This window comes from Streptomyces melanogenes, assembly GCF_014649795.1.
Lineage (GTDB): Bacteria > Actinomycetota > Actinomycetes > Streptomycetales > Streptomycetaceae > Streptomyces > Streptomyces noboritoensis.
The window spans coordinates 56,639-114,309 of the sequence record NZ_BMTS01000010.1 but is presented as its reverse complement, the minus strand read 5'-3'; the positions used below and the strand labels follow the sequence as shown (position 1 = coordinate 114,309).

The window sequence follows — 57,671 nt, the reverse complement described above, 5'->3', positions numbered from 1 at the left end:
GGTGTCGGCCTGAGTGATCTGCTCGCTGTAGAGGGCGCCGTACCCCCGCTCGTAGCGGGGCGGGGGCGGCGTCCAGGCGGCGCGGCGCCCGGCCAGCTCCTCGTCGGACACCTCCAGGCGGAGGCCGCGTGCCGCGACGTCCAGGGTGATGAGGTCGCCCGTGCGCACCAGCGCGAGCGGCCCGCCCACATGTGACTCGGGGGCGATGTGCAGCACGCACGCCCCGTAACTCGTCCCGCTCATCCGGGCGTCGGAGATCCGGACCATGTCGCGCACGCCCCGGCGCAGCAGAGAGTCCGGGATCGGCAGCATCCCGTACTCCGGCATGCCGGGGCCGCCGCGCGGGCCCGAGCCGCGCAGCACCAGGACGTGGTCGGGGGTGAGCGCGAGCGCCGGGTCGTCGATCGTGCGCTGCATCGTGCGGTAGTCGTCGAATACCACGGCCGGGCCGGTGTGCCGCAGCAGCCGGGGCTCCGCCGCGATGTGCTTGATCACCGCGCCGTCCGGGCACAGGTTCCCGCGCAGCACCGCCAGACCGCCCTCGGTCGCCAGCGCCTTCTTGCGCGGCCGGATCACGTCGTCGTCGTGGACCCGGGCCCCGGCCAGCTGCTCGCGCAGGGTGGTGTGGCTGACGGTGGGGCGGTCGAGGTGGAGCAGGTCGGTGAGGCGGGAGAGCAGCCCCGGCAGACCGCCCGCGAAGTGGAAGTCCTCCATGAGGTGGCGCCCGCCGGGCCGTACGTTCGCCAGCACCGGGACCGTGCGCGCGATCCGGTCGAAGTCGTCGAGGGTAAGCCGCACCCCGGAGCGCCCGGCCATCGCGATGAGGTGGATCACGGCGTTGGTGGAGCCGCCGAGCGCGAGGACCGTGGTGACGGCGTCCTCGTACGCCTCGCGGGTCAGGATCGTCGACAGCTTCACGTCCTCGCGGACGAGGTCGACGATCCGCAGTCCGGAGGCGGCGGCCATCCGGTCGTGCCCGGAGTCGACCGCCGGGATCGAGGAGGCGCCCGGGACGGTGACGCCCAGCGCCTCGGCCGCCGCCGTCAGCGTGGAGGCCGTGCCCATGGTCATGCAGTGGCCGGGGGAGCGGGCCAGGCCGCTCTCCAGCTCGGCCAGTTCGCAGTCGCCGAGCAGCCCGGCGCGCTTGTCGTCCCAGTACTTCCACATGTCCGTGCCGGAGCCCAGGACCTGGTCGCGCCAGTGGCCCGGCAGCATCGGCCCGGCCGGTACGAACACGGCCGGCAGGTCGGCGCTGGCCGCGCCCATCAGGAGCGCGGGCGTCGACTTGTCGCAGCCGCCCATCAGCACCGCGCCGTCCACGGGATACGAGCGCAGCAGCTCCTCCGTCTCCATGGCGAGGAGGTTGCGGTAGAGCATCGGCGTCGGCTTCTGGAAGGTCTCCGAGAGGGTGGCCACCGGGAACTCCAGCGGGAAGCCGCCCGCCTGCCACACCCCGCGCTTGACGGCCTGGGCGCGCTCGCGCAGATGGACGTGGCAGGGGTTGATGTCCGACCAGGTGTTGAGGATCGCGATCACCGGCTTGCCCAGGTGCTCCTCGGGCAGATAGCCGAGCTGGCGGGTGCGGGCGCGGTGGCTGAAGGAGCGCAGGCCGTCGGTGCCGTACCACTGGTGGCTGCGCAGCCGCTCGGGGTCGAACGTCACCGCTCCCACCCGGCCACCAGGGCGGCCACCTCGGCGCGCCGCTCCTCGGGCAGGGTCCGGCTCGGCGGGCGGACGTCGCGTCGGCACAGTCCGAGGCAGGCGAGCGCCTCCTTCACGACCGAGACGTTGTCGGCGGAGCGGGCGGCCGCGCGCAGCTCCTCGAACCCGCGGATCCGCTCCCAGGTCTTCAGGGCGGCGGGGAAGTCCCCGGCGCGCAGGGCGTCGAGCATCCCCAGCGACATCCGGGGGGCCACGTTCACCAGGCCGGAGGTGAAGCCTGTGGCGCCCATGGCGAAGTACGAGGGCGCGTACAGCTCGGCGAGGCCCGCCACCCACACGAAGCGGTCCAGACCCGCGTCCCGCGCGACCGCGGCGAACCGCGCCGCGTCCGGCACCGCGTACTTCACCCCCACCACATTGGGGCACAACTCACCGAGTTCCGCCAGGAGTTCACCGTCGAGCAGCGGATCGCGGACGTACGGCACGACCCCGAGCTCCGGCACCGCCTCCGCGATCGCCCGGTGGTAGTCGAGCCAGCCGCCGGGCGAGACGTACGGGTGGACCGGCTGATGCACCATCACCAGCTGCGCGCCCGCCTCCCGGGCGTGCCGCGCTGCGGCCACGGCGGTGGGGACGTCCAGGCCCACCCCGGCCAGGACCGCGGCCCGGCCCGCCGCCTCCCGGATGGTCAGCTCCGTCACGGCGCGGCGCTCGTCGGGGGAGAGGGCGTAGAACTCGCCGGTGTTCCCGTTGGGGGTGAGGGTGCGCACACCGGCTTCGAGGAGCCGGTGGATCAGGGTGCGATGGGCGGCCGTGTCGAGGGCGCCGTCAGCGGTGAACGGGGTGACGGGGATCGCCACGACATCGGCGAGTGCGCTCCGAGCGACGGTGAGGTCCGGGAACTCGCGTGCGGCCATACTCCGTTGTCTCCTTCGGGGAACGCGCGGCGGACGAAGGACTCGATGTGCGCGCGCAGGGCGTCGGCCGCCCCCTCCGCCTCCCCGGCCTGTGCCAGCCGCAGGATCGCGCGGTGCTCGCGGGCCTCCCGCTGCCAGGACGGCTCGGTGGCCCAGACGGCCGTCGCCACCAGGGCGGCCTGGTCGCGGATGTCGTCCAGCGTCCGGGTGAGCAGGGGGTTGCCGCAGGGCAGATACAGGGCGCGGTGGAACTGCCGATTGGCCAGGGCCCGTTCGGCCGCGTCGGTCGCGCGGTCGGCCCGGTCGAGGGCGGCCCCGGCCGCGTCCAGCGGTGCCAGGCGCAGCACGGTGCGGCGCAGCGCCTCGGGTTCGAGCAGCAGGCGCACGTCGTAGACCTGGCGGGCCATGTCCGCGTCGACGGCCCGCACGGCGACGCCCTTGTACTGGTTCATGACCACGAGCCCGGTCCCCGCCAGCGTCTTGAGCGCTTCCCGCACCGGGGTCTTGGACACGCCGAACTGCGCCGCCAGCTCGGTCTCGACGAGCGCCTGCCCCGGGGCGAGCCTGCCGGTGAGGATGGCCTGCTTGACCGCGTCGAGCACGTACTCGGTACGGGAGGGGATCGGGGCCGGGGTGAAGGCCATGGCGGGCCCACCTCTCACATATCGCGTCTCATATATGACGTACGACGGGCAACGCCTCGAAAGTAAGGGGGTGTTGGCGGCGCGTCAATCGCCGGAACGCGTCATCCCGGCACCGGCGCCGCAGTTGGCCGGATCCAGCCACACTCGAACAAGACTCGCGTCCCGGCCGATAGGTTTTACGATCATGAGCGAGAAGACCATCATCACCCTGCCCGCCGACGAGACCTTCGCGGTCGCCGCGAGCGCCGAGAGCGTCGAACGGGCCGCCGAGGCCCTGCGCGGCAACGGCTTTGCCGTGCACATAGTGGACACCGCCGCCGACGCCCGCGAGCTCGTCGTCGAGTCCCTGCCGACCGACAAGGCGATCCTCGCCTCGACCAGCGAGACCCTGCGCCTCTCCGGGATCCAGGAGGACATCGACGCCTCCGGCCGGTTCAAGAGCATCCGCGCCGAGCAGGCCGACTGGGACCCGCGCGCCCGCGGCGACGACATGCGCGTCACGCGCTCCGCGCCCGACGTCGTCGTCGGCAGCGTGCACGCCGTGACCGAGGACGGCCGCCTCGTCACCGCCTCCGCCAGCGGCAGCCAGCTCGCCTCGTACGTGTACGGCGCGAGCCGGACGGTCTGGGTGGTCGGCGCCCAGAAGGTCGTCGCCGACCTGGACACCGCGCTGCGCCGCATCGAGACGTACACGTTGCCCAAGGAGGACGTCCGCGCCCAGCACGCGTACGGCAAGCGCAGTGTCGTCGCCAAGATCCTGATCAACAACCGTGAGGTCGTTCCGCAGCGCAGCACCGTCGTGCTCGTCCGCGAGGCGATCGGCTTCTGAGACCCCGTCCCTCCGATTTCCAGGAGCCGCCGCACCGTTCGGTGCGGCGGCTCCTGCCGTTCGGGGCCCGTGCGGGGCACGTCCGGGCCCGAGGTGTCGTTGAAGGTAACACTTCTGCAATCTCTTGCGAAAGGCTTTGCGGCCAGGAATCGGTGAGATTTCCGTGGCGTGGCGGCGGTGTGTCCAAAGGGTTGACCAGGCCGTCCGGGCCGCCTACGGTCTCGACCGCAACAACTTTCCGGTCTTTTCAGCAAGAACATTCAGACACCTCCGGGGCGGCCGGGCCGCGCCGCCCCGGGGTCCGCTCCGTCCCCCCGCATCCCCGCACGGAGGTCCCCCATGGACGGTCGTACCGCCAGCACCCCCCACCGCCGCCGTACGCGCGGACCACTGGCCGCCGCCGTCGCGCTCGTCGCGGGGGCCGCGAGCGGCGTCGTCCTCGGCGCCCCGCAGGCGCAGGCCGCCGCGCCCGGGCCCAAGGACGTGACCGCCGTCCTCTTCGAGTGGAACTTCGCCTCGGTCGCCAAGGCCTGCACCGACGAACTCGGCCCCGACGGCTATGGGTACGTCCAGGTCTCCCCGCCCCAGGAACGTATACAGGGCGCCGCCTGGTGGACCGCGTACCAGCCCGTCAGCTACAAGATCGGCAGCCGGCTGGGCGACCGCGCCGCCTTCCGCTCCATGGTGGACACCTGTCACGCGGCGGGCGTCAAGGTCGTCGCCGACTCGGTGATCAACCACATGTCGAGCGGCTCCGGCACCGGCACCGCCGGGTCGGCGTACACCAAGTACACCTACCCCGGCACGTACTCGGCGGCCGACCTGGACGACTGCAAGGCCGAGATCACCAACTACCAGGACCGCTGGAACGTCCAGCACTGTGAGCTGGTGGGCCTGGCCGACCTCGACACCGGCGAGGAGTACGTCCGCACCACCATCGCCGGATACCTCAACGACCTGCTCTCGCTGGGCGTCGACGGCTTCCGCGTCGACGCGGCCAAGCACATACCCGAGGACGACCTCGCCGCCATCAAGTCCCGCCTCAGCAACCCGGGCGTCTACTGGAAGCAGGAGACGATCTACGGCGCGGGCGAGGCCGTACAGCCCACCGAGTACCTCAACACCGGCGACGCCCAGGAGTTCCGCTACTCCTGGGACCTGAAGCGGGTGTTCAACAACGAAAAGCTCGCGTATCTGAAGAACTTCGGCGAGGGCTGGGGCTATCTGACCGCGGGCAAGGCCTCGGTCTTCGTCGACAACCACGACACCGAGCGCGGCGGCCAGACGCTCACCTACAACGACGGCGCCCGCTACACCCTGGCCCACGTCTTCATGCTGGCCTGGCCCTACGGCTCCCCGGACGTCCACTCCGGCTATGTGTTCAGCGACAAGGACGCGGGCCCGCCCAACAACGGCCAGGTGAACGCCTGTTACAGCGACAGGTGGAAGTGCCAGCACGCCTGGCCCGAGGTCCGTTCCATGGTCAGGTTCCGCAATGCGGTGGGCAGCGCGGCGGTCACCGACTGGTGGGACAACGGCGGCAACGCGATCGCCTTCGGCCGGGGTGCCAAGGCGTACGTCGCCATCAACCACGAGGGCTCCTCGCTCACCCGCACCTTCCAGACGTCGCTGCCCGCGGGCGGCTACTGCGACGTGCAGAGCGGCAGGAGCGTCACGGTCGACGGCGGCGGGCGGTTCACCGCGACCCTCGCCCCGGACACCGCGCTCGCCCTGCACGTCGACGCCAGGACGTGCGGCGGCAAGTGACGTGAACGCCCCCTGGCGCCACTGACCGGCCGGCCCGACGATCCCCCCGTGCCCCGCGCCCGTACCCCGTAGTCACCCTGGAGAAGGAGTACGTCCCGTGATCGGCTCTCCGCGCCGAACCGCCGTCACCGCCGCCGTGGCCCTCGCGCTGCTGGCGTCGGCCGCGCCCGCGGCGCATCCGGCGCCCGCCGGGCCCCCGGCCCCGCCGTCCGACGCCCGGCTCGCCGCCGAGCCCGCCCGGCACGAACTCACCCGGGAGCAGCCCTACTTCGTGCTCCCGGACCGGTTCGCCGACGGCGACAGCGCCAACAACAGGGGCGGTCTGACCGGCGGCCGCTCGGTGACGGGGTACGACCCGACCGACAAGGGCTTCTACCAGGGCGGCGACCTCAAGGGCCTGACGCGGAAGCTGGACTACATCAAGGGGCTCGGCAGCACCGCGATCTGGCTGGCGCCGATCTTCAAGAACAAGCCGGTCCAGGGCACCGGCACCGACCAGAGCGCCGGGTACCACGGCTACTGGATCACCGACTTCACCCAGGTCGACCCGCACTTCGGCACCAACGCCGACCTGGCGCGGCTGATCGAGGCGGCCCACGCCAAGGGCATGAAGGTCTTCTTCGACGTCATCACCAACCACACCGCCGACGTCATAGGCCACCGGGAGAAGAGCACCCAGTACCTCTCCAAGGGCGCGTTCCCGTATCTGACCAAGGACGGCGTGCCGTTCGACGACAGCGCCTACGCGGCCGGCGGCAAGGGCTTCCCGGCCGTCGGCCCCGGCTCCTTCCCCTACACCCCGACCGTGCCCGCCGCGGAGAAGGACGCCAAGGTCCCGGCGTGGCTCAACGACCCGGCGCTCTACCACAACCGGGGCGACTCGACCTTCGCCGGGGAGAGCGCGGAGTACGGCGACTTCTCGGGGCTCGACGACCTGTGGACCGAGCGGCCCGAGGTCGTGCGGGGCATGGAGAAGATCTACGAGAAGTGGGTGAAGGACTTCGACGTGGACGGTTTCCGCGTCGACACCGTCAAGCACGTCGACATGGACTTCTGGACCCAGTGGGCGACCGCCCTGGACGCCTACGCGGCGAAGCACGGGCGCAAGGACTTCTTCATCTACGGCGAGGTGTACTCCGGGGACCCGTCCGTGACTTCGCCGTACGTCACCCGGGGCAGACTCGACGCGACCCTAGACTTCCCATACCAGCAGGCCATGCGCAGCTATGTCTCGCAGGGCGGCTCCGCCGGTGACCTGGCGGGGGCCCTCGGCCAGGACTACCGCTACACCACCGACAAGGCCAACGCCTACGAGGAGGTGACGTTCCTCGGCAACCACGACATGGGCCGGATCGGCAGCTTCCTGGTCCAGGACAACCCCCGGGCCGACGCCGCCGAACTGCTGCGGCGCGACAGGCTGGCCCACGAGCTGATGTTCCTCAGCCGGGGCAACCCGGTGATCTACTACGGCGACGAGCAGGGCTTCACGGGAGCGGGCGGCGACAAGGACGCCCGGCAGACGATGTTCCCGTCCAAGGTCGCCGACTATCTGGACGACCGCCAGATCGGTACGACCCGTACGCACGAGAGCAGTGCTTTCGATCCGGAGCACCCTCTCTACAAGGCGATCGCCGCGCTCTCCCGGCTCCGCAAGCAGAACCCGGCGCTCGCCGACGGGGTGCAGAGCGAGCGGTACGCGGAGCGGGGCAAGGGTGTCTACGCCTTCTCCCGCACCGACGCGAAGACCGGGACCGAATACGTCGTCGCCGTCAACAACGCGACCGAGGAGAAGACCGCCGAGTTCGCGACGGGTTCGGCGGACACCGCCTTCACGGGGATCTACGGCACGTCCGGCACGCTGACCAGCTCCGCCGACCGCCGGGTCTCCGTGCGGGTGCCCGCCCTTTCCGCAGTCGTCTACAAGGCGGCGAAGCCGCTCGGTGCCCCCGCCGCGCGGCCCACGGTCACCCTCAAGGCACCGGCGGCCGGCGCCACCGGTGACGTCGAGATCGCGGCCGACACCGACGGCGGCCAGCTGAACCGGGTCGTGTTCGCTGCCCAGACCGGCACCGGCAAGTGGCAGGTCCTCGGCTCCGCCGACCACGCCCCGTACAAGGTCGTCCAGCACCTGCCCGCGACCCTCGCGGCCGGAACGCCCCTGCGCTACAAGGCTGTCGTCGTCGACTCGGCCGGGCACACCACGAGCGCGACCGCCGCGACCACCAGCGGCGCCCCCGCCACCGACCCGGTGCCCACCGCGACCCGGCGCGACTACGCCGTGGTCCACTACAAGCGCCCGGCGGGCGACTACACCGACTGGCGGCTCTACGCCTGGGGCGACCTCGCCGACGGCGAGTCCACCACCTGGCCCGCGGGCCACGCCTTCACGGGCCGCGACGCCTACGGCGCCTTCGCGTACGTCAAGCTCAAGCCGGGCGCCTCCGGCGTCGGGTTCCTCGTCATCGACAAGGACGGCAACAAGGACGTCACCGCCGACCGCACCATCGACGTCTCCCGGACCGGCGAGATCTGGGTCGAGCAGGGCAACGACGCGGTCCTCACCGCGCCGCCCGCGGGCACCTACCCGCCGCAGGACACCACCAAGGCCGTCATCCACTACCAGCGCGCCGACGGCGACTACAGCGGCTGGGGCATCCACACCTGGACGGGCGCCGCGGCGCCCACCGACTGGTCGAGCCCGCTTCCGCCGGTCCGTACCGACGCGTTCGGAGCGGTCTTCGAGGTGCCCCTCAAGGAGGGCGCCTCCAGCCTGAGCTACATCCTCCACAAGGGCGACACCAAGGAGTTCGGCTCCGACCGCTCCCTGGAGTTCTCGGCGTACTCGCACGAGGTGTGGCTGCTCGGCGGCGTCGAGAAGTACCTTCTGCCCATGACGTCCGGCTCCGCCGCCGACCTCGACCCGTCGAAGTCGCGGGCGCAGTGGATCGACCGCGACACCGTCGCCTGGGACACGGGCACGACCGCCGCGAGCTACCAGCTGGTGTACGCGCCGGGCGGCGGCCTCGCCGTCAAGGACGGCGCCCTCACCGGCGAGGGCCACTGGCTGCGGCTCACCCCCGTGCCCGGCGGCCTGACGGACGCGCAGAAGGCCCGGTTCCCGCACCTCAAGAAGTACGCGGCGTTCACCGTCGACCCGCGCGACCGCGCCCGCGTCGGCCAGGCCCTCACCGGGCAGCTCGTCGCCACCCAGCGCCTCGCCAACGGCGCCGTGCTCGCCGCCACCGGCGTCCAGACCCAGGGCGTCCTCGACGACCTCTACAGCACCCGGGCCACCAAGGCCGCGCTCGGCCCCGTCTTCACCGGCGGCCGCCCGACGCTCTCGCTCTGGGCGCCCACCGCACAGCGCGTCGCCCTCGAACTCGACGGCCGTACGGTCGCGATGCGGCGCGACGACACCACCGGCGTCTGGTCGGTGACGGGCCCCAGGAGCTGGTCGGGCAAGCCGTACCGGTACGCCGTGACGGTGTGGGCGCCCAGCGTCCAGAAGGTCGTCACCAACCTGGTCACCGACCCGTACGCCACCGCCCTGACCACCGACTCGGCCCGCAGCCTCGTCGTCGACCTCGCCGACCCCAAGCTCGCGCCCGAGGGCTGGGGGGCGCTGCGCAAGCCCGCCGCCGTGCCACTGCGCGCCGCACAGATCCAGGAGCTGCACATCCGCGACTTCTCGATCGCGGACCGCACCTCCCGCCACCCCGGCCAGTACCTGGCCTTCACGGACACCGGCTCCGACGGCATGAAGCACCTCAAGGAGCTGGCCGCCTCCGGGACCTCGTACGTCCACCTCCTCCCGGCCTTCGACATCGGCACCATCCCGGAGAAGAAGGCCGACCAGGCCGTCCCCGGCTGCGACCTCAAGGTGTACGCGCCGGACTCGCCCGAGCAGCAGGCATGCGTGGCGAAGACCGCCGCAAAGGACGCCTACAACTGGGGGTACGACCCGCTGCACTACACCGTGCCCGAGGGCTCCTACGCCAGCGACCCCGAGGGGACCCGGCGCACCGTCGAGTTCCGGCAGATGGTCCAGGGCCTCAACGGTGCCGGGCTGCGCACGGTGATGGACGTGGTCTACAACCACACCGTGGCGAGCGGCCAGGCCGACAAGTCCGTCCTCGACAAGATCGTGCCCGGCTACTACCAGCGGCTCCTCGCCGACGGCACGGTGGCCACCTCCACCTGCTGCGCCAACACCGCGCCCGAGAACGCCATGATGGGCAAGCTCGTGGTGGACTCGGTGGTCACCTGGGCCAGGCAGTACAAGGTGGACGGCTTCCGCTTCGATCTGATGGGCCACCACCCCAAGGCGAACATCCTCGCCGTCCGCAAGGCGCTCGACGCGCTGACGCCCGAGAAGGACGGCGTCGACGGCAAGAAGATCGTCCTGTACGGGGAGGGCTGGAACTTCGGCGAGGTCGCCGACGACGCCCGGTTCGTCCAGGCCACCCAGAAGAACATGGTGGGCACCGGCATCGCGACCTTCTCGGACCGGGCGCGCGACGCGGTGCGCGGCGGCGGCCCCTTCGACGAGGATCCCGGCGTCCAGGGCTTCGCATCCGGCCTCTACACCGACCCCAACTCCTCGGCCGCCAACGGCACTCCGGCCGAGCAGCGGGCCCGGCTGCTGCACTACCAGGACCTGATCAAGGTCGGCCTCTCCGGCAACCTGGCCGGCTACACCTTCACCGATACCTCCGGCCGTACGGTCAAGGGCGCGGACGTCGACTACAACGGCGCCCCGGCCGGGTACGCCGAGGCCCCGGGAGACGCGCTGGCGTACACCGACGCGCACGACAACGAGTCGCTGTACGACGCGCTCGCGTTCAAGCTGCCGCGCGCCACGTCGGCGGGCGACCGGGCAAGGATGCAGGTGCTGGCGCTGGCCACGGCCACGCTGTCGCAGGGGCCCGCGCTGTCCCAGGCGGGTACGGACCTGCTGCGGTCCAAGTCGCTGGACCGCAACTCGTTCGACAGCGGGGACTGGTTCAACGCGATCCACTGGGACTGCGGGGACGGGAACGGGTTCGGGCGCGGGTTGCCTCCGGCGGCGGACAACCAGTCCAAGTGGGCTTATGCGAAGCCACTGTTGACCGCGTCCACGCTCACGGTCGGGTGCCCGGAGATCACGGCGGCCTCGGCCGCGTACCGGGACCTGCTGAAGATCCGGTCGACCGATCCGGCGTTCCGGCTGGGCACGGCGGCGGAGGTGCAGGGGGCGCTCTCGTTCCCGCTGTCGGGTACGGGCGAGACGCCGGGGGTGATCACGATGCGGCTCGGTTCCCTGGTCGTGGTCTTCAACGCGACCCCGGACCGGCAGGTGCAGCGGGTCGCGGACCTGGCGGGGCGGGGGTACGGGTTGCACCCGGTGCAGGCGGCGGGCGGCGATGCGGTTGTCAAGTCGGCGTCGTACGAGGCTAGTTCGGGCGCCTTCACCGTTCCGGCCCGGACGGTTGCTGTATTCAGTCGTCATTGAGCGTTCGGCTGCGGACCGTGGATGGCTGGTCGCGCAGTTCCCCGCGCCCCTTTGGGGCGCGGGGTGAGCGCTGCACATCGAGGAGGCCGCTCGGCGGTACCTGGAGCCGACGGCTGCTGCTCACGGCCTGGGCGGCGGCCCACACGTAGGGCCTCAGCCCTCCCTGACCCGGATCAGGACGCCGCGCTCGTCGCGCACGTACGCGCGGCGGCGGTTCTTCTCCAGTTTGCGGGCGACCTCGTCGTCCAGGTCCACGCCGTTCATCTCGGCCAGCGCCGCCAGATAGAGGAAGACGTCGGCCAGCTCCTCGCCGAAGTCCGGGAGCCGTTTGCGCCAGGCCGTGAATGCCTCGCCCACCTCGGCGGTGAGCAGACCGAACTCCAGCGGCACGTCGGTGACGTTGAACCCCTTCTCGATCTTGTTCTCCCAGGCCTGCCGCTGTGCGGTCCGGATCTCCAAGACTCCTCCGTGGGGTGCGGTGCCGTCCGTCCACCCTAGCGAGGGCCGAACGGGGCCCGCCCGCCGATCCGGTTCAACACCGGGGCGCGAGCGGCCGATAGGAGAGGGACGCACGGACGGCGAGGAGTACGGAACATGCTCAACGAGTGGCACACGGCCGCCAACATCGGGGCGGGCCTGGGCTATGGCGGGATCATCGGCCTGGAGCGCCAGTGGCGGGCCCGGATGGCCGGGCTGCGGACCAACGCGCTGGTGGCCGCCGGCTCCGCGCTCTTCGTCCTGCTCTCCACCTACGGCTTCGTCGACGCCACCAGCACCAGCGGCTACGACGGCTCCCGGGTGGCCGCGCAGATCGTCTCCGGCATCGGTTTCCTCGGCGCCGGTGTCATCATGCGCGACGGGCTCAGCGTGCGCGGTCTGAACACCGCCGCCACCCTGTGGTGTTCGGCGGCGGTGGGCGCGCTCTCCGGGGCCGGGCTCTACGGTGTGGCGGCGCTCGGCACGGTCGGGGTGGTCGGCGCGAACCTGCTGCTACGGCCGCTGGGGCGGCGCATGGACCGCGAGCCGCACGGCGGGGTCGAGGTCGGCACCGACTACCTGTTCGAGGTGGAGTGCACCGAGCCCGAGGAGGCGCACGTCCGCATCCTCTCCGTCCAGGCGCTGACCCGGCCGGGGTTCCGGCTGCGCTCGGTGCACAGCCAGGACGCCGACGCCCCGGGCAAGGTGACGGTGGCCGCCGAGCTCACCACCGAGCGCCGCGACGACAGCCTCCTCGAAGAGGCGGTGAGCAGGCTGTCGTTGGAACCGGCCGTCTCGGCGGTGAGCTGGACGGTGCTGCACCACCCGGACGACAACGACGACGAGGAGTACGGCGGCGACGCCCGTCGGCGCCGCTACTGGGTCCGCAACTTCTTCAACCAACAGTAGGGGTGCGCCCCTACCGACACGCTGACGTTTCGTACAGAATCGGACTCTCGCGTTCAGGTTCGAAAGGATCTTCGTGTAAAACAGTGCGGGACCGGTCAATGACAGTGTGTACTGGCCACGTTCGCCTTCCGGGGCGGTCGTCCACATGCCCTTCTCCCGATCTCCCCTGAAGGTCCATCAGATGATTGAGATACCGGACCTGGCCGCCGGAGGACTGGCGGCCGGGACCCTGTCCGCGTTCGTGCTGGCGGGCGGACTGCTGAGCTCCCGGCGCCGGGGAGCCCGGCAGCAGGAGGAGGTCGCCGGGCTGCGCTCCCAGGTGGACGCCGCCCGCGCCGAAACCGGCGGTGTCTCCCGGGCGTACGCCGCCGAGGTGTCCCATCTCGCCCAGCGCCGTGTCCCGGCCGAGGCGACCCGGGCCGCGCATCCGCACGTGCAGGTGCCCGGCCCGCTCCACCCCGACCTCGCGGGCACCGAGCTCGGCGCGGGCCTGGACGGCGTCCTGGACGGGGTCGCGGCCGCCGTGGCGCAGGAGCGCAAGCGCGTGGACGCCGCCGCCCGCGCGGGGATGCGCGGCGCCACCCGGGAGATCCAGGCCGGGCTCTACCGCCTCCAGGACCAGCTGCGCGGCCTCCAGCAGCGCTACGACGACCCCGAGCTGGCCCAGACACTCTTCGCCCTCGACCACGAGAACGAGCAGTCGCTGCGGCGCGCCCAGGTCACCGCCGTGGTCTGCGGCGCCTGGGTCGGGCTTGCCCGCGAGGAGTCGCACCTGGTGGACGCGGTGACGGGCGGTCAGTCCCGGCTCGTCGGCTACCACCGCGTCCGGATCCACAACCACCTGGAGACCGGCACCGCCCTCGTCTCGCACGCCGTCGAGCCCGTCGCGATCATCGTGGCCGAGCTGCTCGACAACGCGCTGCGCCACTCCGCCCCGGACACCGAGGTCGTGGTGAACCTCGAACGCGCCCACCACGGCGTCTCCGTCACCATCGACGACGCCGGGGTCGGCATGAGCCCCGACGAACGCGCCTACGCCCAGCGGATGGTGGCCGGGACCGAGCCGATCCTGCTCTCCGAGCTCGGCGACCCGCCCCGGATGGGCCTGGCCGCGATCGGCCAGCTGACCCGGCAGTTCGACCTCTCGGTCGACCTGTCCTCGCCGTCGCCGTACGGCGGCGTGCGCGCGGTGCTGCTGGTCAAGAACCACCTGCTGAGCCGGATCGACCCGGCCCAGCGGCCGCCCGCCGCGGCCGCGCCGCGCTCCACGCGCACGGCCGCCGAGCAGCCCGTCCCGGAGGCCGTGCCCTTGGCCCCCGAGCCCGTCGCCGCGTACGACACCGGCGCGATCTCCCATGAGCCCGCGCCCGACGGCGACGCGCTGCCCCAGCGGCGCCGCCGCGCCCGGGCCGCGCTGCCCGCCGAGACGGCCGCGGCGCCCGCCCGTACCCCCGAGGAGTCGGCCGCCGCGCTCGGCGCACTGCAGTCCGGCACCGCCGCGGCCCGCTCCGCCGCCCCCACCGAAGGGAACGAACCGCGATGACCAGCGGCACTACCGGCGAGAACTCGTGGGTGCTCGACGCGATCCTGGAGATCCCGCACGTCCGGGCGGCCGTCCTGCTCACCCGGGACGGCCTCGTCTCCGGCTACACCCAGGCGCTGTCCCAGGCGTCCGCCGAGCGCACCGCCGCCATCATGAGCACCGTGCAGGGCGCCTGCCGCACCGCGGCGGCCGCCTTCGCGGACCAGGAGGACGCCCGGATCCGCCAGGTCGTCATCGAGTCGGACCACGGCTACATCCTGGTCGCGCCGACCGCCCACGGCACCTGTGTGGCGGCCTACGGCGACCCGGACGTCCGGCTCGACCTGCTCGCCCACCGCGTCCACTCCCAGGTGGCCCGGCTCGGTGAAAAGACCATGGCGGCCGCGCCGCGCGGAGCCGACGGCGCCACCCACGCATGACGGGCCGCCGCGGCGGCCGCCCGCTGGTTCCCGCCTACCTCTCCACCGGCGGTGTGGCGCGGCCCAGCCGCAACAGCCTGGAGCGGCTGTCCGTGCTGACCGGCGGGGGCGGGCCGGAGCCCGCCGGACTGCCCGCCGCCCAGCACGCCCTGCTGGACGTGCTGGACGGCGGCTCGCTCACCGTCGTCGAGACGGCCGCGCTCCTGGAACTGCCGGTCTCCGCCGTCCGGGTGCTCGCCGCCGAGCTGATCGACCAAGGGCTGGTGAGCGCCCGCCCGCCCATTCCCGTCGCCGCACTGCCCGCCCCCGATCTGTTGAAGAGAGTGGCCGATGGCCTCCGCGCCCTCAAGCAGTAGCCCCGGCTCCACCGGCGCCGCCGGGGCCCGTGGGATCCATCTGCCCGACACCGCACGCGAGCTGGTGAAGATCCTGGTCGCGGGGCCGTTCGGGGTGGGCAAGACCACCCTGATCGACTCGGTCTCCGAGATCCGCCCGCTGCACACCGAGGAGCACCTGAGCGAGGCCTCGGCCCGGGTGGACGACCTCGCCGGCGTCCGGGACAAGACCACCACCACGGTCGCCATCGACTTCGGGCGGATCAGCCTGGGCGGGGGAGTGGTGCTCTACCTCTTCGGCACCCCCGGACAGGAACGTTTCCGCTCACTGTGGGCGGACATCGCCTACGGGGCGCTCGGCGCGCTCGTCCTGGTGGACACCCGGCGCATCGACGACTCCTTCGACGTGCTGGGCCTGGTGGAGGAGACCGGACTGCCGTACGCGGTCGCGCTCAACACCTTCCCCGACTCCCGCCCGTACACCGAGGAGCAGCTGCGCCGCTCGCTCGACCTGGAGGCCGGCACCCCGATGGTGACGTGCGACGCCCGCGACACCAACTCCTCCATCGACGCGCTGCTCGCGCTCGTCCAGCACCTGATCGCCCGCAACCGCCCGGAGACCCGGTGAACCCGCACCCCGCCTATCCCGCCCCCGCAGCCGCCTTCTCGCTCTCCGCGCCGGTGCGGCTGTGGGAGGACGGCTTCGCCGCCGACCCGCACGCCTACTACGCGGCGCTGCGCGCCCAGGGCCCGGTCGGCTGGGCCGAACTCGCCCCGGGCGTCCCCGCGTACGTCGTCACCGACCGGCGGGCCGCGCTCGACCTGCTGCACGACTCCGACACCTGGTCGCACGACCCGAGGCCCTGGGAGGCCACGGTCGCGTCCGACTCGCCGGTCCTCGGCATGATGCGCTGGCGGCCCAACGCCCTCTTCGCGGACGGCGACGCCCACATCCGCTACCGGCGCACCCTGCTCGACGCCTTCGACCTGGTCGAGCCGCACGACCTGCGCGAGCGGGTGCACCGGGCGGTGGACATCCTGGTGGGCCGGTTCGGACCGGCCGGGCGGGCCGACCTCGTCACCGAGTTCGCCCGGCCCCTGATGGCGCTGGTCTTCAACAACCTGTTCGGCCTGCCCGACAGCGAGAGCGGCCGCCTCAACGACTCGCTCGGCCAGATGATGGAGGGCGGCGAGCAGGCGGCGCGGGGCGAGGCCGAGTACGGCCGCTACGTCCTGGAACTGGTGGCGGCCAAGAGCGCGCAGCGCGGCGACGACCTCACCAGCCGCCTCCTGGACCACCCGGCGGGGCTCACCCCCGAGGAGGTCACCTGGCAGGTGTTCCTCACCCTCGGCGCGGGCCACGAGCCCACCGCCAACCTCGTCTCCAACGCGCTGTCGCGCATCCTCGGCAACCCCGCCTACTACTCGACCCTGACCAGCGGCTCGCGCCCGGTCGCGGACGCCGTCGCCGAGGTGCTGCGGTACGAGACCCCGCTCTCCAACTACGGCATCCACTTCGCCCGCGAGTCGCTGAGCTTCCACGGCGTGTGGATCCAGGCCGCCGTGCCGGTGGTCGTCTCCTACGGCGCCATCGGCCACTTCGCGGAGCACCAGTTCGCCGGGGCGCACCACCCGCACGACGCCTCGCACCTGTCCTGGTCCGCCGGCAACCACGGCTGCCCGGTCAAGCAGCACACCCTGTTGATCGCCACCGAGGCCATCGAGCGGCTCACCCAGTGGCTGCCCGACCTCGACCCCACCACGGAGCGCGGGCGTCTGACCTGGCGCCCCGGCCCGTTCCACCGTTCGCTCACGGCGCTGCCCGTCCGCTTCACCCCGCGCACCCCCGACCAGCCAGGAGAACGAGCATGACCCCGTCCACGCGTGTGCCCCTCGACCCGTTCGGCGCCGACATCCCCGCCGAGAGCGCCAGGCTGCGCGCGCTCGGCACGGTGGTGCCCGTCGAGCTGCCAGGGGGCATCCCCGCCTGGGCGCCCACCGGTTACGACACCCTCAAGTCCCTGATCCTGGACCCCCGGGTCAGCAAGGACCCCCGCCAGCACTGGCGGCTGTGGTCCGAGCTCGGCGAGCACCCCGACTGGGGCTGGATCCTGGGCTGGGTCGGCGTGATCAACATGCTCTCCACGTACGGGCCCGACCACACCCGGCTGCGCAAGCTCGTCGCCCCCAGCTTCACCGCCCGGCGCACCGAGGCGATGCGCGCCCGGGTCGAGGCGATCACCGCCGAGCTGCTCGACTCGCTGGCCGAGCAGGCGGCGTCCGGTGAGCCGGTCGACCTGAAGGCGGCCTACGCGCACCCGCTGCCGATGCGGCTGATCTGCGAACTCTTCGGCGTACCGAGCTACCTGGTCAAGGACATGGCCGGGCTGATCGCGGCCATCATGGACACCTCGGACCCGAGCCCCGAGCACGCCGACTTCGTCCAAAAGCAGATCGCCTATGTGCTGCCCTCGCTCATCGCGTTCAAGAGCGAGGTGCCCGGCGACGACATGACCACCGAGCTGATCAAGGTCAGGGACGAGGACGGCGACCGGCTCAGCAACGACGAGCTCGTCTACACGCTGCTGCTCGTCATCGGCGCCGGCTTCGAGACGACGGTCAACCTCATCGGCAACGCCGTCGTCGACCTGCTCCACCACCCCGACCAGCTCGCCGCCGTCCGCTCCGGCGAGATCGGCTGGGACAATGTGATCGACGAGGTCCTGCGGGTCCACCCGTCCATCGCCACCCTGCCGCTGCGGTTCGCCGTCACCGACATCGAGGTCGACGGGGTCACCATCCCGGCGGGCGACGCCATCGTCACCACCTACGCGGCGGCCGGCCACGACCCGGCCCACTACGGCGAGAACGCCGGTGACTTCGACGCCACCCGCGCCGCCGACGACCACCTGGCCTTCGGGATAGGCGTGCACCGCTGCATCGGCGCGCCGCTGGCCCGGATGGAGGCGCTCACCGCGCTGCCCACCCTCTTCGAGCGCTTCCCGGACCTGCGACTCGCCGCCGAGGCGGACGACTTGAGCCAGGTGCCGTCGTTCATCGCCTTCGGCTACCAGGAGATCCCGGTCCGGCTCGGCTGAGCGCGTGCGGTACGGGGGGCGCCGCGAGGAAGGCGGCGTCCCCCGCTCCACCGCTTCATTTCGGACGATCTGAGCGGGCTCGCCGACGGTCGTCGGCTAGGGGGGGCGGTCACCGGTGCTCGGGGTTGGCGAAGTCCTCCCGGCAGCCCGCGTCCCACGCCGACCGCTGGTTGCCGTGCGCGGGGATGCCGCCCGCCCGCTTGAGCAGCGCCGCCAGGTGCATCAGGTTCCAGCTCATGAAGGACGTGTTGCGGTTGGTGAAGTCGTTCTCGGGGCCGCCCGAGCCCGGGTCCAGATACGACGGGCCGGGCCCCGCCTCACCGATCCACCCCGCGTCGGCCTGCGGCGCGATGGTGTAGCCGAGGTGCTGGAGGCTGTAGAGGAGGTTCATGGCGCAGTGCTTGACGCCGTCCTCGTTGCCGGTGATCAGACAGCCGCCGACCCGGCCGTAATACGCGTACTGCCCCTGCTCGTTCAGCAGGCTGGAGCAGGCGTAGAGCCGCTCCACCACCCGTTTGGCGACCGAGCTGTTGTCGCCCAGCCAGATGGGCCCGCAGAGCACCAGGATGTCGGCCGCCATCACCTTCTCGTACAGCGCGGGCCAGGCGTCGCTCGCCCAGCCGTGCGCCGTCATGTCGGGCCAGACCCCGGTCGCGATGTCGTGGTCGACGGCGCGGATCACCTCCGTCCTGACCCCGTTGCCCTCCATCACCGCGCGGCTGCGGTCGATCAGGCCCTCGGTGTTGCTGACCTCGGGGGAGCGCTTGAGCGTGCAGTTGACGTAGAGGGCGCGCAGGTCGTCGTAGCGGTACGGCGTCGGGGCCATCGGCTCTCCTCGGGGCGGTCCAAGTCCTCCCCAGCCTCCCGGGTCCGGGGCCGCCGGGCCACCCCGGCGGCCCCGAACGAATGAGCCGGCGGCCCGGTCCCGCTACTGCACGCGGGCCTCCGAGCCCTCGGAGGAGCCGTCGTCGGGCAGGTGGACGTCGTCGACCGAGATGTTGACCTCCACGACCTCAAGCCCGGTCATCCGCTCCACGGCCGCGATCACGTTCTCGCGCACCTCCGCCGCGACCGCCGTGATGCTCACGCCGTACTCCACCACCACGTCCAGGTCGATGGCGGTCTGCCGCTCGCCGACCTCCACCTTCACGCCCCGGCTGACGGCCGCGCCGCGCGCCCTCGGCACCCGGTCGCGCATCGCGCCGATGGTCCGGGCGAACCCGCCGCCCAGCGCGTGGATGCCAGGAACCTCGCGCGCCGCGAGCCCGGCGATCTTCTCCACCACGCCCCCGGCGATCGTCGTCCGGCCCCGGGTCGCGGGTGGCTGACCCGCACCGCTCCGCGCGGTCTGCAGGGTGGTGCCCGTAGTACCGGTGCGGTATTCGTCGGTGTCGGGTTTCTCAACGGCCGGGCTGATCGGCTCCGTCATCCGAAGCCACCTCCTGGGGTCGGGGTCGGCGCGCGGGGTCCGCGCGTTGTCGTCCTGCGAGTACCGTGCGCGCGGCTCGTCATGCGGGCAAGGGGGCGTCCGCGCCCCGTTCCTCGTCCAGCGTGCGTCAACACGGGCGCCGTCCGCTGCTCCGGCCGGGTTCTCCTGCTGTACAAGAACGCGCGAGACGGTGGTCGGGAGTGATCCCATGACTGCCGTGGCAACTGATGCCCCGTCAAGACAAGGCGTCACCGGCGCCTTTCCGGCTGGAGGAAGATCATGAGACGAATCCGGTTGACCCGCTCCCTCCTCGCCCTCGCGGGCGCCCTCTCCCTGGTGACGCTGCCCGCGAGCCCCTCGTCCGCCGACCACAAGGGCACGCCGGTGCTGCGGGTGATGCCGCTGGGCGACTCGATCACCTGGGGCGGCGGCAGCCCCACCCTCTCCTCCTACCGGCGCCCGCTGTGGCAGATCATGCGGCTCGAAAGCCGCTACACCGTACGGTTCGTGGGCTCCAAGGCCTCCGGCAGCTTCGCCGACTTCTCCAACGAGGGCCACAGCGGCTACGTCATCGACCAGCTGCGCGACGGCATCGACGGCTGGATGGCCGGCGCCCGCCCCGACGTCGTGCTGCTCCACATCGGGATCAACGACATCGCCCGGGGCATCGACCTGCCGCACGCCCCCGACCGGCTCGCGGCCCTGGTCGACCGGATCTACGCGGACAAGCCGGGCGTCACCGTCCTGGTGATGGGCCTCATCCCCACGACGAGCGGCCTGGAGGCGCCCGCCAAGGCGTTCAACGTACGGGCCAAGGCGCTGGAGGACATCGAACGCCGGGCGGGGCGGAAGTTCCGCTATGTGGAGCCGCCCGCGCTCACCCAGGCCGAGTTCGTCGACCAGCTCCACCCCAACGACGCCGGGTTCCGGCGGATGGCCTGGTCCTTCTTCAAGCCGCTGGACGCGGTGTGGCGGCGGGGCTGGGAGTCCGGAGGCCCGGCGCTCGGCGCGGGCACGGAGGCGGGCGGGGCGAACGCCGTGCGCTGGGCGGACTTCGACGGCGACCGCCGCATGGACCAGTTCACGCTGGACGGGCACGGCGGCGCGTCCGTCCGCCTCAACCGGGGCGGCAACGGGCGCGGCGGCTGGAAGCCGCTCGGCCGGGTCGTCCGGGGCCTGCCCGCCGCCCCGGCCCGGGTGCGGTTCGCGGACTTCGACGGCGACGGCCGCGCCGACTGCGTCACTCTGGACGCGAACGGCGCCGTACGCGTCTTCCTCAACCGGGGCGGCGACCCGCACGGCGGCTGGCAGGCGCTGGGGCAGGTCACCGAGGGCACCACGGCGGACCCGGGCCAGGTGGTGTTCGCCGACTTCGACGGCGACGGCCGGACCGACTACGTCACCCTCGGCGCCAGTGGTGAGGTACGGGTCCTGCTCAACCGGGGCGGCGACGGCCGCGGCGGCTGGACGGACTGGGGCCGGGTCGCCACCGGGGTGACCGCCGACGCGAGCCGGGCGCGGTTCGCCGACCTCGACGACGACGGCCGCGCCGACTACAGCGTGGTGGCGGCGAACGGCGCGGTCCGCAGCTTCCTCAACCGGGGCGGCGACGGCCGGGGCAGCTGGGTCGACCTGGGCAACACCACCACCGGCTCCACCACCGACACCGCCCGGGTGTCGCTGGCCGACTTCAGCGGGGACGGCAACGCCGACTACATCGTGGCGGGCCCCTCGGCCACGGCGGCGTCCGTGCGCGCCTGGGCGGGCGGCGACGGCCACGGCGGCTGGGTGGACCGGGGTCGGGTGATCTCGGTGGCACCGAGGTCCTAGCCGTACGGAGACGACGGCGGGGTCCGTGCACACCAAGTGAACGATCGGACCCCGCCAACACCCCTTCTCCCTCAAGGAAGTTGACGCAAGCGGATTGACACACCCTCCTCCCGGGACGATTCTGAGAGCGCTCTCACGAGGTGGAAGAAACCATTCCTCCTCGCGGCGCCCCCCACGCAACCCGCCGGACCCGATGAGGAGTTGGAGCGTGTCTGTCCTAGGAAAACCCCTGGCGCCCCTGGTCGCCGCGATGCTCGTCGCAGCGGGCATCACGGCCGCCGGCGCGGCCGGTCCCGCCACCGCCGCCGTGCCCTCGACCATCCCGCTCACCGTGACCAACAACTCCGGGCGCGGCGAACCGGTCTACATCTACAACCTCGGAACGCTGCTCTCGACCGGCCAGCAGGGCTGGGCCGACGCCAACGGCACCTTCCACCCCTGGCCGGCCGGGGGCAACCCGCCCACCCCGGCACCCGACGCCTCGATCGTGGGACCGGCGAGCGGGCAGTCGACGACCATCCGGATCCCCAAGTTCTCCGGCCGCGTCTACTTCTCGTACGGTCAGAAGCTCGTCTTCAAGCTCACCACGGGCGGTCTGGTGCAGCCCGCGGTGCAGAATCCGAGCGACCCGAACCGGAACATCCTCTTCAACTGGTCCGAGTACACCCTCAACGACGCCGGGCTGTGGATCAACAGCACCCAGGTCGACATGGTCTCGGCGCCTTACGCGGTCGGCGTCAAGACCGGGAGCGGCGCCACCAAGTCGACCGGGCACCTCAAGCCCGGCGGCTACAACGGCATCTTCACCGCGCTCAAGGCCAAGCCGGGCGGCTGGGCGAACCTGATCCAGACGCGGCCCGACGGAACGGTCCTGCGCGCGCTCGCCCCCGGCCACGGCATCGAGTCGGGCGCCCTGGCGAGGACCGTCCTCGACGACTACATCAACCGGGTCTGGCAGAAGTACAGCACCTCCACGCTGACCGTCACGCCCTTCGCCGACCAGCCGAACACCAAGTACTTCGGCCGGGTCTCGGGCTCCACGATGAACTTCACCAACAGCGCGGGCGCGGTCGTCACCAGCTTCCAGAAGCCCGACTCCGACAGCGTCTTCGGCTGCTACAAACTGCTCGACGCCCCGAACGACCTGGTACGCGGCCCGATCTCGCGCACCCTGTGCGCGGGCTACAACCGCTCCACGCTGCTGGTCAACCCCAACCAGCCCGACACCGGGTCCGGCGCCTTCTACCAGGACGCGGTGACCAACCAGTACGCCCGCGAGATCCACGCCCGGATGGCCGACGGCAAAGCGTACGCCTTCGCCTTCGACGACGTCGGCAACCACGAGTCGCTGGTGAACGACGGGGATCCGAGGCAGGCGTACCTCACGCTCGACCCGTTCAGCTAGGCCCGCGCCGACCCCCGACGGGGGGACACGCGCTCGACCGGGCGGCTCATCCGGCGGGAGATCCCGCGCTTCGGGGGAAGGATCGCACCGAGCACGCGAGTCCAGCGGGAAGGAGACGGGGATGAGCCGCCCCGACGACAGCGACACGGCGGGCCTGGAGGGCAGCGGCGGCAACGCGGGATACGGGAGCCGCCCGTTCAAGCGCTCGCGCAGCCACTTCGTGGACCGCATCACCCGGGACGGGCGCGACAGCTGGCCCGTCGAGTACGGCCGCTACCGGCTGGTCGTCAGCCGCGCCTGCCCCTGGGCGAGCCGCGCCCTGGTCTCCCGGCGCCTCCTCGGCCTGGACGACGCGCTCTCGCTGGCGGTCGCCGACCCCATCCAGGACGACCGCAGCTGGCGCTTCACGCTCAACCCGGACGGCCGGGACCCGGTGCTCGGCATCCGCTACCTCGCCGAGGCGTACGAGGCGCGCGAGCCCGGCTACTCGGGCGGCGTCAGCGTCCCGGCGATCGTGGACGCGCCCAGCGGCGAGCTGGTCACCAACGACTTCCAGCGGATCACCCTGGACCTGGCCACCGAGTGGCGCGAGCTGCACCGGGCGGGCGCGCCCGACCTCTACCCGGAGAAGCTGCGCGACGAGATCGACGAGGTCATGGACGCCGTCTACCGCGACCTCAACAACGGCGTGTACCGGGCCGGGTTCGCCACCGGGCAGCGGGAGTACGAGGACGCCCACCGCGATGTGTTCCGCCGCCTCGACCTGCTCTCCGGGCGCCTCGCGGACCGCCGCTACCTGGTCGGGGACACCATCACCGAGGCGGACATCCGACTGTTCACCACGCTGGTGCGCTTCGACGCCGTCTACCACGGCCACTTCAAGTGCAACCGGAACAAACTGATCGAGGACCCGGTGCTGTGGGCCTACGCCCGGGACCTCTTCCAGACCCCGGGCTTCGGCGACACCGTCGACTTCGACCACATCAAGCGGCACTACTACATCGTGCAGTCCGGCCTCAACCCGACCGGGATCGTGCCCGTCGGCCCCGATCTCTCCGGCTGGCTGACGCCCCATCACCGTGAGCAGCTCGGTGGCCGCCCGTTCGGGGACGGCACCCCGCCGGAGCCGGTGCGGCGCGGCGAGGCGGTCCCGGAGGCGGGCCGCCCCTGACCTCCGCGCCCGGGGTTCACAGCGCGCTGTAGACGGCCTCGACCAGCGCCATCTTGCGCGGGTCGTCCACGATGTGGGAGCCCATGCGGTTCATGGTGTAACCGAGGGAGAGCCCCGCCTCCGGGTCGGCCAGACCGCAGGAGCCGCCGAAGCCGTCGTGGCCGAGCGCGCGCGGGTTGGGGCCGTAGGAGCGGTTGGGGCCGCTCAGCCACAGGCCGAGGCCGAGCTCGGTCTCGTGGACGAAGCCCGCGCCGATCGCCAGGTCGCGGCAGGAACCCTGGCCCTCGCGGACCCGCTCGGCGGCCTCCGGCGACAGGACGCGGCGGTCGCCGCAGCGGCCCCGCCGGGCGAAGATCCCGTACAGCGCGGCGATCGCGCGGGCGGTGCCGTGGCCGTTGGCCGCCGGTATCTCGGCGGCCCGCCACTCGGGGGTGTTGGCGTCGGCCGCTCCGGTGGGCGGGTTGGCGAGCGCGGCGACCGCCACCGGCTCCAACCGGGCGAAGAGCGCGGCTAGTTGACTGCTGTCGGCGACCGGCGGATGCACCAGCTCGGCGGCGCGGCCGGCCTCCTTGGCGTCGAGCCCGACGGTGAAGTCCAGGCCCAGCGGCCCGGTCACCTCCCGGTGCAGGAACTCGCCGGGCAGCACCCCGGTGACCCGCCGGACCACCTCGCCCACCAGATGGCCGAAGGTGAGCGCGTGGTACCCGGACCGGGTGTCCGGCTCCCACCACGGCTCCATCGCGGCAAGCCGTGCGGTGGTCGTCTCCCAGTCGTAGAGGTCGGCGAGGGTGTGCGGCTCGCGCAGCCCGGCGAGCCCGGCGCGGTGCGCGAGCAGATGGCGTACGAGGACGGACTCCTTGCCCCCGGCCGCGAACTCGGGCCAGTAGGCGGCGACCGGCGCGTCCAGGTCGAGCAGCCCGCGGTCGGCGAGCAGGTGCGCGCACAGGGCGGTCGGGCCCTTGGTCGTGGACCACACGTTGGCCACGGTGTCCCGCTCCCACGGGCGGGTCCGGGCGCCGTCGGCCCAGCCCGCCCACAGGTCGACGACGTTCACGCCGTCGACGAGGACGCTGACGGCGGCGCCCAGCTCGGCGCGGTCGCGGAAGTTCTCCTCGAAGGCGGTGCGGACGGCCTCGAAGCGGGCGTCGCAGTGGCCGTGGACCGGCGGTACGGGCTCAGTCATGGAGGACATGCCGGGACCGTACCGACTGGTCGGACAGCGGGGAAAAGGGCCGGGCGTCGGGGGCCGCGCCGGGCCCGCCGAGGTGCTGGTGCGGGCCGGCCCGGGCAAGATGTTTCCAGATCGCTTTATCGACTTCATGGGGCTGGTATGACGCCCTGGAGTCGTTCCCATGCGCGAACCGGGATGCCGTGATGAGCGAAGAGTCGGTCATGGGCGGGGAGTGCTGGCTCCTCACCACCGGAGAACTCGTACCGGGCGATGTCGTGGCGACCGGCGTGGACCGCTGGCACGTCGTGGTGCGCACCGCGCCCGTCAGCGAGGCCCGCACCCGGCTCGTCCTGCGCCCGGTGGGCGGCGGCCCCGACCAGGAGCGCCTCCTCGACCGGCGCGAGCGCCAGGTGGTGCGGGTCGGCCGGGTCGACCCCGCCGACGCGACCCAGCCCGAGGGGCCCGGCGGCGGCAGACGGCGGGTCGTGGTCACCGGCATCGGCGCGCTCACCCCGCTCGGCCCCGACGTCGCCGGGCTCTGGCAGGGGCTGCTGTCGGGGCGCTCGGCGGTGGGGCTGCTGGAGGGCGAGGAGTTCGACGGGCTGCCGGTGCGCCTCGCCGCGCGGGCCGCGGTGGACCCGGCGGACCTGCTGCCCAGGCCGGTGGCGCGGCGGATGAACCGGTCCGCGCAACTGGCCGTGCTCGCCGCGCGCGAAGCCTGGCAGGACGCCGGGCTCGACCTGGAGGGCGCCCGCGAGAGCGGGCTGCTGCCCACCCGGGCCGGGGTGTCGCTGGGGTCGATCATCGGCGGCGCGCCGGTGCTCGTCGAGGCCCAGCACCGGCTTGAGCAGCGGGGCCCGCGCGCGGTGTCGCCGCACACCGCGCCGATGCTGGTGCCGTCCTCGGCGGCCGCCCAGATCTCCATCGACCTCGGCATCCTGGGCGAGGCCGGCACGGTCGTGTCGGCCTGCGCCTCCGGCACCGAGGCCATCGGGCGGGCCGTGGACCGCGTCCGCGACGGGCACCTCGACCTGGTGGTGGCGGGCGGCACCGAAGCCGTGATCACCCCGGCGATCCTGGCCGCCTTCGCGGCGATGAGAGCTGTTTCCACCCGCAACGACGAACCGGCGTCCGCGTCGCGCCCGTTCGACAAGAAACGGGACGGATTCGTCCTCGGCGAGGGCGCGGGCGTGCTGGTCCTGGAGGCCGAGGAGCACGCCCGGGCCCGGGGCGCGCGCATCTACTGCGAGGCCGCCGGCTGGGGTCTGTCGGCCGACGCCTTCCACATGGCGGCCCCCGAACCGGGCGGCCGCGGCATCGAGGCGGCGCTGCGGGCGGCCCTCGCGGACGCGGACGCCACAGCGGCGGACGTGGTCCACGTCAACGCCCACGCCACCGCCACGGTCGAGGGCGACCGGGCCGAGGCGCGGGCGCTCGGCCGGGTCCTGGGCGCCCACACCCCGGACGTCCCGGTCACCGCCAACAAGGGCGCGCTCGGCCACCTCCAGGGCGGCGCGGGCGGCGTGGAGGCCATCGCCACCGTCCTGGCGCTGCGGGACGGGCTGATTCCGCCGACGGCCGGGTGCGACGACGTCGAGGACGGGATCGCCCTCGACGTCGTGCGCCGCAGCCCGCGCTCGCTGCCGCTGGACGGCGACATCGCGCTCAGCGACTCGTTCGGCTTCGGCGGCCACAACGCGGTGCTGGCCTTCCGGAGCATCGGCTGAGCCGCGCGGGACCGCTCAGCCGAGCCCTCCGGCCAGCGCGCTCATCAGCGTGCCCTGCGGTGTGTCGCCGGACATCTCCCAGACCATGGCGCCGAGCAGCCCCTTCGCCTTGAGGTAGGCCGTCTTCCGGCCGATCGACCAGGTGTCGTCGAAGGTCCACCACTGTCCGTCGGCCCCGGTGTAGCCGTACGTGGAGACGGACTGCTCGTCGTGGTACACGGTCAGCCCGGGTACCCCGCCGATCATGTTGCTGTAGCCGCGCACGCCCGCCTCCTCCGGGAACTGGCCGGGCGCGGCCCCCTTGGCCGCCTGCCACTCGCCGTGCGTCCCGCCGTCCGTGACGCTCTGCCAGCCGCGCCCGTAGAACGGGAAGCCGACGGTGAGCTTGCGCGGGTTGACCCCGGCGTTCAGATAGGCCGCCACGGCCCCGTCGACGCTGAAGTGGGTGGCGTACGGATCCTGGGCGTCGGTGTAGAGATTGGCCTGGTGGCCGGTGCGGTTCGGCTCCCAGGAGTTGTCGCTGCCGGCGCCGTGGAAGTCATACCCCTGCACATTGGCGAAGTCCAGCGACGAGAAGATCTTGCTCAGGTCCCAGCCCTGCTGGATCTTCGCCGGGTCGGCCGGGGTGAACGCTGTCAGCAGCCGGTGCGCGCCGCCGAGCGCGTCGAGCTGCTTGCGGAACTCGGCGAGCAGCAGGGTGAGGTTGGCCTTGTCGGCCGTGGAGTAGTGGTTGCCCGCGTGGCCGTCGGGCGAGCCGGGCCACTCCCAGTCCAGGTCGATGCCGTCGAAGACCCCGGCGCCGGTGCCCGGACCGCCCGCGCCGTTGTAGGCGGGGAGGTTGCCCTTGATCCACACGTCGACGCAGGACGCGACGAACTTCTTGCGCGAGGCGTCGGTGGCGGCGGCGTCCGTGAAGAACTTCGAGTACGTCCACCCGCCGAGCGAGACGACGACCTTCAGGTGGGGGTACTTGGCCTTGAGCTTCTTGATCTGGTTGAAGTTGCCCCGCAGTTTGGCGTAGCCGTCGTCGGCGACGCCGTCGACCGACTGGGCGGCGCTGAACGGCCGGGCGTAGTCGGCGTCCGCGTCGCCCGCGCCGGTGCCCTGGTCGGGGTCCTGCGGGTTGGCGCCGACGCCCTTGGTGACCCCGGCCAGACACGTCAGGTTGACCGGGTCGATGTTCTCGAAGGCGTAGTTGACGACGTCGAGCTTGGCGGCCGAGCCCGAGGTGTCCAGGTTCTTGACGAAGTACTGGCGGCCGTAGATGCCCCACTGGGCGAAGTAGCCGACCTTCAGGTACTTGCCGGTGCCCGCCTGGTCGTCGGTGGTGATGTCCAGGGCGTCGGAGGCGGGCGAGGAGTTGTCGGCCGCGTCCCGCGCCTTCACGGTGAACGTGTACTTGGTGGCCGGGGTCAGCCCGGCGACGGTCGCGGTGAGCGTGGTGGCGGGCAGCGTCTGGGAGAGCACCCCGTCCCGGTACACGTCGTACGCGGCCACGCCGACGTTGTCGCTCGACGCGTTCCAGGCCAGGCCCACGCTCGTCGACGTCCGGCCGGTGGAGCGCAGAGCGCCGGGAGCGGTGGGCGGGGTCGGGTCGGAGGCCGGGTCGGTGGTCGTCGCGGTGACCACCGCGCTCTGCGGCCCGGTGTTGCCCCGGGTGTCCCTGGCCCGCACGGCGAAGCCGTAGGAGGTGGCCGGGGTGAGCCCGGTGACCGTGGCCGAGGGGGTGGTCGCGGTGGCCACGACGGTGCTGCCGCTCAGCACGTCGTACGAGGCCACGGGGTAGTCGCCGGCCGTCGCCGCGGCCCAGGAGAGCGACACGCTGTGCGCGGTGACCGAGGTGACCTTGGGGGCGCCGGGCGCGGACGGCGGCACGTCCGGGGTGCCGTCGCACTTGTCGCCGTTGACCGTGCACCCGCCGGGCGCGCCGATCGGACCGCTCGCCACGAACCAGTAACTGTACGGCTCGGTCGTCGAGTTGGCCGGGACGGTCGCGTTGTAGTAGGCGTTCTTCACCGTCACATGGCGGCCGCTGACCGTGGCCTCGCCGTTGTAGTGGCCGCTGATGGAGACCCCGGCCGGGAGATCGAACTCCAGGGTCCAGCCGGTGACGGGGGAGGAGGTGGTGTTGCGGACGACGTACGTCCCCTTCCACCAGGAGCCGTTGTCCTGGCTGCTGAAGGAGGCGGTCAGACCGCCCGCCGCGTGGGCGGGGGTGGCGGCGAGGCCGGTGAGCAGGGCGACGGGGAGCAGCAGCGCGCCGAGCAGTGCGAGGAGTCTTCGGTGGGGCGAGGCGCCCCGTAAGGACGAGGGCGAGGACATGGTTCCTCCCTGCGGTGCCGTGGGGGATGGGACAGGGCGGATCGCTGCGCAACGTAGAAGGTCTGGACCAGACGGTCAACCGTCTGGTCCAGACCTTTTTTGCGCGCCCCGGTCTCCGCGACTAGACCGCGTCCTGTGCCATGGCCCCCGCCAGCGTCCGCCGCAGCACCTCGGCGAACCGGACCGGATGCGTGCTCAGGCCCACGTGGCCGCCCGGGAACTCGACCAGCGGGGTGGCGAACCGCTCGGCAAGGACCGCCGCCGGGCGGGCGAGCAGCAGCCCCCGCGAGGCGCGCCCACACGCCGGGACCAGCCGCCCGGAGTGCGCCGCCAGCGCGTCCCCGTCCGGCATGTGGCCGCTGAACTGGCGCAGTTCGCGCTCCAGGAACTGCGGCATGTTCTCCCGCATGCGCCGGAACCGCTCGGTGTCCGCCGGAGCGGCCCCGTCCCGCTCGTCGTCCGGATCGTCCGTGCCCTCCTGGCCCGCCGCCGCGCCGAGCGCGGCCATCGCCGCTTCGAGGCCGTCGCGGCCGAACGCCTCGACGACGCCCGCGAAGGCCGCCCGCCACCGGTCCGCGTCGGGCAGCAGCCCCAGCACCGGCGGCTCGTGGGCCACGACGAGCCGCAGCCGCTCCGGGTGCCGGGCCAGCAGGTCGAGCGCGATGATCGCGCCCGAGCTGCTGCCGAAGACGAAGGCGGGCTCGGTCGGCGACACCTCGGCGAGCAGCCGGTGCATGTCGTCGGCGTGCACCTCCACCCGCTGGTCCCGGCCCCGCTCACCGGCGGCGCTGCGGGACTTGCCGCGCGGGTCGACGGCGACCACGGTGAACCGGTCGGCCAGGTCCGCCCCCACCAGGTCGAAGGAGGCGGCGTCCCCGCCCCCGCCCGGGATCATCAGCAGCACCGGACCGGAGCCGCGCCGCTCGTAGTACAGGGTCGCGCCGGGTACGCGCAGTTCAGGCATGGTTCGCTTCCTCCGTGGGTGAGGCGGGCCAGTGTTCGAGGAGGACGTGCAGGGCCTCGACGGCCCGCCGCCACGAGGCCTCCACATCGCGTACGTGGTTGAAGCCGCCCTGGGCCTCGATGCTGATGTAGCCGTGGAAGGTGCTGCGCAGCAGCCGCACCGCATCGGTCAGGTCCGGCTCGGCCAGCCCGTAGCCGCGCAGCATCCCGTAGGTGATCTCCACGGTCCGCCGCATCGCGGGCGCGTCGGCGACGGCCGCCGGGTCGACCCGGATCTGGGTCGCCGCGTACCGCCCGGGGTGGGCAAGGGCGTACGCCCGGTACGCGTCGGCGAACGCCGTCAGGGCGTCCCGCCCCGACCGGCCCGCCACCGCGACCGCGATCTCGTCGATGAGCTCGCCGCCGGCCAGCAGCGCCACCCGGGTGCGCAGGTCCCGCACGTTCTTGACGTGCGAGTACAGGCTCGCGTCCTTCACGCCGAAGTGCCGTGCCAGGGCCGACAGCGTGACGTTGTCGAACCCGATCTCGTCCGCCAGCTCGGCGGCCGCCGCCGTGACCCGCTCCGCTGTGAGTCCCGCACGCGCCATGTGCCTCGTCCCTCCGTCCGTCACCGTTCCTAGGACTCTTAGGTTTTAACCTAGGGTACATAGGTGCGTGGGTGGGCGCCATCCATATCGCGGCCATGCTCCTGCCGCGTCATCACGACTACTCTCTGGCGACACAGAGTCTCTGGGGGAGGCAGCCGTGCCGCAGGATCCGACGGAACGCCGTGTCGTCGTCACCGGGGTGCCCCGGCGCACCCGCGGGCTCGGCGGCTACCGGCCCCGGACCGAGATCGACGAGCAGACCACCCTCGGCCACACCTATGTGCGCTCCCTGATGCGCAGCCAACTGCTCGCCGGGCTCACCGTGTTCGCCGTCCTCGTGCTGCTGGTCGGCCCGCTGCCGCTGGTGTTCGCGGTGCGGCCGCAGAACCCCGGGCTCGTCTGGGGCGTGCTCGGCTTCGGCGTCTACCCGCCGCTCGTGCTGCTCGCCCGGTGGTACGTGAAACGGGCCGAGCGCAACGAACGGGACTTCGCCCGCCTCGTCGAGGACCGCTGACCGCCCGCCCGGCGCCGCCGAGGAACGTGAGAACGTGAACCAGAACTACGCCGTACCGGCCGTGGCCCTCGTGGTCCTCGCCACGGTCCTCGTCGGCGCGCTCGGCCTGCGCATATCCCGGACCACCTCCGACTTCTACGTGGCCTCGCGCACGGTCGGCCCCCGGCTCAACGCGGCCGCGATCAGCGGCGAGTACCTCTCCGCCGCCTCCTTCCTCGGCATCGCAGGACTCGTCCTCGTCCAGGGCCCGGACATGCTCTGGTACCCGGTGGGCTACACCGCGGGCTACCTCGTCCTGCTGGTGTTCGTGGCGGCCCCGCTGCGCCGCTCCGGCGCGTACACCCTGCCCGACTTCGCCGAGGCCCGCCTCGAATCCCGATCCGTACGACGGCTCGCGGCCGCGCTGGTCGTCGGGGTCGGCTGGCTCTATCTGCTGCCGCAGCTCCAGGGCGCGGGCCTCACCCTCCACGTGCTCACCGGCGCGCCCCGCTGGTTCGGCGGCGTCCTGGTCGCGGTGGTCGTCGTCGCCACCGTCGCCGCGGGCGGCATGCGCAGCATCACCTTCGTCCAGGCCTTCCAGTACTGGCTCAAACTCACCGCCCTCCTCGTGCCCGCGCTCTTCCTGCTGCTCGCCTGGCACGGCGACGGCGCCCCGCGCGTCGCCTTCGACGAGCCCGCCGCCTTCCGCGAGCAGCGGACCGTACGCGTCGACGACACCCTCGACATCAAGCTCGCCGCCCCCCTCACGGTCACCGCCACCGGCACCGTCGACGGCACGCGCCACCACGCCCAGCGCCTCCTGCTGCCCGCCGGCACCCACCGCGTCGAGCGCGGCACCCGGCTCGTCTTCGCCCCCGGCGACCCGGTCCCCGGCGGCGACGCGGGCGGCTCGGGCATGTCCACCCCGCTCGCCCACGCCCGCCAGGAACGCCCGCTGTACGCCACGTACGGACTGATCGTCGCCACCTTCCTAGGCACCATGGGCCTGCCGCACGTGGTGGTCCGCTTCTACACCAGCCCGCACGGCGTCGCCGCCCGCCGCACCACGGTCGTCGTCCTCGGCCTGATCGGCGCCTTCTATCTGCTGCCGCCCGTCTACGGCGCCCTGGGCAGGCTGTACGCGCCCGAACTCGCCCTCACCGGACAGGCCGACGCGGCCGTGCTCGTCCTGCCGCACCTGGTGATCGGCGGGGTCGGCGGCAACCTGCTCGGCGCGCTGCTCGCCGGCGGCGCCTTCGCGGCGTTCCTGTCCACCGCGTCGGGGCTGACCCTGGCGGTCGCGGGCGTCCTCACCCAGGACGTGCTTCCGACCCGGGGGGTGCGGCACTTCCGCCTCGCCACCCTGCTCGCGGTCGTGGTGCCGCTGGCGGCCAGCGCCCTGGTCGGCGGGCTTCCGGTGGCCGACGCGGTGGGCCTGGCGTTCGCGGTCTCCGCGTCCTCGTTCTGCCCGCTCCTGGTGCTCGGCATCTGGTGGCGCGGGCTCACCCCGCCGGGCGCGGTCGCCGGGATGGTGGCGGGCGGCGGCTCGGCGCTGCTCGCGGTCACCGCCACCATGGCGGGCCTGCCCGGCGGCGGACCGCTGCACGCGCTGCTCGCCTGGCCCGCCCTGTGGTCGGTGCCGCTCGGCTTCCTGACGATGATCCTGGTGTCCCTGGCGACGGCGTCCCGGATCCCGGCGGGCACGGCCGCGATACTGGCCCGCTTCCACCTGCCGGAAGCGCTCTACGCGGGACAGCGCACCGCACCCCGTGAGGTCCAGCCGTGAACGGGTTCCTGGCCGGGATGTTCGCGGCGGCCCTGCCGCTGGTCGCGGCCGGGTTCTGGGCCGGGCGGCGCACCGCGCGCCCGCAGGGGCTCGGAGATCTGGGCACGCCCGTCGAGCACGCCACCTTCCAGACCCTGCACACCGCGTCCCTGGCCGCGCCCCCGCTGCGAGCCGGGCTCACCCCCGACACCGCGCGCCGCGCCGTCCGCGGGCTGCGCACCCTGCTCGGCACCGACGCGCTGTGCCTGACCGACGGGTCCTCGGTGCTGACCTGGGACGGGGCGGGGGAGCACCACAGCGCGGAGATCCTCCAGCGGCTCGGCCGGATCCGCGAGACCGGCCGCGGCGAGGCGTTCCGCATCCGCTGCGACGACGACGGCTGCGCCCTGCACTGGGCGGTGGTGGCCCCGCTCACCGTCGACGACCGGGTGCACGGCGCCCTGGTCGCCTGCGCGCCGCGCGAGTCGGCGGTCCTCGTCCGGGCGGCGGGCGAGGTGGCCCGCTGGGTCTCGGTCCAGCTGGAGCTCGCCGACCTCGACCGGTCCCGCACCCGGCTGATCGAGGCCGAGATCAAGGCGCTGCGGGCGCAGATCTCCCCGCACTTCGTCTTCAACTCGCTGGCCGTGATCGCCTCGTTCGTCCGGACCGACCCGGACCGGGCCCGCGAACTGCTCCTGGAGTTCGCCGACTTCACCCGCTACTCGTTCCGCAGCCACGGCGACTTCACCACCCTGGCCGACGAACTGCACGCCATCGACCAGTACCTGGCCCTGGTCCGCGCCCGGTTCGGGGAGCGGCTCTCGGTGACCCTCCAGATCGCCCCCGAAGTGCTGCCGGTGGCGCTGCCCTTCCTCTGCCTCCAGCCGCTCGTCGAGAACGCCGTCAAACACGGCCTGGAGGGCAAGACCGACACGAGCCACATCAGCATCACCGCGCAGGACGCCGGGTCCGAGGCGCTGGTCGTCATCGAGGACAACGGCGTCGGCATGGAGCCCGAGCGGCTGCGCCGCATCCTGGCGGGCGAGGCGGGACCGTCCGCCGGCATCGGTCTGTCCAACGTCGACGACCGGCTGCGCCAGGTGTACGGGGACGGCCACGGCCTGGTCATCGAGACGGCGGTGGGCGCCGGAATGAAGATCACGGTCCGGCTGCCCAAGTACCAGCCCGGCGTCCACTCGGCGCCGGGCCGGACCGGCCCTATCCCGCGTACTCGGTGAGGTCGATGGAGTGCACCGCCAGCTGGTGGCCGTACCGCGGGTCGGTGGTGACCTTCTCCGGGGCCATGCCCAGCTTGCGGATCACGTTCGCGGAGGCCTCGTCGCCCACCCGCGCGACGGCGAGGACCCGGTCGAGGCCGCGGTCCTGGAGGGCGAACTCCAGCGAGGCGTGCGCGGCCTCCGAGGCGTACCCCTGCCCCCAGAACTGCCGTCCCAGGCGCCAGCCGATGGCCACGGACGGCAGCAGCTCGGGCAGGTCCTCGGGCACGTAGAGCCCGGTGAACCCGGCCAGCTCGCCCGAGCCGAGGAGCTCGACGGCGAAGAGCCCGAAGCCCTCCTCGTCCCACTCCTCCTCCCAGCGCTCGATCTCGTCGGCCGTCTGCTCCAGATCGAGGACCGAGCCGTCCCCGGTCCAGCGCATGACGTCCGGGTCCGCGTTGATGTCGGCCAGGGCGGGCAGGTCGTCCTCGTCCCAGCGGCGCAGGAGCAGACGGGGGGTGTGGATCTCGGTCATGCGCCCATCCTGTCGAAATACGGGGCCGAAGGGGTAATCCGCGGCTTCGGCACGGGCAGACTCGGACCGTGGAAGCACCGGAGAGCGAACCGGCCGGGCGGGCGCTGCGCGGGCGCGTGGCCGTGGTGGCCGGGGCCACCCGGGGCGCCGGGCGCGGCATCGCCGCCGCCCTGGGCGAGGCGGGCGCGACCGTGGTGTGCACCGGCCGCAGCAGCCGTACGCATCCGCTCCCGTCCGACTACGACCGCGGCGAGACCGTCGAGGAGACCGCCGACCTGGTCACCCGGCTCGGCGGCACCGGCGTCCCGGCCGTCGTCGACCACCTCGACCCCGCGCGGGTGAAGGCGCTGGCCGAGCGGCTCGCCGACGAGTACGGCGCCGTCGACGTCCTGGTCAACGACATCTGGGGCGCCGAGCTCCTCAAGGGCGGCCCCGCCGACTGGAACACCCCGGTCTGGGAGCACGACCTCGACGACGGACTGCGCATCCTGCGGCTCGCCGTCGACACCCATCTGATCACCTCCCACCACCTGCTGCCGCTGCTCGTCGCCCGCCCCGGCGGTCTGCTGGTCGAGGTGACGGACGGCACGGCCGCCTACAACGCGGCGCACTACCGGATCTCCGTCTTCTACGACCTGGCCAAGGTCGCCGTGAACCGGCTGGCGTTCTCGCAGGGCCACGAGCTCGGGCCGCACGGAGGCGCCGCCGTCTCGCTCACGCCCGGCTGGCTGCGCTCGGAGATGATGCTCGACGCCTTCGGCGTCACCGAGGAGAACTGGCGCGAGGCGGCGGCCCCGCCGGACTTCGCGCTCTCGGAGTCGCCGCGGTTCGTGGGGCGCGCGGTCGCCGCCCTCGCGGCGGACGGCGACCGGGCCCGCTGGAACCAGAAGTCGGTGAGCTCCGGCGAGCTCGCCCGCGTCTACGGCTTCACCGACGTCGACGGCTCCCGCCCGGACATCTGGCGCTTCATGGAGGACCGCGAACGGGGACTGGACGCGGACCCCCATGAATACCGGTGACACCTTTTGGCGGGAAGGCTCACAGCCAGGTGTGGAACTTCCGGATGTACCACGTCTTCACCAGCTGCGTGAGCGCGCAGTACGCGAGCAACGTGCCGAAGAGGTACGGGAAGTAGGCCATCGGCAGGGCCGTGAAGCCCAGGCTCGCCGCCAGCGGCGAGAAGGGCAGGAACAGCCCGGTCGCCACCGCGAGGAGCGTCATCACCATCACCGGCCAGGAGGCGCGGGACTGGACGAACGGGATCCTGCGGGTGCGGATCATGTGGACGATCAGCGTCTGCGAGAGCAGCCCCTCGACGAACCAGCCGGACTGGAACAGCGCCTGGTGGGCCTCGCTGTTGGCGCCGAACACGTTCCACATCACCAGGAACGTGGTGATGTCGAAGACCGAGCTGATCGGCCCGATGGTCACCATGAACCGGCCGATGCCCTTGGCGTCCCAGTTGCGCGGCTTGCGCAGGTACTCCTCGTCCATCCGGTCCCACGGCGTGGCCAGCTGGGCGATGTCGTACACCAGGTTCTGGATGAGCAGGTGGATCGCCAGCATCGGCTGGAACGGGATGAAGGCGGAGGCGACCAGGACCGAGAAGACGTTGCCGAAGTTCGACGACGCCGTCATCTTGATGTACTTGATGGTGTTGCCGAAGGTGGTGCGACCCTGGACGACGCCCTGCTCCAGGACCGTGAGGTCCTTCTCCAGCAGGATGATGTCCGCCGACTCCTTGGCGATGTCGACGGCCGTGTCCACCGAGATGCCGACGTCGGCGTCGCGCAGCGCGGCGGCGTCGTTGATGCCGTCGCCCAGGAAGCCGACCGTGTGGCCGTCGGCCTGGAGCGCCCGGACGATCCGCGCCTTCTGGACCGGGTTGACCTTGGCGAACACCGTGGCCCGCGCGGCCACTTCGCGCAGCTGGGCGTCGTCGAGCAGGTCGATGGACGAGCCGGGCACGACCTCGCCCACGTCCAGGCCGACCTCGGCGCAGACCCGCGCCGCCACGAGCTCGTTGTCGCCGGTGACGACCTTGACCGCGATGCCCTTGTCGGCAAGTCCCCGCAGGGCCGCCGCCGCGTCCGCCTTCGGCGGGTCGAGGAAGGCCAGGTAGCCGATGAGGGTGAGCCCGGACTCGTCCGCCACCCCGTAGGCGGCGCGCGGCTCGGCGATCGTCCGGGTGGCGACGGCGAGCACCCGCAGCCCGCGCCGGTTGTTCTCCTCGGCGGTCCGCGCGACCCGCGCCCGAAGCGCCTCGGTGAGCTCCACCCGCTCGCCGTGGTCCCGCATGTGGGTGCAGAGCGCGAGGACCTCCTCGACCGCGCCCTTGGTGACCATGACGTGCTCGGGGCGCGCGTTGTCCCCGATCAGGCTGTCGGGGTCGAGGAAGGTGTTGCGGTTGAGGACCACGGACATCCGCCGCCGGGCGAAGTCGAAGGGGATCTCGTCGACCATCGTGAACCGGGCGTCGACGACGACCTCCTCGGCCTCGTTGACCCGGTCGACGACCGCCTGGTCCATCAGGTTCTTCAGACCGGTCTGGAAGTGCGCGTTGAGGTAGCCGTATTCGAGGACCTCGTTGTCGTCGTCGCCGTGCACGTCGAGGTAGCGGTCGAGGACGATGCGGTCCTCGGTGAGCGTGCCGGTCTTGTCCGTGCAGAGCACGTCCATCGCGCCCAGGTTCTGGATCGCGTTGAGCCGCTTGACCACGACCTTCCGCTTGGACATGGCGACCGCGCCGCGCGCCAGGTTGGCGGAGACGACCATCGGCAGCATCTCGGGGGTCAGCCCCACCGCCACGGCGATCGCGAACAGGAACGCCTCGTCCCAGTCGCCCTTGGTGAGGCCGTTGATGGCGAACACCACCGGGACCATCACCAGCATGAAGCGGATCAGCAGGAAGCTGACCTTGCGCACCCCGGTGTCGAAGTTGGTCTGCGGGCGCTCCCCGGCCAGCGACCCGGCCATGGAGCCGAAGTAGGTGTCCGCGCCGGTGGCGACGACCACGCCGGTGGCGGTGCCGGAGGTCACCGACGTACCCATCAGGCAGAGGTTGTCCGCGTCCACCGGGTCCGAAGTGGCGCTCTGCCCCTGGTCGTTGGTACGGGTGTCGGCCTTGGCGACCGGCAGCGACTCGCCGGACAGGGCGGCCTGAGAGACCATCAGGTCCTTGGCGGACAGGATCCGCAGGTCGGCCGGGATCAGATCGCCCGCCGCCAGCTTCACCAGGTCGCCCGGGACCACCTGGTCCATCGGCACCTCGACGGCGGTCGGCAGCGCGCTGCGGCCCGCCCTGCGCTGGACGGCGGTGGTCGTGGTCACCAGCTTCTTGAGGGCGTCGGCCGAGCGGCCCGAGCGGTACTCCTGCCAGAACCGCAGCAGCCCGCTGACCCCCACCATCACGGAGAGGATGAGGACGCCCGGGTCGGCCGGGTCCTGCCAGTACATGACGGCGGCCAGGAACACCAGGACGCCGATGAAGGGGTTGGCGTACGCCCGGGCCAGCTGGACCAGCCAGTTGGGGGTCTTCTCGTGGGCGACGGTGTTGGGGCCGAAGCGCTCCTGGCGGTCCAGGACCTCGGCCTGGCCGAGGCCCGAGCGGTCGGCGTCGAGGTCCCCCAGGACCAGGGAGGCGGGGCGGGCGCTGATCGAGACGAGCCGCTCGCCGACGGCCCGGGTGCGGGCCTCCAGCTCGGCGGCCTTCCGCTCGCGGCGGCCCGGCAGTCCCCGGCCCGGCGGAGCGATCTTCTCCGGGGTAAGCATGGTCATGACGAAATCTCCCTCCGGGCATGACGGCAGGGCACGGCCGTGCGGTCACGTGGAGTGGTCAGGAACGTGTGAGGACGTACGCCGAGGCGAAAGGGGCGTACGGAGAAATGAGCGCGGTGTGATGCGGCCGCGCGCCGCGGTGCGAGCCGGGGACGGGCGCCGGAGTGCGGCGGCGGTCAGCCGGAGACCGTCAGGAGGTCAGCCGGTCGGCAGCGTGCGGCAAGGACTTCGGTCGGGACTCATCCCGAACACCTCCTCTGCTCGCACGGGCATGGCAAGGACGCCGGATCCGCGTACCGCCGATCCTTATTTGCGTCTTCACGAAAGTAGCACGCTTTCCCGGGCGCCCGGGACTACCGGGCGGTAGTCCGTGCTGTGCGACGCCTGTTCTCCTGCGGCCCGCTGTGCTTCCATGCCACAGCGATGACCGGGGGCCGTTGAGCGTCAGGGGGAGCGTGTGATGGGACTGGACCGGCGGGGCTTTCTCAAGGGGGCGGCCGTGCTTCCGGCCGCCGGACTGCTCGCCTACGCGGGCGCCGCGCCCGCCCGGGCCCGCGCCCTGGGCACCGGCGACTGGATGGCGGGCCTCGCCGGCTCGACCCCGCTGCGGCAGCTGACGATCCCCGGCACGCACGACACCGGCGCCCGCTTCGGCGGCCTGTGGGTGAAGTGCCAGAACGCGGTCGTGGCCGCCCAGCTCAACGCCGGCATCCGCTTCCTGGACGTACGCTGCCGGGCCACCGGCGACGCCTTCGCCATCCACCACGCCGCCTTCTACCAGAACCTGATGTTCGGCGACGTACTGATCGCCTGCCGGGACTTCCTCGCCACCCACCCGGGCGAGACCGTGCTGATGCGCGTCAAGCAGGAGTACTCGACGGTGAGCGACGCGGAGTTCCGCCGGATCTTCGACCTCTACCTCGACCAGAAGGGCTGGCGGCCGCTGTTCCGCCTCGACGCCGCGCTGCCCACGCTGGGCGAGGCCCGGGGCAAGGTGGTGCTGCTCGCCGACAACGGCGGCCTGCCGGGCGTGCGCTACGGCGACCCGGCGCTCTTCGACATCCAGGACGACTACAACGCCGAGCCCTTCGGCAAGTACCCCAAGATCGAGGCCCAGTTCCGCAAGGCCGCCGACCAGCCGGGCAAGCTGTACATCAACTATGTGAGCACGGCGGCCGCGCTGCCGCCCGAGTGGAACGCGGCCCGGCTCAACCCGCAGGTGCGCGACTTCCTCAACGGTTCGGCGCCGGCGGGCCGGACCGGACTCGGCATCGTCCCCATGGACTTCCCCGACGCGACCTCGGGGCTGATCGACGCGGTACTGAGGCACAATCCGGCCCCCGCCGCCTTCCGGGCGCGGCCGAACGGGTGACTGTGGGTCGACCGCACCACGACGGGCCCCCTGGGCGCGACTCCGTGATGCGGAGGAAAAACCCCCGAAGTTAAGCTGACGCAGTGGCTGGACGCGACCGACGGGAGATCGGGCCGGGCGAGAGGCTGGCCCTCAACCGCATGGGCAGCTTCGACTGGGACCTGGACAACAACACCCTTGCGTTCGATGACGCGGGTCTCGCCGTCTTCGACCTCAGGCCCGACGAGTACGACGGGAACCCCGACTCGCTGGTCTCCCGCGTGCCCCCCGAAGAGGGCGTACGGGTCAACGCCGTGATCGACGAGGCCATGCAGACCGGCCGCTCCTCCTACGGCGCCTACTTCCAGCTGCGGCGGCGCAACGGACACCGCCAGTGGACCCATGTGCGCGGGCGGATCCTGCGGGACGACCGGGGCAGCGCCTACCGCGTCCTCGGGATCGTCCGCAACGCCACCACCGAGCTCAACGAGTTCACCTCGATCAGCCCCATGGAGGCGGGCCGACGGCGCATCACCAGCATCGTCCAGGGCACCACGGCCGCCCTCTCCAAGGCGGTGACCGTCGAGGACGTCGCCGCGGTCCTCACCGGCAGCGACGGCAGGGAGCGGTTCGGCGCCGACGGACTCGTCCTCGGTCTGGTCGAGGGCGGCGCGCTCAAGGTCATCGCGCTGGCCGGCGACTCGATGGAGGCGCTCGACGAGCTGAAGCTGCACCGCCTGGACGACTCGCTGCCGCTCGCCGAGGCCGTGCTCACCGGCCAGCCCCGGTTCGTCACCTCGCTCGGCGAGCTCGGCCACACCTTCCCCCGGCTCGCCCCGTACATCCAGCGCCTCGAAGTGGACGCGGCGGCCTTCCTGCCGCTGATCGCCCAGGCCCGCCCGGTCGGTGGGCTCGCGCTCTTCTTCCGGGGGCGCAGCGACTTCTCGGCCGAGGACCGCAACCTGTGCCTGGGCCTCGCGGGCATCGTCGCCCAGTCGCTCCAGCGGGCCATCCTCTTCGACCAGGAGCGCGAGTTCGCCACCGGCCTCCAGGCGTCGATGCTGCCCCGGCACGTGCCCGAGTTCACCGGCGCCGAGATCGCCGTGCGCTACCACGCCGCCTGGGGGGGCCGGGAGGTCGGCGGCGACTGGTACGACGTGATCGCGCTGCCCCGGGGGCGGGTCGGGGTGGTCGTCGGCGACGTCCAGGGCCACGACACCCACGCCGCCGCGATCATGGGCCAGCTGAGGATCGCGCTGCGCGCCTACGCGGGGGAGGGGCACCCGCCCGCGACCGTCCTCGCCCGCGCCTCGCGCTTCCTCGCCGAGCTCGACACCGAGCGCTTCGCGACCTGTACGTACGCCCAGGTGGACCTCTCCTCCGGCGGGGTACGGGCCGTCCGCGCGGGCCACTTGGGGCCGTTCATCCGGCACACCGACGGCCGGGTGGGCCGCCCCAACCTGCGCGGCGGACTCCCGCTCGGGCTCGCCACCGAGTTCGACGACGAGGAGTTCCCCGAGACCCGGCTCGACCTGGTGCCCGGCGAGACGATGGTGATGTGCACCGACGGGCTCGTGGAGGAGCCGGGATTGGACATCGCGGCCGGGATGGACGCCCTGGAGGGGGCCGTGCGGACCGGCCCCGAGGGCGCCGACGCACTCGCGGACCACCTCTCCGCCACCCTCTGGGAGCGCTGGGGCACCGGCGACGACGTGGCCCTGCTGGTGCTGCGCCGCGCCCCCGACCCGGGCACCCCGCAGGCCCCCCGCATCCACCAGTACATCCACCAGGCCGACCCCGAGGGCCTGGCGGAGTCCCGGGTGGCCCTGCGCCGGGCCCTGGAGGACTGGGGCTTCGCGGAGCTCGTCGACGACGTGGAGCTGGCCGCGGGCGAGCTCCTGGGCAATGTGCTGCTGCACACCGAGGGCGGCGCCGTCCTCACCCTGGAGGTGCTGCCCGAGCCGGTGCGGCGCGTACGGCTGTGGGTCAAGGACCGCTCCAGCGTCCGCCCGCGCCGCCGCACCCCCGGCGAGGCGGCCACCTCCGGGCGCGGTCTGATGCTCATCGAGGCGGTGTCGGCCCGCTGGGGCGTCGAGCCCAGGGGCGACGGCAAGGCGGTGTGGTGCGAGTTCGTGCCGGACGGCACCGAGGCGGACCTGTCGGCCGAGCGGCTCGTGGTCCCGCCGGAGGAGCCCCCGGAGGACTGACCGGCCGCTGACCGGTCAGTCCTTCGCCTACGTGACGTACGGCCTCAGGGCTTGATGACCCAGGCGTCGCCCAGCGAGCGCTCGCCGGAGGAGTCCGACGGGCGGTTGATGACGCCGTCGGCCGCGGTGGCCATCACGCTGGAGCCGCCGCCGTCGAGGTTGAGCGCCTCCTCGGCGCCGAGCTGCTTCATCAGCGCGGCGGTCCAGGCGATGCTCAGCCCTTCGCTGTAGCCCGCCTGCCGGCCGTCGACGACGGCCAGCATCAGCCGGCCCTGCTTGTCCACGCCCATCATCGAGCGCGGATTGGACCGGTTGGTCCAGTCGTACGTGAACGACTGGTCGGCGCCGAACCGGATGATGCCGTCCGCCAGCGCGTTCACCGACACCTTGCCGTGGCGCACCAGCGTCGGGCCGACCTGCATGATCGTGGTGTCCCTGGTGAGCGGCACCGGGCGGCCGTAGCTGTCGCTGACGCGGGTGCGGATGCCGAGCTGGTCGCCCACGTGCACATGGCCGAGTAGCCAGTCGGCGCTGTCCCCGATGGCCTGGATGGTGGATCCGCCGGCCGGGACGGCGGCCCCGCGCGAGGAGTTCACCGCGACCACCCGGTCGTCGGCGTCGAGGACGGCCTCGGCGCCCGCGCCCTTGGGCGCGGTGCCCCACTCGGGGGTGAACCGCACCAGCTCGCTGGGGTCGGTGCACTCGAAGTCGTGCTGCGGCCTCTCGGTCGGGGTGTCGCCGCCGACTCCACCGCAGTTCCAGACGTCGCCGGGGAAGCGGTTGACGCCGTCGATCTCCTCGATGGCGCCGCCCGGCGTCTGCAGCGAGATGTGCGCCTTGAGGGCGTCCACGCGGACGTTCCGCCCGCCCTTGGTCATGATGATCGCGCCCCGGCCCTGGGTCGCCGAGGCGAGCACCTTGCCGTCCTTGACGTAGAACCCGCCGGGGGCGTCGTTGTAGAACCACTGGCCGTTGATGCCCGCGATCGCGCCCGCGCGGGCGATGAGGTCGGTCGCCGGCTCGGTGCCGTGCAGGGTGGGCCCGAACTCGGTGTCCACCTTGCCCTGGAACTGCCGGAAGTCGACTCTGATGACGTTGACCTTCTCCGGGGCGCGGAAGTCGGTGCCGTCCTGCGCGGTGTAGCGCGTGTCCCCGGTGAACCCGGCGGCCTTCACCCTGGCCAGCTCCGCGGTCGCGTCGGGCCGCTCGGCGAAGCCGCCCAGCCGGACCGTCCAGCCCAGCGTGCCCGCCTCCAGGTCGGCGTACGCGGGCGAGCGGACCTCTTCGACCCGCGGCGCGAAACCCTTCTCGCGCAGGGCCTGGGCGACCTGGTCCGCCGTCTCCTTGGGGCCCAGCTCGGTGGTGGCCTTGCTGAGCCGCCCGCCGGGCTCCGCGGGCAGGTACACGTGCACGGTCCAGAAGTCGTCCGCGTTCTTCTTGCCGAAGGTGTACGTGGTGAGGGTGACGCCGGGGCTCAGGGTCCGGGTCACCGGGGGCGCGGTGGACGTCAGGGGAGGCTGGAACGGCTTGGCGTCGAGGGCGGGGCGGAGGGCGCCGTGGGGGGCGGCCTCGGCAGTCGGCATGGCGACCGCGGCGGTCAGGGCGACGGCGGCTGACAGCGCGGCGGCGAGGGTGGTTCGGCGCATGAGGCTTCCTTCATGGGTGGGAAGGTGCGTCGAAAATTAGATGGTGTGGACATGACTTGCGCTGATACGTCACACGCTGCCCACGTGAAGTGACTCTCACTGATGAGTGAACGAGGCAGCAGGCCAGAAGTAGTTGGCCCGGCCGAAGCCCAACTGCCCTTCACATAAGGGCCGCTGTGCCCTCCACCGGGGCATTTGCCACATTCGGACCCCCCCCTTCCGATCAGATGATCCGTCAGTTATTTCGTCCGATTTATAACGGAGGCGAACGGATCTTCCGCGCGAATCGCCGTCGCCCCGGCGGCGCTGTCCCCCGGTCGGCTCCCCCCCCGCGCGCCACCGCCCCGCCGCCGGGCCCGCTCGCCGTGCGGGGACGGCCGCGAGCGGGCAGCCTGGATCTTCCAGAGGTGTCCGCGCGCGGCCGTGGAGGAGGTGGTCCGCCGTGCCCGACCGGGATGCGCCCGGGCCCCGGCCCGACCGCGCGCCCCCGCACCAGGCGGTGCTCTCCCGGGTGCTGACCGGGCTCCTCGACGACGTCCAGGCGCACTCCGGTGCCGTCTATGTGCTCGATCCCGCAGAGAATGTCCTGGTCATGACCGCGATCGCGGGCCTGCCCAGGGTCTTCGCCGCGCCCTGGGAGCGGGTCGGGCTCGCCGCCCCCATCCCGGTCGCCGACGCGACCCGTGAGCGGCGGCTGGTCTGGGTCGGCGGCGAGGAGGAGATGGCGGGCCGCTACCCCCGGATCGCGGTCGTGCTGCCCTACCCCTTCGCCCTGGCCGCGCTCCCCGTGGCCACCGCCGACACCGTCTACGGGGCCATCTACGCGACCTGGCCCGGCTCGCACCCCGCCGACCTCTCCCGCCACGAGCGCGAGCGGCTCACCGCCGCCTGCGACCGGCTCGCCGAGTACATGGAGTGGGCCGCGGGCCAGGGCAGACCGGTGCTGCCGGAGCCCGGGGTGCGCCCGGTGGAGCCGCCGGGGGAGGTCCGCGCCGCCGAGGCCGCCCGGATGGCCGCGCGCCTGCCGTACGGCCTGTGCGCGCTCGACCTCGACGGGCGGGTCGAATACGCCAACCAGGCGTCGGCCGACCTCCTCGGCGTCCCGGTCGAGCGGCTGCTCGGCACCCCGCCCTGGGTGACCCTGCCGTGGCTGAACGACCCGATGTACGAGGACCGCTACCGGGCGGCCCTGCTCAGCCAGCAGATCACCTCGTTCGTGGCGCTGCGCCCGCCCGGCGACTGGCTCTCCTTCCGGCTCTACCCCAGCACCACCGGTCTCAGCGTGCGCATCACCCGCGCCCGCGCCACGCCCCGGGGAGGCAAGCCGCAGCGCGACGCGGGGGAGGGGCCCGGACGCCTGGTGACCATCTCGCACGTCCTGAGCCTGGCCAGCGCCCTGACCGAGGCTGTGGGCGTCCGGGACGTGATCGATCTGGTCGCCGACGAGATCATGCCCGCCGTGGGCAGCCGGACCCTGGCCATGCTCGGCTCCTCCGGCGGGCGCCTGCACGTCCTGGGGCAGCGCGGCTATGAGGACCCCTCGGTGGTGGACCGGTTCGACGGGATGCCGCTGACCGCCCAGACGCCGGGCGTGCGCGCCCTGCTCACCGGCGTACCGGGGTTCTACGAGTCGCGCGGGCAGCTGGAGCGCCTCTATCCGATCCGGTACGCCACCCCCGACGGCATGGCCGCCTGGGCCTATCTGCCGCTGGTCGCCTCCGGCCGGGCCGTGGGCACCTGGGTGCTGGGCTACGCCGAGGAGCACACCTTCACCGCCGAGGAGCGCGCGGTGCTGACCAGCGTCGGCGGCCTCATCGCGCAGGCCCTGGAGCGGGCGCGGCTCTACGACGCCAAGCACCGGCTCGCCCACGGCCTCCAGGAGGCCCTGCTGCCGCACACCCTGCCGGACCTGCCCGGGCTGGAAGTGGCCGCGCGCTATCTGCCGGGCACCCAGGGCATGGACATCGGCGGCGACTTCTACGACCTGCTGCCCGTCGGCACCGCGGCCGCCGCCGTGATCGGGGACGTCCAGGGCCACAACGTGACCGCGGCGGGCCTGATGGGCCAGGTCCGCACCGCCGTACGCGCCTACACCGCCGTCGGCCAGACCCCCGGCCGGGTCATGGAGTCCACCAACCGGCTGCTCGTCGACCTCGCCACCGAGCGCTTCGCCAGCTGCATCTACCTGCACCTGGACACCGCGCGCGGACGCGCCCTGCTGGCCCGCGCCGGACATCCCCAGCCGCTGCTCAGGGACCCGGACGGCCGAGTGCGCACGCTGGATCTGGCCGGCGGCCCGCTGCTCGGCATCGACGCGGACGCCGTCTACCCGACCACGGAGGTGCCGCTGCCGCCCGGCTCGGTCCTCGCGCTGTACACCGACGGCCTCATCGAGATCGCGGGCGTCGACCTCGACGAGTCGGTGGCCGCCGTCGCCGACCGGCTCGCGGACGTGGGCGGGCGCCCCCTGGAGGAGGTCGCCGACAGCCTCGTACGCCACGTCCAGGAGACCCAGGGACGCAGCGACGACGTGGCGCTGCTGCTGCTCAGGCCCGAGTGAGCGGCGGCGCGGCGGTGCTCTCGCGCTCGATCAGCCGGGGCAGCGGCATCGGGACCGACCGGGCGGCGCCGCCGTCCAGCAGCGCGGTCAGCTCCCGCGCGGCGAGCCGCCCGAACGCGATCGTGTCCCGGGACAGCGCGGTCAGCCACGGGTGGACCATCCGGCACAGCACCGAGTCCTCCCACGACACGATCGAGACGTCCCCCGGCACCGAGAGCCCGAGCCCCGCCACCACGGCCGCTCCCGCCGCCGCCATCACGTCGTTGTCGTAGACCAGCGCGGTCGGCGCCGCCGCCCCGCCCAGCACCCGGCGGGTCACCGCCGCGCCCTCGGTGTCCGAGTAGTCCGTGGTCACCGAGCGCACCCCGGTCAGACCGCGCCGGTCGGCCTCGGCGCGCAGGGAGCGGATGCGGCGGTCGGTGTGGGCCAGCGAGTCGAGGCCCGCGATGTGCACGACCCTGCGGTGCCCCAGCTCGTACAGCCTGCCGACGACCGCCGCCATCGCCCCGGCGTCGTCGGCGCGCACCTGCGACAGGTTCGGGTGCGTGTCCGGCAGGCCGCCGATGACGACCCCCGGCAGCCCGAGCTCGTCGAGCAGCTCCGGGCGCGGGTCGTCGGTGCGCGGGTCCACCACCAGGACGCCGTCCACCCGGTGCTCGGCCCACCACCGCCGGTAGACCGCGCACTCGGCCCGCACGTCCTCCACCACCTGGAAGAGCAGGCCGAGTTGACGCTCCGCCAGGACCTCCTGGATGCCGGAGATCAGCTGGAGGAAGAACGAGTCGACCCCGAGGGTCGCCGCCGGGCGCGCCACCACCAGGCCGACCGTGGCCGCGCCCTCGCCGGAGAGCGCCCGGGCCGCCGTGCTCGGCCGCCAGCCCAGCTGCTCGGCGACCCGGCGGACCCGGTCCCGGGTCACCTCGGAGACGCCGGGGCGGTCGTTGAGCGCGAACGACACCGCGCTCTCCGACACCCCGGCCCGCTGGGCGATGTCCTTCATCGTCGGGCGGCGCGCCACCGTGCGCCGGGCCGCCTGCGTGTCCTTGCCGGACGGCGGGCTGTCCGTCACCCGTGCCCCTTTCCCGCTGGATCCGACCGGTCTGCGGCCGGTGAATGCCTCAGCGTATTAATGCGCTTGAGCACCATGACTCTAAAGCGCATTAGTGGATCGCTGCAACTACCCCGATGCACACCGGTGACCTGCATATACGTCATCCAACTGGGGCCGCCTATTGACTTTTTGAAGATTCGCACCGCAAAGTCTGCCGATGTGAGCGTCCGGTACCGCGCCTTTCCGGGGGACAGTCCCCGGCCCCTCTGCGAGGCCGGTCGCCGCCGTCCGCACGTCTGGTCCGAGCAAAGGAGCCGTACACCGTGCGCATCTCCCGCAGGGCATTCGCCGCTGCCGCCGTCCTCGCCACCGTCCTGCCGCTGAGCGCCTGCTCCAGCGACTCCGACTCGGGTTCGTCCGACGCGTCGGGCAAGGTCGAAGGGAAGATCACCTTCCAGACCTGGAACCTCCAGGCGAACTTCAAGGACTACTTCAACGGCGTGATCGCGGACTTCCAGAAGAAGTACCCCGGCACCGAGGTGAAGTGGGTCGACCGGCCCGCCGAGGGCTACGCCGACAAGATCAGCGCCGACGCCGCCGGCGGCACCCTGCCCGACGTCGTCAACGTCTCGCCGGACCTGGTGGCCCCGCTGGCGAAGGCGGGTCTCGCGCTCGACCTGGACAAGGCGGCGGCCGACTACCGCAAGGAGTACCTGCCCGGCGCCTGGCAGAGCCACCAGATACCCGGCATGCAGGGCACGTACGCCTTCCCCTGGTACCTCAACACCGGCCCGCTGTTCTACAACAAGCGGCTGTTCGGCGACGCCGGGCTGGACGCGGCCAAGCCGCCGAAGACGTACGACGAGGTCTTCGCCGACGGCCTGGCGATGGCCCGCAAGAGCAACGGGAAGATCGCGACCTTCGCCAACGTGCCCACCATCGAGGACTTCGGGCGCTACGGCGTGGAGTCGATGAACAAGAGCGGCGACGGCTTCGCGTTCAACGACGCCAAGGGGGTCGAACTCCTCACCAAGTACAAGGAGTTGTACGACGCCAAGGCGCTCGACCCGCAGGCGCTGACCGCCACCCCCGAGTCGGCGGGCCACAAGTTCCTCACCGAGTCGGTGTCCATGAACCCCGGCAGCGCCCTCGACCTCGCCAACTTCAAGAAGCAGGCCCCGACGCTCTACAAGAACATCGGGATCACCGACCAGATCACCAGCACCGGCAAGGCGAACATGTACGTCATGGGCGTCATGGTGAACAGCAAGACCAAGCAGAAGCCCGCGGCCGTCGCCTTCGCGCACTTCGTGACCGACGCGACCCGCCAGATGGAGTTCGCCAAGAAGGTCGCCATCTTCCCCAGCACCGCGGGCTCGCTCGACGACCCGTACTTCACCAAGGAGGACGGCACCGACGAGACCCGGGTGCGGATCGCCGCCGCCAAGTCCCTGAAGACGGCGGTCAACTACACGCCGGTGCTGTTCAGCGAGCAGATGAAGACCGCGCTGCGCAACGAGGTGGCCAAGGCGCTCCAGGGCAAGCAGAGCCCCAAGGAAGCGCTTGACAACGCTGTCAAGGCCTGTGACCAGCTGCTGAAGCAGAGCTGAGCCGTTCGTGAACAGCCCCACCGCCGCCCCGGCGGACCCGTCCGGCCCCCTCGCCGCCGCCCCGGCGGCCCGGAGCACCCGCTCCGGGCCGCACCGGGCCGGCCGCCGCATCCGGCGCCAACTGCCGTCCAGCCCCTGGCTGTTCGCGGCGCCCGGACTGCTCGTCGTCGGCGTGTTCAGCCTGTACCCGTTCGTCAGCACCGTGGTGAACTCCTTCACCGACCGTCGCACCCTGGTGCCCGGCCACTACGTGGGCCTCGCCAACTTCCGCGAGCTGTGGCACGACGACATGTTCTGGACCGGACTGCGCAACAGCACGCTGTACGTCCTCGGCGTGGTCCCGGCCCTGGTGGTCCTGCCGCTGCTGCTCGCCCTGCTCGTCCAGCGGCACATCCCCGGCATCGCCTTCTTCCGGGCCGCGTTCTACACCCCGGTCGTGGCCTCCATCGTCGTGGTCGGCCTCATCTGGGTGTGGATGCTCGACGACCGGGGGCTGATCAACTCGGTCCTGGAGGCGGTGGGCGTCGGCAAGGTCGGCTTCCTCAGCGACCAGTGGCTGCTCCTGTGCAGCGCGATGGCGGTCACGGTCTGGAAGGGCCTCGGCTACTACATGATCATTTACTTGGCGGCGCTGGCCAACGTGCCGCGCGAACTCCACGAGGCGGCTGCGGTGGACGGGGCCGGGGCGGTCCGCCGCTTCTTCACCGTCACCGTGCCCGCCCTGCGCTCCACCATGGTCCTGGTCGCCGCGCTCTCCTCGGTCTCGGCCTTCAAGGTCTTCTCCGAGGTCTATCTGATGGCGGGCCCCAGCGGCGGCCCGGCGGGCGAGGACACCACCTTGGTGATGCTCGTCCAGCGCGTCGGCACCGGTCTGACCGGCCGGGTCGGCTACGCCTCGGCGATCTCCGTGGTCGTCTTCGTCGTCACCGTCGCGCTGATGCTGCTCGTGCTGCGGGCGGACCGGAGGGAGGACGCGTGAGCACCGAGACCGACACCGCGAAGGGTACGGATCCGGTGACCGCCGTGCGCCGCCGTCGGGCGGGCGTCACCGACAAGGAAGGGCGACGCGTCCCCCTCTGGCAGCTCGTGCTGCGGTACGCGCTGCTTCTGGTGGTCCTGGCGCTCACCGTCGGCCCGTTCCTCTGGCAGCTCTCCACCTCGCTGAAGGGGCCGCACGAGGACATCTTCAGCTCCCCGCCGAAGTTCCTGCCCGGGCAGCCCACCCTCGACAACTACGCGCGCGTGGCCGACACCATCCCGGTCTGGGACTACGCCCTGAACTCGCTGAAGGTCGCCGCCGCCAACGTCGTCACCAACTGCGTCGGCGCCTCGCTCGCCGGATACGCACTGGCCCGGATGCGCTTCCGGGGCCGCCGTGCGGCCACCCTCGCGTTCATCCTCGCCATGCTGGTCCCCGTCGAGGGCATCATCATCGCCCAGTTCACCACCATGCGGGACCTCGGCCTCAACAACACCCTGATCGCGGTCCTGCTGCCCGGCTCCATCGGCGCGATGAACGTCCTGCTGATGCGCAACGCCTTCCTCAACCTCCCGTACGAGGTGGAGGAGGCGGCGTACGTCGATGGCGCCAACGCCTGGCAGCGGTATCTGCGGATCGCGCTGCCCGCGGTCAAGGGCACCCTCGCCGTGGTCGCCATCTTCGCCTTCATGGGCGCCTGGGACGACTTCCTGTGGCCGCTGATCGTCCTCAGCGACCCGGACCGCTTCACCCTCACCATCGGCCTGAACTACCTGCACGGCACCTTCGCCAACGACGAACGGCTCGTCGCGGCGGGCACGGTCATCGCCGTCGCCCCGCTCATCGTGCTCTTCGCCTGCCTGCAGCGTTACTTCTTCCGCGGCGTCGGCGAGGGAGCCGTCAAGGGCTGAGCCCCGCGGCCCCGCTCCTCCGCCCCGCCGTACGCCCACAGAACGGACCCGCATGCCTTCAGAACAGGCCCGCATGCCTGCCGCCGTGCGCTTCGGCGCCAACTACACGCCCGGCCAGGGGTGGTTCCACCACTGGCTCGACTTCGACCTCGACGCCGTACGCGCCGACCTCGACGCGATCGCGGCCCTCGGCCTCGACCACATCCGGGTCTTCCCGGTGTGGCCGTACTTCCAGCCCAACCGCACCCTGATCCGGCCGCGCGCGGTCGAGCAGCTGGTCCAGCTCGCCGACGCGGCGGGCGAACGCGGCCTCGACGTCAACGTCGACGGCCTCCAGGGCCATCTGTCGAGCTTCGACTTCCTGCCCGCCTGGACGCAGACCTGGCACCGGCGCAGCCTCTTCACCGACCCCGAGGTGCTCGACGGGCAGGCGGCGCTGCTGCGCACGCTTGCGGGGGCGCTCGCGGACCGGCCCAACTTCATCGGGATGACGCTCGGCAACGAGATCAACCAGTTCGCGGCCGGGCCGCACCCCGACCCCGACCGCATCACGCCCGAGCAGGCCGGGGCGTGGCTGGGGCGGATGCTCGCCGCGTGCGAGGAGGGGGCGCCTGGCAAGCCTCATGTGCACGCGGAGTACGACGCCGCCTGGTACCAGGACGACCAGCCGTTCACCCCCGCGCACGCGGCCCGGGTCGGCGCCATGACCACCGTGCACTCGTGGGTGTTCAACGGTACGGCCCAGGCGCACGGGCGCGACGGCGTCGCGACCGAGCACCACGCCGCGTACCTCGTGGAGCTCTCGAAGGCCTGGGCCGACGACCCGCACCGGCCGGTGTGGCTCCAGGAGGTGGGCGCGCCCGCCCCCTTGATCCCCGCCGGGCACGCGGCGGCGTTCACCGAGGCGACGGTGGTGAACGCGCTGGACTGCGCGGATCTGTGGGGGGTCACGTGGTGGTGCTCCCACGACGTGGACCGGTCGCTGGCCGACTTTCCCGAACTGGAGTACAGCCTGGGGTTGTTGACCAGTTCCGGGCGGGTCAAGCCTGCGGGGGAGGCCGTGGCTCGGCTTGCCCGGGAGTGGCGGGGGCGTGTGCACGCGCCCGCGCCCCGGACTACCGCGCTTGTCGTCGACGCGGGGGACGAGGTGCTGGCGCCGCGCCGGTCCGTGTGTGCGCCCGGGGGGTCGGTGTTCGAGGCGTTCGCTCGGCTGGTGGGGGAGGGGGTGCGGCCTGCGGTGGTGTTGGCGAGCCGTGTTGATGACAAGGAGCACTTGGCGCTGCGCGGGATCGGCGAAGTGGTGTTCCCGGATGCCGTGGGCTGAGCCCGGCGGGGCGATGGCGTCTTCGGCTGCGGGCCGTGCGTGGCTGGGCGCGGTGAGCTCGGCGCTCGGCCGCGGCGGTGTATTCGTCTGCGGGCCGTCCCCAACTGGTCGCGCAGTTCCCCGCGCCCCTTATGGGTGCCCCACTTCGAAAAGTGCGTCCCAACACCCTCCCCGACCTGAAACGGAGACCCCTCATGCCCCAGCCCCTCCACGAACCCACCCGCCGTACCGTCGTCCTCGCCGGAGCCGGGGCGGCCGCTGCTGTCGTCGGCCCGGCCGTTGCCGCTCGGGCAGCGGCTGGCGATCCCGTCGACCTTCAGCCGTACGCCTCGTATTGGTATCCGGACTCGTTCCCTTCCGGGACCCCCGAGCCCGGCATCACCTGGCGGAGTCTCAAGGACTGGCGGGCCGAGGACGACGCCGATCTGGCCTTCAACGCCGCCACTGTGCCGCTCGCCCGGCGGTTCACGCCGGTCGCGGTGAACCGGAGCGCGCGGGCCCGGCAGGCCCGTATTCAGGCGCTCGTGTCGTTCGAGCACACGGCGGGCAACCCGTCCCAGGGAGCGGCCACCGCCGACTACTACGCGCTCACCCACTGGGCCTACCTCGACGAGCTGGTCTTCTGGGGCGGTTCGGCGGGGGAGGGGCTGATCCTGGCGCCCAACGCGCCCGTCGTGGACGCGGCGCACCGCAACGGCGTGCCCGTGCTCGGCACCGTCTTCCTGCCGCCGACCGCGTGGGGCGGCGAGCTGCGCTGGACCCGCGACCTGGTGCGGCGCGACTCGCTCGGGCGGTTCCCGCTCGCCGCGAAGCTCGTCGCGGTCGCGGTCGCGCACGGCTTCGACGGGTGGTTCGTCAACGCCGAGACCGACGGCGGCGACGCGGCCCTCGGCGCCGACATGCTCGCCTTCGTACGGGACCTCAAGGCGCGCAGCGAGGCCGCCGGGCTGCGGGTCACCTGGTATGACGCGATGACGGTGGAAGGGTCCGTGGGGTGGCAGGGAGCGCTCAACGAGCGGAATCAGGACTTCTTCCGCAGTGCCGACTCGATGTTCGTGGACTTTCGGTGGTCGGGCGATCGCCTTGCGGCCTCCGGTGAGCTTGCGGAGAGGCTCGGACGCGACCGCTACGACCTGTGGGCCGGTGTCGACGTCGAGGCCCATGGATGGGACAGCTCCGTGGACTGGGACGCCATCGTGCCCCGGGACCGGGCGCACGTCGTCTCGTACGGCCTCTACCGGCCCGAGTGGACCCGCAACCAGCTGCCCGCGGGGCGCACCCCGGCACAGTTCCACGCGGCCGACGACCGGTTCTGGACCGGGCGTTCGCTCGACCCCTCGCAGCCCGACACGGACGGCTGGCGCGCCCCGGCGACCGTCGTCGCGGACCGCTCGACCGTCGACCGGCTGCCGTTCGCGACCTCCTTCAACACCGGGCACGGTCTGCGCTGGTACGAGGGCGGCGAGGTGACCTCGGCCGTCGAGTGGAACCACCTCGGCCTCCAGGACCGGCTCCCGGGCCGCCGCTGGGTGGTCCGCACGAGCGGGCGCCGCCCGGCCGTCGCCTTCGACTTCGCGGACGCCTGGCGCGGCGGGTCCAGCCTCCTGGTCGACGGCGACTTCGACGCCCCCGCCACGGTCGAGCTCCACGCGACCCGGCTGCCGCTGTCCCGGTCCACGGTCGTCGAGCTCACCCACCGGGCCGACGCGGGCACGGTCACCGTCGAGCTGGCGGTCGCCCTGCGCGAGCCCGCCGAACCCGGTGAGCCGGTCCCGTACACCTACATCCCTGCGGGCACCCTGCGGGCGGGCGGCTCCGGCTGGACCACCGCGACCCTGCGGCTGAACACCCTTTCCGGGACGGTCCGTTCGCTCGGCGTCCGGCTCACCGCCGAGGGGCGCGCCAAGTGGCGTCTGGGCGCGCTGGCGGTGCGCGACACGGCCGCCGCGAGACGACCGGGCGCGCCTGCCCGGCTGCGCGTCACCGCCTCCGCGCCCGGCGCCGCGGGCACCTCGCTGCGCTTCGCGTGGCGCCGGGCGCCCGGCGCGGTGCGCCACTACGAGCTGCACCGCGTGCTGCCCGGGGGAAGCCGCCGCTTCCTCGGGGGAACGTGCGGGAATGCCTTCTTCGTTCCCGCACTGAAGCCGGAAGGAGGCGAGCGGGCGGCGCGGTTCGAGATACGGGCCGTCGACGAGCTGTACACGGCCTCCGCACCCGCCTCCACCGTCCACCACTGGTAACCCTCGTCCCCCTTCGCACCCCGCTCGACCCTCGACCCACGGAGCAGATCCTCATGCATGACGACCGCAGCCTGGTCGAAGCCCGCCTCAAGCGAGTCCTCGACGAGCGCATCCGCCCCGCCGTGTACCCCGAATCCGTCCCGCTGGAAGTGGCGGTGTGGCACGCGCCGGGCGAGCCCGTCCCGGTCACCGAGGGGCTGGCCGGTGCCCCCGAGCCGATCAAGGTCGGGGACGCCTGGGGCGCCCCGTGGGGCACCAGCTGGTTCCGGGTGACCGGGACCGTACCGGCCGAGTGGGCCGGGCGGACCGTCGAGGCGCTCCTCGACCTCGGCTTCGACGAGAACATGCCGGGCTTCCAGTGCGAGGGCCTCGTCTACCGCCCCGACGGCACCCCGGTGAAGGGCCTCAACCCGCGCAACCAGTGGGTGCGCGTCGGCGCGCCCGCGGTGGGCGGCGAGGAGGTGCGGCTGCACATCGAGGCCGCGTCCAACCCGGTCATCCTCGACTACCACCCCTTCGTGCCGACCGCGCTCGGCGACAAGGAGACCGCGGGCACCGAGCCGCAGTACCGGCTGGCCCGGATGGACCTCGCGGTCTTCGACGAGACGGTGTGGCAGCTCGTCCTCGACCTGGAGGTGCTGGGCGAGCTGATGCACGAACTGCCGGTCGAGGGCGCCCGGCGCTGGGACATTCTGCGGGCGATCGGCCGCGCGCTCGACGCGGTCGACCTCCAGGACGTGAACGGCAGCGCGGCGGCGGCCCGCGCCGAGCTCGCCGGTGTGCTGGCCGTGCCGGCCGGGCCCACCGCCCACCGCATCAGCGCGGTGGGGCACGCGCACATCGACTCGGCGTGGCTGTGGCCGCTGCGCGAGACCGTGCGCAAGGTGGCCCGTACGACGTCGAACATGACGGCGCTCCTGGAGGACGAGCCGGACTTCGTCTTCACCATGTCGCAGGCGCAGCAGTTCGCCTGGATCAAGGAGCACCGGCCCGAGGTGTACGCGCGCGTGAAGAAGGCCGTCTCCGACGGGCGGTTCGTGCCCGCCGGCGGGATGTGGGTGGAGTCGGACACCAACATGCCGGGCTCGGAGGCGATGGCCCGTCAGTTCGTGCACGGTAAGCGGTTCTTCCTCGACGAGTTCGGCGTCGAGAACGACGAGGCCTGGCTGCCCGACACGTTCGGCTTCGCCGCCGGGCTGCCGCAGATCATCAAGGCGGCGGGCGCCAAGTGGCTGCTCACCCAGAAGATCTCCTGGAGCCAGACCAACAAGTTCCCGCACCACACCTTCCAGTGGGAGGGCATCGACGGCACCCGGATCTTCACCCACTTCCCGCCCGTCGACACCTACAACTGCTCGATGAAGGGCAGCGAGATCGCCCACGCGGCCCGCAACTTCAAGGACAAGGGCCACGCCCGGCACTCGCTGGCCCCGACCGGCTGGGGCGACGGGGGCGGTGGCACCACCCGCGAGATGGTCGCCAAGGCGGCCCGGCTGCGGAGCCTGGAGGGCTCGGCGACCGTGGAGTGGGAGAGCCCCGCCGAGTTCTTCGCCAAGGCGCAGGCGGAGTATCCGAACGCGCCGGTGTGGGTGGGCGAGCTCTATCTGGAGCTGCACCGCGCGACGCTGACCAGCCAGGCCAAGACCAAGCAGGGCAACCGGCGCAGCGAGCACCTGCTGCGCGAGGCCGAGCTGTGGGCCGCGACGGCGGCCGTGCGGGCCGGGTTCCCCTATCCCTACGAGCAGGTGGACCGGATCTGGAAGACCGTGCTGCTGCACCAGTTCCACGACATCCTGCCCGGCTCCTCCATCGCCTGGGTGCACCGGGAGGCGGAGAAGACCTACGCCGCCGTCGCGCGGGAGCTGAACGCGATCATCGACGGCGCCCAGCGCGCGCTCGCGGGCGAGGGCGCCCCGGGCGCCACCCTGGTCTTCAACTCCGCGCCCCACACGCGCGACGGAGTGCCGGCGGGCGGGGCCGCCCCCGCTGTCCGTACCGGCGTGAGCCGAGCCGCGCCGCGCGAGGGCGGCGGTTTCGTCCTGGACAACGGGCTGCTCTCGGTGGAGATCGACGCCCGCGGGCTTGTGGTGTCCGCGTACGACATCGGCGCCGGACGTGAGACGGTCGCCCCCGGCAAGGCCGCGAACCTGCTCCAGATCCACCCCGACTTCCCGAACATGTGGGACGCCTGGGACGTGGACGCGTTCTACCGCAACACGGTGACCGATCTGACGGACCTCGACCAGCTGGTCGCGGTGGAGGACGCGGGGGTGGCGGCCGTCCGGATCGTGCGGAGCTTCGGCGACTCCAAGGTCACCCAGCTGCTCAGCCTCGCCCCCGGCGCCCAGCGGCTCGACATCGACACCGAGGTCGACTGGCACGAGACCGAGAAGTTCCTGAAGGCCGCGTTCCCCCTGGACGTCCACGCCGAGCGGTACGCGTCGGAGACCCAGTTCGGCCACGTCCACCGGCCCACCCACACCAACACCAGCTGGGAGGCGGCCAAGTTCGAGGCCTGCAACCACCGCTTCGTCCATCTGGAGGAGCCGGGCTGGGGCGTCGCCCTCGTCAACGACTCCACGTACGGGCACGACGTGACCCGGACCGTGCGCGACGCCGCCGAGGGGCCGGGCACGACCACCACGGTCCGCGTCTCGCTGCTGCGCGCCCCGCGCTTCCCCGACCCCGAGACCGACCAGGGGCTGCACCGCTTCCGGCACGCGCTGGTGCCCGGGGCCACGATCGGCGACGCGGTGCGCGAGGGCTACCGCGTCAACCTGCCGGAGCGGCGGGTGACGGGCGCGGCGGAGGTGGCGCCGCTGGTGTCGGTCGACGAGGACGCGGTGGTCGTCAGCGCGGTGAAGCTCGCCGACGACGGCAGCGGCGACGTGGTCGTACGGCTCTACGAGTCGCGGGGCGGCCGGGCCCGGGCCCGCCTCACCCCGGGCTTCGAGGCGGACGCGGTGGTGGCGACCGACCTGCTGGAGCGGCCCCTCGCCGAAAGCTCCTCCCCTGAACTGGCCGACGGTGTGGTGCGGTTGGTGTTGCGGCCCTTCGAGCTGGTCACCCTCCGGCTGACGCGGACCCGTTCGGAAGGCTGACGGCGGCCAGGGCCTGCTCCAGCGTCGGAGCAGGCCCCAGGACGGTCGTGAGGGCGGTGATCCGCAGGATCCGCAGCGTCAGCGGATGGTCGCAGACGAGCCCCCACGAGCCGCCCCGCTCGGTCACCCGGCGGTGGGCCCGCACCAGCAGGGCGAGGCCCGAGCAGTCCAGGAACCGGATGGGGCGCAGGTCCACGGCCAGCGCGCC

The 57,671-nt window shown here is 72.5% G+C and carries 41 protein-coding genes and 1 pseudogene (2 of these 42 running past the window's edge); 27 read left to right on the top strand and 15 right to left on the bottom strand.

The window, feature by feature from the left end:
* The 3 genes in view from araD to IE252_RS43385 are tightly spaced (each overlapping or abutting the next) and all read right to left on the bottom strand, a layout consistent with a single transcriptional unit that may run on beyond the window.
* On the bottom strand, positions 1 to 1,662 hold the 5' portion of the coding sequence (gene araD / locus IE252_RS22245) for an L-arabinonate dehydratase (protein ID WP_229848715.1). The gene continues 60 nt to the left of window position 1, outside the view; only the first 1,662 of its 1,722 coding nucleotides appear in the window; it begins with the start codon at positions 1,660 to 1,662; its stop codon lies off the left edge, out of view.
* Positions 1,659 to 2,522 (bottom strand): dihydrodipicolinate synthase family protein, encoded by an 864-nt coding sequence (locus tag IE252_RS22240; RefSeq protein WP_229848747.1) that lies wholly within the window; start codon positions 2,520 to 2,522, stop codon positions 1,659 to 1,661. Before IE252_RS22240 ends, araD begins: the two co-directional genes overlap by 4 nt.
* Complete coding sequence (locus IE252_RS43385; protein WP_229848713.1) at positions 2,456 to 3,223, bottom strand: GntR family transcriptional regulator; 768 nt, start codon at positions 3,221 to 3,223, stop codon at positions 2,456 to 2,458. The genes IE252_RS22240 and IE252_RS43385 overlap by 67 nt, the downstream gene beginning before the upstream one ends.
* Positions 3,224 to 3,407: 184 nt before the next feature.
* Between IE252_RS43385 and IE252_RS22235 the strand changes: the two genes are divergently transcribed.
* The 3 genes and pseudogenes from IE252_RS22235 (at position 3,408) to pulA (ending at position 11,310) form a co-directional block, all read left to right on the top strand.
* Positions 3,408 to 4,052 (top strand): LUD domain-containing protein, encoded by a 645-nt coding sequence (locus IE252_RS22235; protein ID WP_190091202.1) that lies wholly within the window; start codon positions 3,408 to 3,410, stop codon positions 4,050 to 4,052.
* A gap of 339 nt (positions 4,053 to 4,391) precedes the next feature.
* Positions 4,392 to 5,813: pseudogene (locus IE252_RS22230) on the top strand (alpha-amylase); the annotation flags it as partial.
* A 106-nt stretch (positions 5,814 to 5,919) separates the two neighbouring features.
* Positions 5,920 to 11,310: a pullulanase-type alpha-1,6-glucosidase gene (gene pulA, locus IE252_RS22225; RefSeq protein ID WP_373298595.1), complete on the top strand. Its 5,391-nt coding sequence runs from the start codon at positions 5,920 to 5,922 to the stop codon at positions 11,308 to 11,310.
* 153 nt (positions 11,311 to 11,463) lie between these two features.
* On the opposite strand, the gene IE252_RS22220 is transcribed toward pulA, so the two are convergent.
* Positions 11,464 to 11,769, bottom strand: a complete 306-nt coding sequence (locus IE252_RS22220) for a MazG nucleotide pyrophosphohydrolase domain-containing protein (RefSeq protein WP_190091199.1) — start codon at positions 11,767 to 11,769, stop codon at positions 11,464 to 11,466.
* A gap of 135 nt (positions 11,770 to 11,904) precedes the next feature.
* Here IE252_RS22220 and IE252_RS22215 point away from each other — a divergent pair, with 135 nt between their 5' ends.
* From IE252_RS22215 to IE252_RS22185, 7 genes are all read left to right on the top strand, one after another.
* Entirely contained in the window at positions 11,905 to 12,696 is a 792-nt protein-coding gene (locus IE252_RS22215) for an MgtC/SapB family protein (protein ID WP_190091198.1), read from the top strand.
* Between the two features lie 181 nt (positions 12,697 to 12,877).
* Complete coding sequence (locus tag IE252_RS22210; protein ID WP_190091197.1) at positions 12,878 to 14,239, top strand: ATP-binding protein; 1,362 nt, start codon at positions 12,878 to 12,880, stop codon at positions 14,237 to 14,239.
* On the top strand, positions 14,236 to 14,658 hold the full coding sequence (locus tag IE252_RS22205; protein ID WP_190091196.1) for a roadblock/LC7 domain-containing protein: 423 nt from the start codon (positions 14,236 to 14,238) through the stop codon (positions 14,656 to 14,658). The genes IE252_RS22210 and IE252_RS22205 overlap by 4 nt, the downstream gene beginning before the upstream one ends.
* Positions 14,655 to 15,014, top strand: coding sequence for a DUF742 domain-containing protein (locus tag IE252_RS22200; RefSeq protein WP_190091195.1), 360 nt, complete (start codon positions 14,655 to 14,657; stop codon positions 15,012 to 15,014). Before IE252_RS22205 ends, IE252_RS22200 begins: the two co-directional genes overlap by 4 nt.
* Positions 14,989 to 15,621, top strand: a complete 633-nt coding sequence (locus IE252_RS22195) for a GTP-binding protein (RefSeq protein ID WP_101386895.1) — start codon at positions 14,989 to 14,991, stop codon at positions 15,619 to 15,621. The genes IE252_RS22200 and IE252_RS22195 overlap by 26 nt, the downstream gene beginning before the upstream one ends.
* Positions 15,618 to 16,865: a cytochrome P450 gene (locus tag IE252_RS22190; RefSeq protein WP_190091194.1), complete on the top strand. Its 1,248-nt coding sequence runs from the start codon at positions 15,618 to 15,620 to the stop codon at positions 16,863 to 16,865. The genes IE252_RS22195 and IE252_RS22190 overlap by 4 nt, the downstream gene beginning before the upstream one ends.
* A complete protein-coding gene (locus tag IE252_RS22185) occupies positions 16,862 to 18,091 on the top strand; it encodes a cytochrome P450 family protein (RefSeq protein WP_190091193.1) in 1,230 nt (409 codons plus the stop codon). Before IE252_RS22190 ends, IE252_RS22185 begins: the two co-directional genes overlap by 4 nt.
* 109 nt (positions 18,092 to 18,200) lie before the next feature.
* Here IE252_RS22185 and IE252_RS22180 read toward each other — a convergent pair whose 3' ends face one another.
* Positions 18,201 to 18,917: a flavodoxin family protein gene (locus IE252_RS22180; protein WP_190091192.1), complete on the bottom strand. Its 717-nt coding sequence runs from the start codon at positions 18,915 to 18,917 to the stop codon at positions 18,201 to 18,203.
* A 102-nt stretch (positions 18,918 to 19,019) separates the two neighbouring features.
* Positions 19,020 to 19,520: an Asp23/Gls24 family envelope stress response protein gene (locus tag IE252_RS22175; RefSeq protein WP_190091191.1), complete on the bottom strand. Its 501-nt coding sequence runs from the start codon at positions 19,518 to 19,520 to the stop codon at positions 19,020 to 19,022.
* A 279-nt stretch (positions 19,521 to 19,799) separates the two neighbouring features.
* On the opposite strand from IE252_RS22175, the gene IE252_RS22170 reads away from it, so the two are divergent.
* From IE252_RS22170 to IE252_RS22160, 3 genes are all read left to right on the top strand, one after another.
* The gene (locus IE252_RS22170) at positions 19,800 to 21,350 is read left to right on the top strand and encodes an FG-GAP-like repeat-containing protein (RefSeq protein ID WP_190091190.1); all 1,551 of its coding nucleotides are present in this window, start codon (positions 19,800 to 19,802) and stop codon (positions 21,348 to 21,350) included.
* Positions 21,351 to 21,543: 193 nt separating this feature from the next.
* A complete protein-coding gene (locus tag IE252_RS22165; RefSeq protein WP_190091189.1) occupies positions 21,544 to 22,755 on the top strand; it encodes a glycoside hydrolase family 64 protein in 1,212 nt (403 codons plus the stop codon).
* A 121-nt stretch (positions 22,756 to 22,876) separates the two neighbouring features.
* Complete coding sequence (locus tag IE252_RS22160; protein ID WP_190091188.1) at positions 22,877 to 23,926, top strand: glutathione S-transferase family protein; 1,050 nt, start codon at positions 22,877 to 22,879, stop codon at positions 23,924 to 23,926.
* Positions 23,927 to 23,942: 16 nt separating this feature from the next.
* On the opposite strand, the gene IE252_RS22155 is transcribed toward IE252_RS22160, so the two are convergent.
* Positions 23,943 to 25,109 (bottom strand): serine hydrolase domain-containing protein, encoded by a 1,167-nt coding sequence (locus IE252_RS22155; protein WP_190091416.1) that lies wholly within the window; start codon positions 25,107 to 25,109, stop codon positions 23,943 to 23,945.
* Between the two features lie 191 nt (positions 25,110 to 25,300).
* On the opposite strand from IE252_RS22155, the gene IE252_RS22150 reads away from it, so the two are divergent.
* Complete coding sequence (locus IE252_RS22150) at positions 25,301 to 26,824, top strand: beta-ketoacyl-[acyl-carrier-protein] synthase family protein (protein WP_229848711.1); 1,524 nt, start codon at positions 25,301 to 25,303, stop codon at positions 26,822 to 26,824.
* A gap of 15 nt (positions 26,825 to 26,839) precedes the next feature.
* Here the strand turns inward: IE252_RS22150 and IE252_RS22145 are convergent, their stop codons facing one another.
* From IE252_RS22145 to IE252_RS22135, 3 genes are all read right to left on the bottom strand, one after another.
* The gene (locus tag IE252_RS22145) at positions 26,840 to 29,146 is read right to left on the bottom strand and encodes a glycosyl hydrolase family 18 protein (RefSeq protein ID WP_190091187.1); all 2,307 of its coding nucleotides are present in this window, start codon (positions 29,144 to 29,146) and stop codon (positions 26,840 to 26,842) included.
* Positions 29,147 to 29,267: 121 nt separating this feature from the next.
* Complete coding sequence (locus IE252_RS22140) at positions 29,268 to 30,110, bottom strand: alpha/beta fold hydrolase (RefSeq protein ID WP_190091186.1); 843 nt, start codon at positions 30,108 to 30,110, stop codon at positions 29,268 to 29,270.
* Positions 30,103 to 30,696: a TetR/AcrR family transcriptional regulator gene (locus tag IE252_RS22135; protein WP_190091185.1), complete on the bottom strand. Its 594-nt coding sequence runs from the start codon at positions 30,694 to 30,696 to the stop codon at positions 30,103 to 30,105. Before IE252_RS22135 ends, IE252_RS22140 begins: the two co-directional genes overlap by 8 nt.
* A 157-nt stretch (positions 30,697 to 30,853) precedes the next feature.
* Here IE252_RS22135 and IE252_RS22130 point away from each other — a divergent pair, with 157 nt between their 5' ends.
* The 3 genes from IE252_RS22130 to IE252_RS22120 are packed head-to-tail and all read left to right on the top strand — an operon-like array spanning position 30,854 to position 34,192.
* Entirely contained in the window at positions 30,854 to 31,210 is a 357-nt protein-coding gene (locus IE252_RS22130) for a hypothetical protein (RefSeq protein WP_190091184.1), read from the top strand.
* A gap of 34 nt (positions 31,211 to 31,244) precedes the next feature.
* On the top strand, positions 31,245 to 32,975 hold the full coding sequence (locus IE252_RS22125; RefSeq protein WP_190091183.1) for a sodium/solute symporter: 1,731 nt from the start codon (positions 31,245 to 31,247) through the stop codon (positions 32,973 to 32,975).
* Entirely contained in the window at positions 32,972 to 34,192 is a 1,221-nt protein-coding gene (locus IE252_RS22120; RefSeq protein ID WP_190091182.1) for a sensor histidine kinase, read from the top strand. Before IE252_RS22125 ends, IE252_RS22120 begins: the two co-directional genes overlap by 4 nt.
* On the opposite strand, the gene IE252_RS22115 is transcribed toward IE252_RS22120, so the two are convergent.
* A complete protein-coding gene (locus tag IE252_RS22115) occupies positions 34,173 to 34,706 on the bottom strand; it encodes a GNAT family N-acetyltransferase (protein ID WP_190091181.1) in 534 nt (177 codons plus the stop codon). The genes IE252_RS22120 and IE252_RS22115 overlap by 20 nt on opposite strands.
* Positions 34,707 to 34,774: 68 nt before the next feature.
* Here IE252_RS22115 and IE252_RS22110 point away from each other — a divergent pair, with 68 nt between their 5' ends.
* Positions 34,775 to 35,725 (top strand): SDR family oxidoreductase, encoded by a 951-nt coding sequence (locus IE252_RS22110; protein ID WP_190091180.1) that lies wholly within the window; start codon positions 34,775 to 34,777, stop codon positions 35,723 to 35,725.
* Between the two features lie 19 nt (positions 35,726 to 35,744).
* Here IE252_RS22110 and mgtA read toward each other — a convergent pair whose 3' ends face one another.
* Positions 35,745 to 38,483 (bottom strand): magnesium-translocating P-type ATPase, encoded by a 2,739-nt coding sequence (mgtA, locus tag IE252_RS22105; protein WP_190091179.1) that lies wholly within the window; start codon positions 38,481 to 38,483, stop codon positions 35,745 to 35,747.
* 460 nt (positions 38,484 to 38,943) lie between these two features.
* On the opposite strand from mgtA, the gene IE252_RS22100 reads away from it, so the two are divergent.
* Together IE252_RS22100 and IE252_RS22095 are read left to right on the top strand one after the other, a co-directional pair.
* Positions 38,944 to 39,855: a phosphatidylinositol-specific phospholipase C gene (locus tag IE252_RS22100; protein WP_190091178.1), complete on the top strand. Its 912-nt coding sequence runs from the start codon at positions 38,944 to 38,946 to the stop codon at positions 39,853 to 39,855.
* Positions 39,856 to 39,995: 140 nt separating this feature from the next.
* Positions 39,996 to 42,041, top strand: coding sequence for a SpoIIE family protein phosphatase (locus tag IE252_RS22095; RefSeq protein ID WP_190091414.1), 2,046 nt, complete (start codon positions 39,996 to 39,998; stop codon positions 42,039 to 42,041).
* A 44-nt stretch (positions 42,042 to 42,085) separates the two neighbouring features.
* Here the strand turns inward: IE252_RS22095 and IE252_RS22090 are convergent, their stop codons facing one another.
* Positions 42,086 to 43,687, bottom strand: a complete 1,602-nt coding sequence (locus IE252_RS22090) for a phosphodiester glycosidase family protein (protein WP_190091177.1) — start codon at positions 43,685 to 43,687, stop codon at positions 42,086 to 42,088.
* A 442-nt stretch (positions 43,688 to 44,129) separates the two neighbouring features.
* Here IE252_RS22090 and IE252_RS22085 point away from each other — a divergent pair, with 442 nt between their 5' ends.
* Positions 44,130 to 46,247 (top strand): SpoIIE family protein phosphatase, encoded by a 2,118-nt coding sequence (locus IE252_RS22085; protein WP_190091176.1) that lies wholly within the window; start codon positions 44,130 to 44,132, stop codon positions 46,245 to 46,247.
* Here IE252_RS22085 and IE252_RS22080 read toward each other — a convergent pair.
* Positions 46,234 to 47,247, bottom strand: a complete 1,014-nt coding sequence (locus tag IE252_RS22080; protein WP_190091413.1) for a LacI family DNA-binding transcriptional regulator — start codon at positions 47,245 to 47,247, stop codon at positions 46,234 to 46,236. The genes IE252_RS22085 and IE252_RS22080 overlap by 14 nt on opposite strands.
* Before the next feature lie 374 nt (positions 47,248 to 47,621).
* Between IE252_RS22080 and IE252_RS22075 the strand changes: the two genes are divergently transcribed.
* From IE252_RS22075 to IE252_RS22050, 6 genes are all read left to right on the top strand, one after another.
* Positions 47,622 to 48,908: an extracellular solute-binding protein gene (locus IE252_RS22075; RefSeq protein ID WP_190091175.1), complete on the top strand. Its 1,287-nt coding sequence runs from the start codon at positions 47,622 to 47,624 to the stop codon at positions 48,906 to 48,908.
* A 7-nt stretch (positions 48,909 to 48,915) separates the two neighbouring features.
* On the top strand, positions 48,916 to 49,887 hold the full coding sequence (locus tag IE252_RS22070; protein ID WP_373298592.1) for a carbohydrate ABC transporter permease: 972 nt from the start codon (positions 48,916 to 48,918) through the stop codon (positions 49,885 to 49,887).
* A gap of 35 nt (positions 49,888 to 49,922) precedes the next feature.
* A complete protein-coding gene (locus IE252_RS22065) occupies positions 49,923 to 50,798 on the top strand; it encodes a carbohydrate ABC transporter permease (RefSeq protein WP_190091411.1) in 876 nt (291 codons plus the stop codon).
* Between the two features lie 73 nt (positions 50,799 to 50,871).
* Positions 50,872 to 52,122 carry a glycoside hydrolase 5 family protein gene (locus tag IE252_RS22060; protein ID WP_190091410.1) on the top strand — a complete coding sequence of 417 codons (1,251 nt, stop codon included), beginning with the start codon at positions 50,872 to 50,874 and terminating at the stop codon, positions 52,120 to 52,122.
* 194 nt (positions 52,123 to 52,316) lie between these two features.
* Positions 52,317 to 54,362 (top strand): endo-beta-N-acetylglucosaminidase, encoded by a 2,046-nt coding sequence (locus IE252_RS22055; protein WP_190091174.1) that lies wholly within the window; start codon positions 52,317 to 52,319, stop codon positions 54,360 to 54,362.
* A gap of 53 nt (positions 54,363 to 54,415) precedes the next feature.
* Complete coding sequence (locus tag IE252_RS22050) at positions 54,416 to 57,463, top strand: alpha-mannosidase (RefSeq protein ID WP_190091173.1); 3,048 nt, start codon at positions 54,416 to 54,418, stop codon at positions 57,461 to 57,463.
* Here the strand turns inward: IE252_RS22050 and IE252_RS22045 are convergent.
* Positions 57,426 to 57,671, bottom strand: partial view of an STAS domain-containing protein gene (locus IE252_RS22045; RefSeq protein ID WP_229848710.1) — the 3' portion only. The gene runs 192 nt beyond the window's last position; the window shows 246 of its 438 coding nt (coding positions 193–438); its start codon lies off the right edge, out of view — the gene reads right to left on this strand; the stop codon is at positions 57,426 to 57,428. The genes IE252_RS22050 and IE252_RS22045 overlap by 38 nt on opposite strands.

What these genes read in the sequence shown, in the direction of transcription:
- IE252_RS22135 (WP_190091185.1), bottom strand. Translation starts at nt 30,696, where the DNA reads ATGGCGCGTGCGGGACTCACAGCGGAGCGGGTCACGGCGGCGGCCGCC.
- IE252_RS22080 (WP_190091413.1), bottom strand. Translation starts at nt 47,247, where the DNA reads ATGAAGGACATCGCCCAGCGGGCCGGGGTGTCGGAGAGCGCGGTGTCG.
- IE252_RS22205 (WP_190091196.1), top strand. Translation starts at nt 14,236, where the DNA reads ATGACCAGCGGCACTACCGGCGAGAACTCGTGGGTGCTCGACGCGATC.
- mgtA (WP_190091179.1), bottom strand. Translation starts at nt 38,483, where the DNA reads ATGACCATGCTTACCCCGGAGAAGATCGCTCCGCCGGGCCGGGGACTG.
- IE252_RS22170 (WP_190091190.1), top strand. Translation starts at nt 19,800, where the DNA reads ATGAGACGAATCCGGTTGACCCGCTCCCTCCTCGCCCTCGCGGGCGCC.
- IE252_RS22195 (WP_101386895.1), top strand. Translation starts at nt 14,989, where the DNA reads ATGGCCTCCGCGCCCTCAAGCAGTAGCCCCGGCTCCACCGGCGCCGCC.
- IE252_RS22235 (WP_190091202.1), top strand. Translation starts at nt 3,408, where the DNA reads ATGAGCGAGAAGACCATCATCACCCTGCCCGCCGACGAGACCTTCGCG.
- IE252_RS22060 (WP_190091410.1), top strand. Translation starts at nt 50,872, where the DNA reads ATGCCTGCCGCCGTGCGCTTCGGCGCCAACTACACGCCCGGCCAGGGG.
- IE252_RS22115 (WP_190091181.1), bottom strand. Translation starts at nt 34,706, where the DNA reads ATGACCGAGATCCACACCCCCCGTCTGCTCCTGCGCCGCTGGGACGAG.
- IE252_RS22210 (WP_190091197.1), top strand. Translation starts at nt 12,878, where the DNA reads ATGATTGAGATACCGGACCTGGCCGCCGGAGGACTGGCGGCCGGGACC.
- IE252_RS22180 (WP_190091192.1), bottom strand. Translation starts at nt 18,917, where the DNA reads ATGGCCCCGACGCCGTACCGCTACGACGACCTGCGCGCCCTCTACGTC.
- IE252_RS22155 (WP_190091416.1), bottom strand. Translation starts at nt 25,109, where the DNA reads ATGACTGAGCCCGTACCGCCGGTCCACGGCCACTGCGACGCCCGCTTC.
- IE252_RS22165 (WP_190091189.1), top strand. Translation starts at nt 21,544, where the DNA reads ATGAGGAGTTGGAGCGTGTCTGTCCTAGGAAAACCCCTGGCGCCCCTG.
- IE252_RS22145 (WP_190091187.1), bottom strand. Translation starts at nt 29,146, where the DNA reads ATGTCCTCGCCCTCGTCCTTACGGGGCGCCTCGCCCCACCGAAGACTC.
- IE252_RS22090 (WP_190091177.1), bottom strand. Translation starts at nt 43,687, where the DNA reads ATGCGCCGAACCACCCTCGCCGCCGCGCTGTCAGCCGCCGTCGCCCTG.
- IE252_RS22095 (WP_190091414.1), top strand. Translation starts at nt 39,996, where the DNA reads ATGGGCAGCTTCGACTGGGACCTGGACAACAACACCCTTGCGTTCGAT.
- IE252_RS22215 (WP_190091198.1), top strand. Translation starts at nt 11,905, where the DNA reads ATGCTCAACGAGTGGCACACGGCCGCCAACATCGGGGCGGGCCTGGGC.
- IE252_RS22200 (WP_190091195.1), top strand. Translation starts at nt 14,655, where the DNA reads ATGACGGGCCGCCGCGGCGGCCGCCCGCTGGTTCCCGCCTACCTCTCC.
- IE252_RS43385 (WP_229848713.1), bottom strand. Translation starts at nt 3,223, where the DNA reads ATGGCCTTCACCCCGGCCCCGATCCCCTCCCGTACCGAGTACGTGCTC.
- IE252_RS22160 (WP_190091188.1), top strand. Translation starts at nt 22,877, where the DNA reads ATGAGCCGCCCCGACGACAGCGACACGGCGGGCCTGGAGGGCAGCGGC.
- IE252_RS22055 (WP_190091174.1), top strand. Translation starts at nt 52,317, where the DNA reads ATGCCCCAGCCCCTCCACGAACCCACCCGCCGTACCGTCGTCCTCGCC.
- IE252_RS22100 (WP_190091178.1), top strand. Translation starts at nt 38,944, where the DNA reads ATGGGACTGGACCGGCGGGGCTTTCTCAAGGGGGCGGCCGTGCTTCCG.
- IE252_RS22140 (WP_190091186.1), bottom strand. Translation starts at nt 30,110, where the DNA reads ATGCCTGAACTGCGCGTACCCGGCGCGACCCTGTACTACGAGCGGCGC.
- IE252_RS22175 (WP_190091191.1), bottom strand. Translation starts at nt 19,520, where the DNA reads ATGACGGAGCCGATCAGCCCGGCCGTTGAGAAACCCGACACCGACGAA.
- IE252_RS22185 (WP_190091193.1), top strand. Translation starts at nt 16,862, where the DNA reads ATGACCCCGTCCACGCGTGTGCCCCTCGACCCGTTCGGCGCCGACATC.
- IE252_RS22150 (WP_229848711.1), top strand. Translation starts at nt 25,301, where the DNA reads ATGAGCGAAGAGTCGGTCATGGGCGGGGAGTGCTGGCTCCTCACCACC.
- IE252_RS22050 (WP_190091173.1), top strand. Translation starts at nt 54,416, where the DNA reads ATGCATGACGACCGCAGCCTGGTCGAAGCCCGCCTCAAGCGAGTCCTC.